General features: G+C 57.0%; 50 protein-coding genes and 2 pseudogenes. 24 read left to right on the top strand and 28 right to left on the bottom strand.

Annotated elements, in window-relative coordinates:
• The 4 genes and pseudogenes from F6Y09_RS17885 to F6Y09_RS17870 all read left to right on the top strand — a co-directional run.
• Nucleotides 1-469, top strand: a pseudogene (locus F6Y09_RS17885) (hypothetical protein); the annotation flags it as partial.
• 535 nt (nt 470-1,004) lie between these two features.
• The gene (locus tag F6Y09_RS17880) at nt 1,005-2,906 is read left to right on the top strand and encodes a sensor domain-containing diguanylate cyclase (RefSeq protein ID WP_152208290.1); all 1,902 of its coding nucleotides are present in this window, start codon (nt 1,005-1,007) and stop codon (nt 2,904-2,906) included.
• A gap of 118 nt (nt 2,907-3,024) precedes the next feature.
• A complete protein-coding gene (locus tag F6Y09_RS17875; protein WP_152208289.1) occupies nt 3,025-3,240 on the top strand; it encodes an integrase core domain-containing protein in 216 nt (71 codons plus the stop codon).
• Nucleotides 3,241-3,433: 193 nt separating this feature from the next.
• Nucleotides 3,434-4,039, top strand: a complete 606-nt coding sequence (locus F6Y09_RS17870) for an SOS response-associated peptidase family protein (protein WP_152208288.1) — start codon at nt 3,434-3,436, stop codon at nt 4,037-4,039.
• 14 nt (nt 4,040-4,053) lie between these two features.
• Here the strand turns inward: F6Y09_RS17870 and umuC are convergent, their stop codons facing one another.
• Nucleotides 4,054-5,325 (bottom strand): translesion error-prone DNA polymerase V subunit UmuC, encoded by a 1,272-nt coding sequence (gene umuC / locus F6Y09_RS17865; protein WP_152208287.1) that lies wholly within the window; start codon nt 5,323-5,325, stop codon nt 4,054-4,056.
• Nucleotides 5,326-5,327: 2 nt separating this feature from the next.
• Complete coding sequence (umuD, locus tag F6Y09_RS17860) at nt 5,328-5,765, bottom strand: translesion error-prone DNA polymerase V autoproteolytic subunit (RefSeq protein WP_152208286.1); 438 nt, start codon at nt 5,763-5,765, stop codon at nt 5,328-5,330.
• 499 nt (nt 5,766-6,264) lie between these two features.
• On the opposite strand from umuD, the gene F6Y09_RS17855 reads away from it, so the two are divergent.
• Complete coding sequence (locus F6Y09_RS17855; protein ID WP_152208285.1) at nt 6,265-6,903, top strand: HNH endonuclease family protein; 639 nt, start codon at nt 6,265-6,267, stop codon at nt 6,901-6,903.
• Between the two features lie 69 nt (nt 6,904-6,972).
• On the opposite strand, the gene F6Y09_RS20210 is transcribed toward F6Y09_RS17855, so the two are convergent.
• Genes F6Y09_RS20210 through F6Y09_RS17840 form a run of 4 tightly spaced genes read right to left on the bottom strand, consistent with a single transcriptional unit; the run spans nt 6,973 to nt 8,305 of the window.
• On the bottom strand, nt 6,973-7,125 hold the full coding sequence (locus tag F6Y09_RS20210; protein ID WP_179959460.1) for a hypothetical protein: 153 nt from the start codon (nt 7,123-7,125) through the stop codon (nt 6,973-6,975).
• A gap of 12 nt (nt 7,126-7,137) precedes the next feature.
• Entirely contained in the window at nt 7,138-7,776 is a 639-nt protein-coding gene (locus F6Y09_RS17850) for a metallophosphatase domain-containing protein (RefSeq protein ID WP_152208284.1), read from the bottom strand.
• Entirely contained in the window at nt 7,773-7,994 is a 222-nt protein-coding gene (locus F6Y09_RS17845) for a hypothetical protein (protein WP_152208283.1), read from the bottom strand. The genes F6Y09_RS17850 and F6Y09_RS17845 overlap by 4 nt, the downstream gene beginning before the upstream one ends.
• A gap of 23 nt (nt 7,995-8,017) precedes the next feature.
• Nucleotides 8,018-8,305, bottom strand: a complete 288-nt coding sequence (locus F6Y09_RS17840) for a hypothetical protein (RefSeq protein ID WP_152208282.1) — start codon at nt 8,303-8,305, stop codon at nt 8,018-8,020.
• Nucleotides 8,306-8,747: 442 nt separating this feature from the next.
• Here F6Y09_RS17840 and F6Y09_RS17835 point away from each other — a divergent pair, with 442 nt between their 5' ends.
• Nucleotides 8,748-9,209, top strand: coding sequence for an NIF family HAD-type phosphatase (locus F6Y09_RS17835; RefSeq protein WP_152208281.1), 462 nt, complete (start codon nt 8,748-8,750; stop codon nt 9,207-9,209).
• A 442-nt stretch (nt 9,210-9,651) separates the two neighbouring features.
• Nucleotides 9,652-10,011, top strand: a pseudogene (gene yfbR, locus F6Y09_RS17830) (5'-deoxynucleotidase); the annotation flags it as partial.
• Between the two features lie 50 nt (nt 10,012-10,061).
• Here yfbR and F6Y09_RS17825 read toward each other — a convergent pair.
• Both F6Y09_RS17825 and F6Y09_RS17820 read right to left on the bottom strand, forming a co-directional pair.
• Nucleotides 10,062-11,099, bottom strand: coding sequence for an SPFH domain-containing protein (locus F6Y09_RS17825; protein WP_152208279.1), 1,038 nt, complete (start codon nt 11,097-11,099; stop codon nt 10,062-10,064).
• Nucleotides 11,100-11,101: 2 nt separating this feature from the next.
• A complete protein-coding gene (locus F6Y09_RS17820; RefSeq protein WP_152208278.1) occupies nt 11,102-11,563 on the bottom strand; it encodes an NfeD family protein in 462 nt (153 codons plus the stop codon).
• A 247-nt stretch (nt 11,564-11,810) separates the two neighbouring features.
• Here F6Y09_RS17820 and F6Y09_RS17815 point away from each other — a divergent pair, with 247 nt between their 5' ends.
• The 5 genes from F6Y09_RS17815 (at nt 11,811) to F6Y09_RS17795 (ending at nt 16,378) form a co-directional block, all read left to right on the top strand.
• On the top strand, nt 11,811-12,626 hold the full coding sequence (locus F6Y09_RS17815; protein WP_152208277.1) for an SDR family NAD(P)-dependent oxidoreductase: 816 nt from the start codon (nt 11,811-11,813) through the stop codon (nt 12,624-12,626).
• 148 nt (nt 12,627-12,774) lie between these two features.
• Nucleotides 12,775-13,884 carry a GGDEF domain-containing protein gene (locus tag F6Y09_RS17810; protein ID WP_152208276.1) on the top strand — a complete coding sequence of 370 codons (1,110 nt, stop codon included), beginning with the start codon at nt 12,775-12,777 and terminating at the stop codon, nt 13,882-13,884.
• 70 nt (nt 13,885-13,954) lie between these two features.
• Nucleotides 13,955-14,812 carry a PA4780 family RIO1-like protein kinase gene (locus F6Y09_RS17805; protein WP_152208275.1) on the top strand — a complete coding sequence of 286 codons (858 nt, stop codon included), beginning with the start codon at nt 13,955-13,957 and terminating at the stop codon, nt 14,810-14,812.
• A gap of 109 nt (nt 14,813-14,921) precedes the next feature.
• Nucleotides 14,922-15,119 carry a hypothetical protein gene (locus tag F6Y09_RS17800; protein ID WP_152208274.1) on the top strand — a complete coding sequence of 66 codons (198 nt, stop codon included), beginning with the start codon at nt 14,922-14,924 and terminating at the stop codon, nt 15,117-15,119.
• Between the two features lie 5 nt (nt 15,120-15,124).
• Nucleotides 15,125-16,378, top strand: coding sequence for a TIGR03862 family flavoprotein (locus F6Y09_RS17795; RefSeq protein WP_152208273.1), 1,254 nt, complete (start codon nt 15,125-15,127; stop codon nt 16,376-16,378).
• A 102-nt stretch (nt 16,379-16,480) separates the two neighbouring features.
• Here the strand turns inward: F6Y09_RS17795 and katG are convergent, their stop codons facing one another.
• Nucleotides 16,481-18,712 carry a catalase/peroxidase HPI gene (gene katG / locus F6Y09_RS17790; RefSeq protein ID WP_281348226.1) on the bottom strand — a complete coding sequence of 744 codons (2,232 nt, stop codon included), beginning with the start codon at nt 18,710-18,712 and terminating at the stop codon, nt 16,481-16,483.
• A gap of 223 nt (nt 18,713-18,935) precedes the next feature.
• On the opposite strand from katG, the gene F6Y09_RS17785 reads away from it, so the two are divergent.
• Nucleotides 18,936-20,078, top strand: coding sequence for an alcohol dehydrogenase catalytic domain-containing protein (locus F6Y09_RS17785; RefSeq protein ID WP_152208272.1), 1,143 nt, complete (start codon nt 18,936-18,938; stop codon nt 20,076-20,078).
• A 205-nt stretch (nt 20,079-20,283) separates the two neighbouring features.
• Nucleotides 20,284-20,718, top strand: coding sequence for an NINE protein (locus tag F6Y09_RS17780; protein WP_152208271.1), 435 nt, complete (start codon nt 20,284-20,286; stop codon nt 20,716-20,718).
• A 23-nt stretch (nt 20,719-20,741) separates the two neighbouring features.
• On the opposite strand, the gene nirD is transcribed toward F6Y09_RS17780, so the two are convergent.
• The 6 genes from nirD to F6Y09_RS17750 all read right to left on the bottom strand — a co-directional run bounded on the left by nirD (nt 20,742) and on the right by F6Y09_RS17750 (nt 28,513).
• Entirely contained in the window at nt 20,742-21,110 is a 369-nt protein-coding gene (gene nirD, locus F6Y09_RS17775) for a nitrite reductase small subunit NirD (protein ID WP_152208270.1), read from the bottom strand.
• 11 nt (nt 21,111-21,121) lie between these two features.
• Nucleotides 21,122-23,626: a nitrite reductase large subunit NirB gene (gene nirB, locus F6Y09_RS17770; RefSeq protein ID WP_152208269.1), complete on the bottom strand. Its 2,505-nt coding sequence runs from the start codon at nt 23,624-23,626 to the stop codon at nt 21,122-21,124.
• Nucleotides 23,627-23,669: 43 nt separating this feature from the next.
• Nucleotides 23,670-24,905, bottom strand: a complete 1,236-nt coding sequence (locus tag F6Y09_RS17765; RefSeq protein ID WP_152208268.1) for an NAD(P)/FAD-dependent oxidoreductase — start codon at nt 24,903-24,905, stop codon at nt 23,670-23,672.
• 275 nt (nt 24,906-25,180) lie between these two features.
• A complete protein-coding gene (locus F6Y09_RS17760; RefSeq protein ID WP_246180595.1) occupies nt 25,181-26,071 on the bottom strand; it encodes an ABC transporter ATP-binding protein in 891 nt (296 codons plus the stop codon).
• Nucleotides 26,072-26,127: 56 nt separating this feature from the next.
• Complete coding sequence (locus F6Y09_RS17755; protein WP_152208266.1) at nt 26,128-27,129, bottom strand: ABC transporter permease; 1,002 nt, start codon at nt 27,127-27,129, stop codon at nt 26,128-26,130.
• Between the two features lie 25 nt (nt 27,130-27,154).
• Nucleotides 27,155-28,513 (bottom strand): CmpA/NrtA family ABC transporter substrate-binding protein, encoded by a 1,359-nt coding sequence (locus tag F6Y09_RS17750; RefSeq protein WP_152208265.1) that lies wholly within the window; start codon nt 28,511-28,513, stop codon nt 27,155-27,157.
• Between the two features lie 655 nt (nt 28,514-29,168).
• Here F6Y09_RS17750 and F6Y09_RS17745 point away from each other — a divergent pair.
• From F6Y09_RS17745 to F6Y09_RS17735, 3 genes are all read left to right on the top strand, one after another.
• Nucleotides 29,169-31,823 (top strand): nitrate reductase, encoded by a 2,655-nt coding sequence (locus F6Y09_RS17745; protein ID WP_152208264.1) that lies wholly within the window; start codon nt 29,169-29,171, stop codon nt 31,821-31,823.
• Nucleotides 31,824-32,019: 196 nt separating this feature from the next.
• The gene (locus tag F6Y09_RS17740; protein WP_246180588.1) at nt 32,020-33,108 is read left to right on the top strand and encodes an efflux RND transporter periplasmic adaptor subunit; all 1,089 of its coding nucleotides are present in this window, start codon (nt 32,020-32,022) and stop codon (nt 33,106-33,108) included.
• Nucleotides 33,108-36,254 carry an efflux RND transporter permease subunit gene (locus F6Y09_RS17735; protein ID WP_152208263.1) on the top strand — a complete coding sequence of 1,049 codons (3,147 nt, stop codon included), beginning with the start codon at nt 33,108-33,110 and terminating at the stop codon, nt 36,252-36,254. The genes F6Y09_RS17740 and F6Y09_RS17735 overlap by 1 nt, the downstream gene beginning before the upstream one ends.
• Nucleotides 36,255-36,311: 57 nt before the next feature.
• Here F6Y09_RS17735 and F6Y09_RS17730 read toward each other — a convergent pair whose 3' ends face one another.
• The 5 genes from F6Y09_RS17730 to F6Y09_RS17710 form a co-directional block, all read right to left on the bottom strand.
• Complete coding sequence (locus tag F6Y09_RS17730) at nt 36,312-37,028, bottom strand: hypothetical protein (RefSeq protein ID WP_152208262.1); 717 nt, start codon at nt 37,026-37,028, stop codon at nt 36,312-36,314.
• 83 nt (nt 37,029-37,111) lie between these two features.
• Nucleotides 37,112-37,843, bottom strand: coding sequence for a TonB family protein (locus tag F6Y09_RS17725; protein ID WP_152208261.1), 732 nt, complete (start codon nt 37,841-37,843; stop codon nt 37,112-37,114).
• Nucleotides 37,840-38,250 (bottom strand): ExbD/TolR family protein, encoded by a 411-nt coding sequence (locus tag F6Y09_RS17720; RefSeq protein ID WP_179959459.1) that lies wholly within the window; start codon nt 38,248-38,250, stop codon nt 37,840-37,842. Before F6Y09_RS17720 ends, F6Y09_RS17725 begins: the two co-directional genes overlap by 4 nt.
• 3 nt (nt 38,251-38,253) lie before the next feature.
• Complete coding sequence (locus tag F6Y09_RS17715) at nt 38,254-38,655, bottom strand: ExbD/TolR family protein (RefSeq protein WP_152208260.1); 402 nt, start codon at nt 38,653-38,655, stop codon at nt 38,254-38,256.
• A complete protein-coding gene (locus tag F6Y09_RS17710) occupies nt 38,642-39,424 on the bottom strand; it encodes a MotA/TolQ/ExbB proton channel family protein (protein ID WP_152208259.1) in 783 nt (260 codons plus the stop codon). The genes F6Y09_RS17715 and F6Y09_RS17710 overlap by 14 nt, the downstream gene beginning before the upstream one ends.
• Before the next feature lie 163 nt (nt 39,425-39,587).
• Here F6Y09_RS17710 and F6Y09_RS17705 point away from each other — a divergent pair, with 163 nt between their 5' ends.
• Nucleotides 39,588-41,951, top strand: coding sequence for a diguanylate cyclase domain-containing protein (locus F6Y09_RS17705; protein ID WP_246180587.1), 2,364 nt, complete (start codon nt 39,588-39,590; stop codon nt 41,949-41,951).
• A 12-nt stretch (nt 41,952-41,963) separates the two neighbouring features.
• Here F6Y09_RS17705 and F6Y09_RS17700 read toward each other — a convergent pair whose 3' ends face one another.
• Nucleotides 41,964-42,251, bottom strand: a complete 288-nt coding sequence (locus F6Y09_RS17700) for a ferritin family protein (protein ID WP_152208258.1) — start codon at nt 42,249-42,251, stop codon at nt 41,964-41,966.
• Nucleotides 42,252-42,333: 82 nt separating this feature from the next.
• Between F6Y09_RS17700 and F6Y09_RS17695 the strand changes: the two genes are divergently transcribed.
• Complete coding sequence (locus tag F6Y09_RS17695; protein ID WP_152208257.1) at nt 42,334-43,257, top strand: DMT family transporter; 924 nt, start codon at nt 42,334-42,336, stop codon at nt 43,255-43,257.
• Here F6Y09_RS17695 and F6Y09_RS17690 read toward each other — a convergent pair.
• Together F6Y09_RS17690 and F6Y09_RS17685 are read right to left on the bottom strand one after the other, a co-directional pair.
• Nucleotides 43,237-43,992 (bottom strand): sulfite exporter TauE/SafE family protein, encoded by a 756-nt coding sequence (locus F6Y09_RS17690; protein WP_152208317.1) that lies wholly within the window; start codon nt 43,990-43,992, stop codon nt 43,237-43,239. The two genes, F6Y09_RS17695 and F6Y09_RS17690, sit on opposite strands and share 21 nt — an antisense overlap.
• 48 nt (nt 43,993-44,040) lie before the next feature.
• Complete coding sequence (locus F6Y09_RS17685) at nt 44,041-45,138, bottom strand: lytic transglycosylase domain-containing protein (protein WP_246180585.1); 1,098 nt, start codon at nt 45,136-45,138, stop codon at nt 44,041-44,043.
• Nucleotides 45,139-45,206: 68 nt separating this feature from the next.
• Between F6Y09_RS17685 and F6Y09_RS17680 the strand changes: the two genes are divergently transcribed.
• The 3 genes from F6Y09_RS17680 (at nt 45,207) to F6Y09_RS17670 (ending at nt 48,045) form a co-directional block, all read left to right on the top strand.
• On the top strand, nt 45,207-45,758 hold the full coding sequence (locus F6Y09_RS17680) for a glutathione peroxidase (RefSeq protein ID WP_152208256.1): 552 nt from the start codon (nt 45,207-45,209) through the stop codon (nt 45,756-45,758).
• Nucleotides 45,759-45,851: 93 nt separating this feature from the next.
• The gene (locus F6Y09_RS17675) at nt 45,852-47,351 is read left to right on the top strand and encodes an amidase (RefSeq protein ID WP_179959458.1); all 1,500 of its coding nucleotides are present in this window, start codon (nt 45,852-45,854) and stop codon (nt 47,349-47,351) included.
• Between the two features lie 118 nt (nt 47,352-47,469).
• The gene (locus tag F6Y09_RS17670) at nt 47,470-48,045 is read left to right on the top strand and encodes a hypothetical protein (RefSeq protein ID WP_152208254.1); all 576 of its coding nucleotides are present in this window, start codon (nt 47,470-47,472) and stop codon (nt 48,043-48,045) included.
• Nucleotides 48,046-48,247: 202 nt separating this feature from the next.
• Here the strand turns inward: F6Y09_RS17670 and F6Y09_RS17665 are convergent, their stop codons facing one another.
• Genes F6Y09_RS17665 through F6Y09_RS17650 form a run of 4 tightly spaced genes read right to left on the bottom strand, consistent with a single transcriptional unit; the run spans nt 48,248 to nt 52,307 of the window.
• Nucleotides 48,248-49,381 carry a HupE/UreJ family protein gene (locus tag F6Y09_RS17665; RefSeq protein ID WP_152208253.1) on the bottom strand — a complete coding sequence of 378 codons (1,134 nt, stop codon included), beginning with the start codon at nt 49,379-49,381 and terminating at the stop codon, nt 48,248-48,250.
• Entirely contained in the window at nt 49,378-50,616 is a 1,239-nt protein-coding gene (locus F6Y09_RS17660) for a tetratricopeptide repeat protein (RefSeq protein WP_246180584.1), read from the bottom strand. The genes F6Y09_RS17665 and F6Y09_RS17660 overlap by 4 nt, the downstream gene beginning before the upstream one ends.
• Nucleotides 50,576-50,824: a hypothetical protein gene (locus tag F6Y09_RS17655; RefSeq protein ID WP_152208252.1), complete on the bottom strand. Its 249-nt coding sequence runs from the start codon at nt 50,822-50,824 to the stop codon at nt 50,576-50,578. The genes F6Y09_RS17660 and F6Y09_RS17655 overlap by 41 nt, the downstream gene beginning before the upstream one ends.
• A gap of 10 nt (nt 50,825-50,834) precedes the next feature.
• Nucleotides 50,835-52,307: a DUF4331 domain-containing protein gene (locus F6Y09_RS17650; RefSeq protein ID WP_152208251.1), complete on the bottom strand. Its 1,473-nt coding sequence runs from the start codon at nt 52,305-52,307 to the stop codon at nt 50,835-50,837.
• 213 nt (nt 52,308-52,520) lie between these two features.
• Between F6Y09_RS17650 and F6Y09_RS17645 the strand changes: the two genes are divergently transcribed.
• Nucleotides 52,521-53,075: a sigma-70 family RNA polymerase sigma factor gene (locus F6Y09_RS17645; RefSeq protein ID WP_152208250.1), complete on the top strand. Its 555-nt coding sequence runs from the start codon at nt 52,521-52,523 to the stop codon at nt 53,073-53,075.
• Nucleotides 53,072-53,767: an anti-sigma factor gene (locus F6Y09_RS17640; protein ID WP_152208249.1), complete on the top strand. Its 696-nt coding sequence runs from the start codon at nt 53,072-53,074 to the stop codon at nt 53,765-53,767. Before F6Y09_RS17645 ends, F6Y09_RS17640 begins: the two co-directional genes overlap by 4 nt.
• Before the next feature lie 60 nt (nt 53,768-53,827).
• Here the strand turns inward: F6Y09_RS17640 and F6Y09_RS17635 are convergent, their stop codons facing one another.
• The gene (locus F6Y09_RS17635) at nt 53,828-55,216 is read right to left on the bottom strand and encodes an HDOD domain-containing protein (protein ID WP_152208248.1); all 1,389 of its coding nucleotides are present in this window, start codon (nt 55,214-55,216) and stop codon (nt 53,828-53,830) included.
• Nucleotides 55,217-55,408 lie beyond the last annotated feature (192 nt).

Genomic DNA, 55,408 nt, shown 5'->3' with positions numbered 1-55,408 from the left:
GTCCTCTCGGCTTTGCATGAGTCTTTTCCTTTCAGGTTTCGCCACCTTCAAGAAAAGGCCATGCGGGTCGGGAGGACAATCTATCCTGACAATTTACGGACTTTTAGCACTGTTACTGACAAGATTTCTAGTTGAGCCTTTTGCCAGTGATCAGAAGATAGTGCAACTCATCACTCAAGCAGGAGAGGTACTACTGTTTCAGATCCGAGTGCCGACTAATGACAACCGGCGCGATCATACTATTGAGGCGCTGGAAATTTTGGATGCCATCCTAACAGAGCGATTTGAGCGTCTGACGCGTTTGGCGAAACGCACCTTTGATATGCTGATCGTTCTGGGAAGTTTTGTCGGTAACGAAGGCGAGTGTTTTAACGCGTGCCACGACCTGGATATTTCGGAAGTTCCCCAAGATGTTTGTTTCTCTCGCAGTTCTACCATTCACAATGAGGTGGTCCATCTCACTGGGTGACATCTTGCAGGCCGATCAATCCTATATTATGCGTAGGTTTCACCGGTATTTTTTCTAAGAGCCTGCATAGACCTCGCAAAAATCGCAACCCCGAATGGTAGAGCTATCCTGTGGCCACCATCGCGGTACTTTTAACCGCATTATTGTAGAGATCCTGGAACGATAAGTTCGGGTCAGAAATGTAAAATCGAACATGACAAATAGGCCACAAACGGTAACCGGCATAAGACATATATTTTTTTTTTCGTGATAGCCTCTCAATAAATCATAGTGTTACTGAACCGGCTACCGACTCAGAGGAACAATGCTATCGACGAGCTTTTGACGCGCAAATTGAAACTGGCTGTTACTGGCAAGGTCTGATGCAGGACAAGGCTTTCTATACGCCAAGCCGTTTTCGACCGAGGAGTGCGGAGAATGCCTTCGACATGCAGTCTGGGAGTAGCTGTCCTTTAAAGTGGCGATTGGCTCAAAAGGGAACAGCGGATGGTTACGATCCCTTCCCGAAATTTATTAGTGCATTCGAGAACGCTGTATGACCTTTTACGTGTCGATCAGTTCGTCCTTACGCGCCGGTTTCACCGGCATCTTTGTCTTTCTTGGGGCCTGGATAGGTCTTGAACAAACCGTTACGCCGGATGGTATTGCCATCCTCTGGCCTGCCAACGCGGTACTTCTAACCGCATTATTGATGACATCATGGGAAGAGTGGCCGCTGATAACGTTTGCTGCCCTGATTGCTTTCAGTGCTGCAAGTTTGTCTGCCTCTTTTCCTCTATGGAGCGCGGCCCTGTTTGGCCTGGTTAACCTATTCGAAGTCTTATTCGCCGCTATTCTGATCCGCCGGTTCGCCGGTAAAGAATTTGAATTTCAATCGCTCAGGGGCAACATAGTATTCTTTCTGGCAGCGCCTCTGGTTGCGTGCTCCGTAGCCGCGATATTGGGCGCGGCTATTTATGAAGCCCTTGACCGAACGGAAAACCCCCTCGTGGTGCTCTGGCGGCTCTGGTGGTTTGGCGATGCCGTGGGGCTGGTTCTTCTCACCCCATTGCTGGTGTCCGCCTGGAATGCGGAAATATTCAGAAATCATTTTTTTAGTAAAAAGCGGCTAATGAATTTGGCCGAACTCGCCGTCATATGGGCCGGCGTTGCCATAACTGGCATTTTTGCCTTCCATACTGCTCGCGACGGAGACCTTTCATTTTTTCTTGCGCCCGTGCTGCTGCTGGGGTTTGCCACCTGGACTGCGGCCCGCCTCGATCTACTCGCAACCACATTGACCGTCTCATTAATTGCCGCCCTGTTCGTCGTTTTTCTTGTGCAGTCGACGCCTTTTTATACAGCGACCACGTCTCTCCAGGATGCAGTCTGGCTGACCCAGGAATACCTAGTGGTTATAAGCGTTATCGCCGTCGCGCTTTCAGGGCTGATGCAGAAAATCAGACAACAACGCGCCTCTCTTCAGCTTCAGGATCGCGCCATGGAGGCAAGCAATGACGCCATTTCCATTGTTGATGTGCATCAGGCTGGCATGCCGGTCATCTGGGTTAACCCAAGATTCGAAGAACTGTTTGGCTACAGCGCTGAGGAGATAGTTGGCCGGAACTGGGGGCTTCTTCAAGAAGGCATTCGCCAACAGTACGGCCTTGAAACCGTGGGCGAAGCGTTGGCCGACAAAAAACCCTGTCGGGCAGAACTCCAGAACTACACGAAAGATGGCGAGCCGCTCTGGATAGATTTCAGTCTGGCACCCGTCAGTGATCGCGCCGGGCGGGTCACGCACTATGTGGCCATCCATCATGATTGTACACAAGCCAAGAAAACTGAGGAGCGCCTGAAAGACGCCACTGATAGGCTCCAACGGCATAATGAATTACTGGAAGAAAAAGTGCAGGAGCGCACTGCCTTGCTACAGAAGGCTAACCAGGAGCTTGAGCAAGTCGCCTCAGTGGATTTCCTGACGGGCATCTCAAACCGCCGTCATTTCTACGAACTCGGTCAAAGAGAATTGACCCGACTGGGGTTGGATGGACGGACAGCAGTTCTGATCGCTTTTGATCTGGATAATTTCAAACCCATTAACGACACGTTCGGCCACGAGGCGGGTGATCAGGTTCTTCGACAGATTGTAACGCCGGTCGAGAACAATATTCGTTCAACCGATTCTTTTGGTCGGGTGGGAGGTGATGAATTTCTTATACTTTTCGCGGACACCTCGGCAAGCAAAGCCGCCGAGATAGCGGAACGTATCCGCACAGAGATCATGGAAATATCTCCTCATGGCTCTACCTCCTTCGGGGTCTCGGCGAGCTTCGGTGTTGCCGAGTGGGATCAGAGCTGTGATCTCAACCAATTGATACGCTGGGCGGATCTGGCTCTTTACCACGGTAAGAAGAAAGGGGGTAACCGTGTGCATACGTGGCAATCCGAAACTTGATCTACGCGTGCATATTCCCGAGCTTTTGCTTGCTCCATTCAACTAAACGAGTCTGACTCTTGCGGTCGTCGAACCTCCCCAAAATTCAGGAATTAAAAATCCGTCTGTCGGGTTTTCCATGAGCTTGGCAAGCGTCAGGCAGTCCGGAAATCTACAGCAGAATGTGTATATCGCTTACTACAACCGCATCATGCGCTACGACTTGCTGGCACAGTATCTGTTCGGCAGCACCGAGGAGGTCCAGGACTACGCCACTCATTGGCTCTGGCATTACAAATTTGAACGACCCAACATGGAACTCGGAGGAATTACTCCTAATCAGGCCGGAGATTGATGGTGATGTCGTGACCGGTTGAACGCGCCCCCGTTAAAAATGGGGAATTACCGATCAGCGAAGCAAAACCCGAGTGAAAGATACATAAATCAAGGTGCATCTGGGTCAATACCAGCTCAGTATTGAAACTTGCAAGGTGTGATAGCCGGGCGTTTACCTCTTTGAGCCTTTAGTAAGCCATGCGCCGGCAGGAATGGAGCAATTCTATCCGGCTTTTGGGGGTAACTCGGCTCGCCAGATTCGGAGGCTGATCATTCAGGAAGAGGGTAAGCCACGCCGGGTCGACGCAACATGGTGGTTCGATTGCACGGCAAATGGAGAACGGCTCGAAGTCGGAAAGCGCACCACCTTCAACGCCAGAAATCTTGATTCACCCTACTGGAAGGGAGCCTTACGCCATCACCGCGCAATAGTGGTTGCGACGGGGATAGGGGAGTCGAAAAAAATCGATGGTCGGAAGCATCAATATCTCATGGAAGGCACTCAGCCGTTTTTGCTTGCAGCCCTGTATCGACCGTTTCCGAATGGGCAGTACAGCTGCGCAGTGATCACCCGGGACGCCCACTTAGAGTTCGAACCCTACCACGATAAAGCCTTCCCCTTATTTCTGCCTCCGACGCGAGAATTTACGCACACGTGGCTTGCAGAAGACATTCTCCAAGCCAATGAGATCGATGACCTTTTGGAGCATCCGAGACTTTATGCCACGCTTCAGGTAGAAGAAGTGAAGACGTTCAAGAACGGAGCTATCTCGCCCAACGCAACTTTACTGGAGGCAGACAGGGAGGGGGAACTATAGATCAGCCAGAGTTTCTACCTTGCCCGGGGCAAATCACTCCAGCGCGTAGTGAAAGCCGGTGAGAGGTGTTCTCTTCGCATGGCCCAAGGCTGAACCCGCTGAGTCTGCCGGGCGAACTTTACGGTACCGGAGCCGCCAATCCGGTTGATATTATCCAGAGTGGTCATCAAAGCCTGGTCCTGCTCTGAGTCTCCTGTCCTGTCGAACATGTCGCCCTGACTCTTCATAGGTTCCCTGAAATCCATGAGCATGACGCCGGCTTTGTTGAACCGGAACCCATCACGCCAGAGCTGGGTAATCAGTTTGGTTGCAGCCAAGACAAGAACCCGAGTATCGCTACTGGGATAGGGCAAGGTCTGACTGGCGGAATTGCTGTAGCGCGGACCCTCTGCAAAACGGTTAGTAGAAAGGAATGCTGAAATTTGTCCAGCAACCCGTTCTTCACCCCGGATCTTCTCCGCTGCACGGGTTGCGAAACTTGTTACGGCTGCCAGCATATTATCCAGATCTGTCACCGGCTGTCCGAAGGATCGGCTGCATACGATCTGCTGCTTTGTCGGAGGTACTTCATCAATTTCCTGACAGGCTACGCCGCGCAACTCCCAGGCAGTACGCTCAACAACGACAGAGAAGTGACTCCGTATCCATGCAGGGTCCGCTCGGGACAGATCCAGGCCCGTGGCTATCCCGAGAGGTTTCAGCCGCTTGGCCAGACGTGAGCCGATTCCCCATATCTCTTCAACCGGCGTAATGGCCAACAGTTTTTGTTGTCGCTCAAGGCTCGTCAGGTCCACTACACCCCCGGTCTTGGGATACTGTTTTGCACCGTGGTTGGCGAGCTTGGCCAGAGTGAGGGTAGTCGATACACCAACGCAGATAGGCAGCCCCGTCCATTGCGCGACTCGGTCTTTTACCTGGTGGCCAAAGTCCAGCAGCGACATAGCAGATCTGACTCCGGTAAGGTCGAGAAAAGCCTCATCTATACTGTACGGCATGACTTTCGGCGACAACTCTTCAAGCGTCTGCATGAACCGGTCAGACATATCCCCGTAGAGTGCGTAGTTGGAGGAACACACGACAACGTTGTGCCGACGCACGAGGTCCCGAATCATAAAAAGTGGGGCACCCATCTTGATGCCAATCCGTTTGGCTTCCTTACTCCGAGCCACGGTACAGCCGTCGTTATTGGATAGCACAATGAGCGGCCGGCCGCGGTAAGCCGGCTGAAAGATCTGCTCCACGCTGGCGTAAAACGAATTGGCATCACATAACGCGTAAACGGTCACAGTCAGGACCTCGCCAGGGAATGTATGACATACGTCACTACTCCGAAGATTTCCAGTTCCGATTCACCAGATAGAATGATTGGGTTGTAGGCAGGGTTCTCAGCGATCAACTGCGGCGTGTCGCCGGTCAGGTGGAGTCTTTTACAGAGAAAATCACCGTTCAGGGACGCAATCACAATATGGTTGTGGAGTGCTTTGACGCTCCGATCGACAATCAAAATGTCACTATCGAAGATACCGGCGTTGACCATCGAATCCCCCTCGGCTCGCACAAGATAAGTGGCCGCGGGCCGGCGGATACACAATTCGTTCAGGTCGAGCGCTTTGTCCAGGTAGTCGATGGCTGGGCTTGGGAAGCCCGCCTGGACAGAATCTAGAAAAAACGGCAACGGTAGACCGGGTGTTTCACAATCGGCTCGGGAAAGGTATTTAATGAGCACAAGGGCTCCTCTCTAATACTGTATAGATATACAGTATAAAGGAAAGCGAGGGCTATGCCGAGTTGCACTGAAATTGATTTGAGAGAAGTTTTTTTCTAGCTCTGGTAACAGAGGAGCAGGGTCAATCTGACTAAGCAATGCACTCTTCAAAATCCCGATGGAAATTTCAAAACAGTGAAAGTGTCGCAGCAGCGTCGGTCCGGAATGGATTCAGTTTGTGGTCACTGACGACGATGAGTAAACTTCAACGCCTTCAAACGTCTGCAAATTTCAGGACGTCGGCCAGTGCGTAAGTCATCACAGCCACGTCCTTGGATTAAAGCTTCGATTGTGCAGAAGCATTGAAGTACGAAGCTACTCGAAAATAGGTCTGTATGTTATGCCGGGTTTACACTGCGGAGGATATTTACACATTATTGGCGCTTCCAGAATCCTTCCCCTCTTGTTATTCCTTGTAGGTTTCTCGTTCAGTATTACCGCTGATGCAGCCGTCGTTAAAATGTCGAACAGTGGTTTGTGCCATCCACCACAGAGCAGTTGGTACGAGCGAACCAAGAACTATCAGGCCTTTGATACGCTTGAAGCCTGCCTGGGTTCGGGCGGGGAGCTTCCAGCGGGACTTACCCGGCCATCGCTCGAAGGCTCTCAGGAACAGCTTAGTGAACAGCTAGACTACAAGCGATCAGCATTCGGTCACGGCTGGGATGACGTCGATGGTGACTGCCAGGATAGTCGTGCCGAAGCCCTCATCGCCACCTCAACCACGCACGTTCGATTTGCCGATGGCAATCGCTGCCGGGTGGTTAGCGGCCGCTGGATCAGTCCCTTCACAAATCGTGTGATTCAGAACGCTGGCGATATCGATATTGACCATGTGGTTCCATTGGCGTGGTCATGGGAGCGCGGAGCTTCGGAGTGGTCACAAGAAAAACGCGAGCGGTTCGCCAACGATCCGGTCAACCTGTTCCCTGTCGAATTGAGCTTGAATCGCAGTAAAGGTGCCCGGGGCCCGGATCAGTGGTTGCCACCGGGTAGTCAGTGCGGCTACGTCGTTCGAGTTGTGAGACAGTATGGCCTCAGGCCGAAATCCTCGGAAGCGGCATGGACGAGATCATTCCTGGATGATTGCCGGAATTGACCTGGAGCCGGGCTAGCAAAAACTCCAGTAAAATAGCGTAGATCGGGGCGACACTTGAGAGCAATCGGGTTAGTCCGCCTGATCATTGTCCTCCGTCCCTCCTTTTTCTCGATGTTTTTGCTTCACAGCATCAGCAATATCATTCACACAAAGGTCGCTTTCTCCGCTGCGTTCACCAGCTTCAACGGCCCTTTTCAATACTGCTCTTTCTTCCGCGCTCATGGTTTGAATCTCTCAGACATCAATAATGATAGGAGGATTGCTTGCTCGATAACGCTCTGTGCAAGTGGACGCGTTAGCGAACTTGACTCCGTCAGACTCTCTGATCGCAAAACCATAACTTTCGTGTATGTGTCCGCAGACGTGGACTTTCAGAGCTGGCAGTTCATCGATACGCTTTGCAAGGGGGTAGCAGCCGACGTGTTCACGAACGTCTGGCACGAAGTCGAAGATCTGGAATGCGGGGCCATGAGTGATAAGTACTTGGGTATCGCTGGGGATCAGAGCACGGTGCTCAAACATTTCTTCTTCTCTGGCGTTGAAAGCCATTTGGCGGAATACGGGAGACCAGGGTGACCCGAAGAATGTCAGTCCGTCGATCGTGACCGCTTCGTCTTGCAGGTAGGTGATACCCTGGTCACGACTCATCCCCCTGGCCCATTCCGGGTACCTCTCAAAGCAGAAATCGTGATTACCGGCAATGAGGATCTTATGCTTGTGCGGAAGAGCTCCGAGCCACCTCACGAAATCATCGAGCTGAGGCAGCGAGCCGGAGCCGGTGCAATCACCCGCATGCACCAAGACATCACCATCCGGTATCAGCGACATCTTATGGTGCAAGCTGTGAGTGTCAGAAATGCAGACCAGTCTCACTTTTTACTCTTCCGCTTCTCTTCTTCCATGCGCTTCCGGTTCCGCTCCATGGCCTCCGCGCTAAAGCCATCACCCAGCAGCGACTTCCACATCTTTCGGCTTCTCTCATACTCTTCTTTAAAATCATAGCCTTCCTCGATCTTTTTACTGATCGCCATTGACTCAGCCGCGCGGGCTTCAATCAGCTCTTTAATCGACGGTTTGCGCTTTGAAGACATAACAAAACCTCGATATCTAGTTCCTAATCCCAGGGATTTTCTGGACTCCCCAGCTCCCTCCCAACTGGCCCACCGACCGCACCTTGGAGCTCCAGCTTTTTGATCCAGTCTATTGCTATTTGATCCATGACTTCTGCTGGTATCTCCATAGTTAGAGTGTCCGTCGTCTTACCCCGAAAAGTCTCTTTCTCGACTTTGAATTCGGTAGGATTCTCAAGCTCAAGGAAGACTGTAGTCGGCTCTTCGCTCAAAAGCTCCTGCGTATAAAGATGGTGCTTCTCGCTGTAAGAGATTGAAGCTTTCGTGCTCATAATCTTCTCCGCCGACTTTATTGTGCTTGCGAACACCAATAGTATAAGACTACCAGAAGAGTTAATTTTTGTTACTTTGATATTGGAAAAGAGGGCCACGCCTGAAACACATGAGTATCAGGTGGGCGTAGAGCCGCCGGGTTACCTACTCATCTCCAAATTTTCCGACGCCCAGTTACTGTTTAACTGCTTCATCGATATGTTGAGAAGCGCGAAAGCCCTAGAGATAAAGCCGAGTTGCTGGTAATTCTGCGCTCGTCGATTTTAAGCACTGGTAATGATCTCTGCTTCGAACTTTACCGCGGTTGATTTTTGGAGGTGTAAGAAAAATAACCATCCGCCTCATAATGGGTAAGCTGACATAGAGGGGCTCAAACTGCATGCTTCATCCTGAAGACTAATGGAGTTCGGCTCAACTGATAACGCTATGGGGACGAAGTGAGTGAAGAAAATAATTCTGATTTGTCTTGATATTGAGGGAACTCTGATAAGCAATGCAGTGAGTCAGATTCCAAGACCGCACCTATACCACTTTTTGACCGAAGTTAATAAATTAGCGGATCTCGTGCTCTATACAAGTGTCAGCCCTACACGAACCAGGAAGATTCAAAATCTTTTCGTCGATGAAGGCGTTGTGCCGGACTGGTTTGGGAAGCTGGATGCGTTGCACCCAATTGGCACCACAAAGCCTAAAGCAGTGGCGGCATCTTATGCACCTACTGCTTCTCGAATCTTCTTAGTAGATGATCAGGAAGCGTGTATTGAAGAAATTGAACAGGATTGGTGGGTGGCTGTTCATGAATATCTTCCGCCTTATAATACAGATGATAAGGAGCTTCTGAGAGTTTTAGGGGAGCTTCAAATGAGGTGTATGACCTGCTCCCAACTTTCTAATCCATCCTGATCTTAGTAATGTTCATGTCTATGTCATCGTTGTAAACATAGTGGGGCTGTCGCTCTCACTTGATCATTGGGAGGGCGGAGCTCCTGCCTGTAGCACCTGGGTAAATTCAGTTGTTCATGTAAGGTGTCCACTAAAAATGAGTGGACACTATCCTGAAGGCGGCAAAGCCAGGCTCGGGATGCGATCACCCGACCGTTGTGAATCTTTGACAACGAGCATGCGCAGTCATGAATGTCCTATCATAGATTATGCGTGACACTTGTTACATCAGCTTGGTACACCGACTGGTGACACATGTAACATCTACAGTTTAATCCCTAAAGGTGACACAATGTTCCGTACCATCTGAATTTTTTCATCGCTTGTCGCTGTAGACGCTGCAATCAGTGAGCCGGAAGGTCACTCACTCACTCACCCATCCAAGAATCTTAGTTTTAATCAGGACATGCCGACACCCGTGAAATACCATTCCAAAGTCATGCGGGAAGTATTCGGCGACATCGAACACAAAGCCCAGCTGGAATTGCTGGCGCTGCTGCCGGAAGACCTGCGTGGGGATTTTGCCCCCTACATTCAGGAGTCTGGCTGGGATGCCGAGGTCAAACAGGTGGTCAAAGCGGCAGACCGGCTATCAGCCTGGCTCAAGTGCCAGGCTGAAATACGGGCAGGTAACAAGGAGTTTGAGCCAGCCGCCAGCCAGATCTACAAGCGACTGCAAGCCGAGGCACTGCCGGAAGTGCTTTATTTCCTGGAGGTGTTTGCGCCCAGCTACCAGCGGCCGCTGGACCATCTGCTGGAATAGTGAGTGCGGACCAAGGGTTGACCCGCACCGTTAACCGGTGTTGGCCGGGCTCAGCCAGCGGCACCGCTTGAGGCAACCATGCCGCCCCGCAGGCCATCCCGCTTGAGGGCCTGGCGGGCCACATCTTCCGGCGTACCGGCCATTTCCCGGAACATACCCATGGAGCCAAGCAGAGCTGACGACTCGTAGGGTACGAATACCCGCTCGCCGTCTTTTGCCATGTTGGGCAGCACCTTGATGTAGCTCTGGCCGAGCAGGTAACCCACTACGGTACGCTTGTTCTCCTCGCTCTCACCAATGGCACTGAGTACCAGCCTGATGGACTCCTGCTCGCCCTGGGCCCGCAGGATGGCTGACTGTTTGTCACCTTCAGCGTTGAGAATGGAAGACTCACGCTGGCCTTGAGCCATAGCAATGGCGGCGGATTTTTCACCCTCCGCTTCGGTTACCGTGGCCCGGCGCTTACGCTCAGCCGCCATCTGCAGACGCATGGCTTCTTCCACTTCTTCCGGCATGTTGATGTCCTGAACCTCCACCCGGGTCAGTTTGACCCCCCACTTGGAAGCCGCTTCTTCCATTTCCGCCTGGATCGCGCTGTTAACTTCGGCGCGGGATTCAAACAGCTTGTCCAACTCCATCTTGCCCACCACCGAACGCAGGGTGGTTTTGGCCAGCACTTCCACCGCCTGACTCATGTTGGCAACTTCGTATACGGCACGGCGCGGGTCGATAATCTGGTAGTAGAGTGCGCCGTTAATCTTCACTGTCACGTTATCGGTTGTCACGACCGGCTGGCCGGGAAAATCCATCACGGTTTCCCGGCGATCAATGCGGCTCTCTTCGCTGCTGGTGGCATGATACTCGTCGCCCAGTTTCACGTAGCGGATCATGGTGATGGCGCGGGGCCGCTCGATGAACGGAATAATGATGTTCACGCCGCTTTCCAGCACCCGGTTAAACGAGCCCAGACGCTCAATTACCATGACCTCCGATTGCCGGACAATCACCAGGCCTTTGGCAATGATCAGTATGCCAATAACGACAATAATCAGGCTCAGAATCAGGCCCGGTGTGAGGATGGTTTCCATAGTCAGTGCTCCTTGCTGATATCAACGCAACGCACGACGGCGGTAGTGCCGTCGAACTGCTCAAAAATAACTTCAGTGCCTTCCGGGAAGTCGGTTCGCCCGTGGTCCGCGGTTCTCAGGCGATAAAAATCACCGTTGATCTTGAGGCCAGTGGCGCCGTCGAAATCACGCTTTTGGGTGCGGTAGACGTTGCCTTGCTCCACGCCCGTGCCGGTGGTGCCATAATCCACGCCCCGGGGTGAAAAACGAGGTCGGATCACACGAATGGCAACCGGCACCAGCAACCCGGAAAGCACGCCCATCCCGATCAGTTGCCAGTAAAAAGGCACACCGAGAAAGGCCAGTAAGGCGGTCAAGGCGGCAGCAATGCCCAGGGCCAGCAAAACCAGCACGCCTGAGGTCAGTTCAGCCAGGCTGAGTACCAGGGCAAGAACCAGCCATAGGTGGGTAAGACTCCATTCCATCGTGAGTTCCAGTCAGTTGTTCAGATATCGGAGGGTGAGGTTGCAACCGGTGGCCTGAAGGACCAGCGCAAGAGGGTATCAGCATACCATGCGGGTATCGACTGCCACATCGTTCTGATGGGTTTGCTGGCCGTGGCGCCGGGTTCCGGCCGGATTTGTGCCATACCACACAGTAATTGACGTGAAAAAATACCCGATGATTAAAGTATCTGCTTTAATGAGCGCTCAAAAACAAGAGGCAGTCGATATGAAAGACCTGAACAAAAAGGTGGCGGTGGTTACCGGTGCAGGGTCCGGTATCGGGCGCGCCCTGGCAAAGGCGCTCGCTGCACGTGGATGCCGGCTGGCGTTATCGGATTTAAATGAAGCTGGTCTGAAACAGACCGCTGAGCTGTGCAACGCCATTGATGTAAAAACCTATCTGCTGGATGTGTCCGACCGGGACGCCATCTATGCCCACGCGGAAACGATCGTAAAAGATTTTGGCAACGTCAACCTGGTGATCAACAACGCCGGTGTGGCGCTGTCTGCCAGCGTTCGCGAAATGACCGATGACGATTTCAAATGGGTGATGGATATTGATTTCTGGGGCGTCGCCCACGGCACTCGTGCCTTCCTGCCCCATCTGATTGCCTCAGGCGATGGCCACGTGGTCAACATCTCCAGCGTGTTTGGCCTGATTGGTGTGCCCAAACAGAGTGCCTACAACGCCGCCAAATTCGCCGTTCGCGGGTTTACTGAAGCCTTGCGACAGGAAATGAAACTGGAAAATCAGCCGGTGGCGGTCAGTTGTGTACACCCCGGCGGTATTCGGACCAACATTGCCAACGCCGCCCGTATGGGCAAGTCCGAGAATACCGAAGCCCAGCGCAAGAGCTTTGACAAACTGGCCGTCACGACACCGGAGAAAGCGGCTAAAGTCATTGTAAAAGGCATTCTGAAAAATCAATCCCGCATCCTCGTTGGCCCCGACGCCTGGGGTATCGAAGTCATCAATCGGGTGCTTGGCTCTGCCTATCAGCCCTTGGTGGAACGCTTCTCCCGTAAGAATCTCTACACTTGAGAATGATGGGAGACGCCGCGAAACCGGGCGTGTTTATGGCACCCTGTTCCCTCAGGACCTATACTCGGTCTAGGGAATGTAGATTGCCGTGAGGCCTGGCCCGGGGGTTGTCATGGCGGGCTAGCCGACAAGGGGTCTATAGTATTTCATGAAAGACATTATCCACGGTGATTCAGATCCGTCGCTCAAAGACAGCCGCATGGGCCTGAGAGATCGGCACCGACGCTCGATTATGCGCCTAGTTTTTGGTGCCACCGGCCTGACGCTGGTGATTTTCGCCTTTCTGCAGATGCTTAATAACAACGTCGCGCTTGCCCTGTTTGAATTGGTCGCCGGCATTATTGCCATTTTTGGCGCTTTGCGGATTGAGAACTCACCCTACCTGCTGCGCTGGATACACGGCTACCTGATCGCCACATTCAGCTTACTTATCTTCATCATTGCGATGCCGAGTGTGTCCGAATCAGCGTTTGTCTGGGTTTTCATAATGCCAATCCTGTCGTATCTGCTGCTCGGACGTTGGGCGGGCTTTCTGCTGGCGGTGCCCTTCATGCTGGTTGGCGGGTACTTCTACTACCTGCAGCTTGGGGCATTGAATAACGCCCAAGCGATGATTGACCTGCTGAATCCCGTCCTTTGCGCCATCTTTATGGTCATGTTCATGCACATCTATGAAACCCATCGGGCCGAGGCTCAGGACAAGCTCGTCGTAATGGCTGAGACGGATGCCCTGACAGGTCTGGCAAACCGCAGCAATTTCAAGTCCACTCTTGATCGCACCATCAACGAAGCCTTACGCAGCAACACCACGTTTGCCCTCGTACTGATGGACCTCGACCACTTTAAGGTCATCAACGATACGCTTGGCCATAACGCCGGCGACGAGGTGCTCCAACACATCAGCACGCTGCTCGCCGAACGGCTGCGCGGGACCGACTTTGTCGGCCGTCTGGGTGGCGAAGAGTTCGGACTGATACTACGTGACGTCAGCAGCCCGGAGGCCTTCGAGGTAGTGGATAACCTGCGTCAGCGTATTGAAAACAGCTCTGTGACCTACGACACCCAAGAAGTGAAACTGACCGCCTCTTTCGGCATTTCTTATTGGCCCAGAGATGCCAGAAAACTCAGTGACCTTTACCTGATGGCAGATCGAAGACTTTACAGCAGTAAACGCGCAGGCCGGAATAGGGTGGTGGAATATGACGAAATTTCGCCTGGTAGTTCGTCTGCCGAGCAAGATGCCTCCATTATCGGGTAAGATGTCGGTTATAACGTCCATTTAAACCAGAAACCTGCCAGGCATTGCCTCCCACTTTTCAAAAGGCCCTATGAAAATACCAAAACGATTACAGCCCCTTGTTGATGACGGCATGGTAGACGAGGTTCTGTTCCAACTGATGAGCGGTAAGGAAGCCCAGGTATACGTAGTGCGCTGCGGTGACCAGATCCGCTGTGCAAAAGTCTTCAAGGAAGCCCAGAAACGTAGCTTCAAACAGGCAGTGCAGTACCAGGAAGGCCGCAAGGTAAGAAACACCCGCCGCGCCCGGGCCATGAGTAAGAAAACCAAATACGGCCAGAAAGAGCAGGAAGACGCCTGGCTGAACGCCGAAGTTGATGCTCTCTACCGACTCGCCGCCGCGGGCGTGCGCGTGCCAGAGCCGCATGGATTTGTTGACGGCGTGCTGTTGATGGAGCTGGTCAAGGACGTAGAGGGCAAAGCCGCTCCCCGCCTCGACGATGTCACCCTGGCCCCGGAACAGGCCAGGGACTACCACGCCCAGGTTATTGCAGAAGTGGTGCGCATGCTCAGCGCTGGTCTGATTCATGGTGACCTTTCCGAATTCAACGTACTGGTCGACACCCGGGGCCCGGTGATCATCGACCTGCCCCAGGCGGTCAACGCCTCCGGTAACAACAACGCCGAAAGCATGCTGGAGCGGGACGTTGACAATATGCGCCGCTACTTCGGACGTTTCGCCCCCGAACTGCTCGGCACCGACTACGGCAAGGAAATCTGGGCACTCTACGAAACCGGCGACCTGCACCCAGACAGCAAACTTACCGGCTGCTTCCAGCACGACACCACCAGTGCTGATGTCGGCGAGCTAATGGCCGTCATCGACGCCGCCAAAGAAGAAGAACTGGAACGCCAGGCACGGATGCAGGATGAAGACGACGAGGACTAGTGTCCTGCCTGGCCAATTTCTTGACCCGCTGGCGCTTCGGCAACAGTGAAAGCAAGGCGGGGCAGTTCCGCTGTCAGCACGGCGTTTTGCTGTAGTAGGTTGATCCCACATGGTTGATCTGGCCCGGATGTGCGGTGTATTGCATGCAGCGATGGCCGACAAGGCCTGTGCGGTGGCGAAGAACTGCAGCAACTATGCATTTGATACCGACGCAATCGAAGCGTCAGATTTGGGCTTGCTGAGAGCCAACATAGAGGGCCGGACGCATCCATTGGCAGCCCTGTTCGGTTTCGCTCGGGTAAAATAGTCATCATGAGTACGTCTACACCCATTATCGCTGTCATCGGAGCCGGCCCTGCCGGCTTGATGGCAGCCGAAGTCATCGCGCGCGCCGGCTTTTCCGTGGCCGTGTTCGATGCCAAACCAAGCGCCGGGCGCAAGCTGTTGCGGGCGGGCAGTGGTGGCCTGAACCTTACCCATGGTGAGCCTCTTTCGGCCTTCGTTGACCGTTACGCCGAACGCACGGGGCAGGTTGCTCCGATGTTGGATCGGTTTGGTCCGTCACAATTACTGGACTGGGTTCACGGACTCGGTATCGAAACCTTTGTTGGCTCCTCCCAGCGGATTTTCCCCGTCGACAAGAAAGCCGCACCGCTGCTGCGTGCCTGGCTGACACGTCTGCGCGGCCTGGGAGTGCACTTCCACATGCGCTGGCGCTGGGTGGGTTGGCAGGATGGCGCCTTGCAATTCGATACCCCTGATGGCACACAGGTTGTTCACGCCCACGCCACGGTAATGGCGATGGGTGGCGCCAGCTGGCCTGAGCTTGGCTCCGACGGTAGGTGGGTATCACCGCTGGAGCAACAGGGCATCCTGGTCGCGCCCCTGAAGCCGAGCAACTGTGGTTTTCAGGTGGCCTGGAGCGACCACTTCCGGGAGCGGTTTGCGCGGCAGCCGATCAAGTCGGTGCGAGGGCGTCTGGGCAGTGCCAACTCGAATAAAGACGCCTGGCATAGCGGTGAGCTGATGGTCACGGAAGAAGGCCTGGAAGGAGGGCTGATCTATGCGTTGTCTGCGCCTGCGCGGGAGGCGGTGGCGCAGAACGGCCACACCACGTTATTACTCGATCTGAATCCGGGCCGGTCCGAAGCCCAGCTGGCCGAGCGCTTATCCCAACCCCAGGGCCGACGTTCACTGGCCAGGCATTTGAAGAGCAAAGCCGGGATCGAGGGCGTGAAAGCGGGTTTGCTGAGGGAGTTCTGCGACCACAATGTGATGAATGACCCGCATCAGCTTGCCCGTCATATCAAGCAACTTCCCGTTCCTCTGGGAAAACCCTTTGCTATTGCCAGGGCCATTAGCAGTGCTGGTGGCGTGCGTTTCGAGGATCTGACGCAGGAGTTGATGCTGAAAGCGTTGCCGGGAGTCTTCTGTGCGGGGGAAATGCTTGATTGGGAAGCGCCCACGGGCGGATATCTGCTGACAGGCTGTTTCACCAGCGGTTGGATAGCGGGGACTGGCGTGGCCACTTTTTTGCGGGTTGTTGAACAATCCGGGACACGCTGACAAAAAAAGGCCCGGCTATTAACCGGGCCTTTGCATATTGCCGGACAAACCTTACCGGATACAGCTTACATTCGGCTGCGTCCGGTAGAAGTCTGGTGCTACTTACGCCAGTTCAAAACGATCGGCGTCCATGACCTGGGTCCAGGCAGCGACAAAGTCCTTAACGAACTTCTCTTTCGCGTCAGCCTGGGCATATACCTCAGCGATGGCGCGTAGCTGCGAGTTGGAACCGAAGACCAGGTCCGCACGGGTACCGGTCCACTTCACTTCGCCGGTCTTGCGATCCTTGCCTTCAAACAGGTCGCCGTCCTTGGACGTCGGCTGCCACTGGGTGTTCATGTCGGTCAGGTTCACGAAAAAGTCGTTCGTGAGCTTGCCCGGTGTTTTGGTGAACACACCATGCTGGGACTGCTGGTAGTTGGCATCCAGCACCCGCAGGCCACCAACCAATACGGTCATTTGCGGTGCACTCAGGCCCAGCAACTGCGCCTTGTCGATCATCATCTCTTCAGCAGAGACGGTGAACGCAGTCCGGCTGTAGTTACGGAAACCATCCGCTTCCGGCTTCAGCGGATCGAAAGACTCCGCGTCGGTCAGTTCCTGGGTGGTGTCTGAACGGCCCGGAGTGAAAGGTACGTCCACATTCTGGCCCGCGTCTTTCGCCGCCTGCTCAACTGCAGCGGTGCCGCCGAGTACGATCAGGTCTGCCAGCGACACTTTCTTCGAGCCGGATTGGGCGTCCTTGAAAGCCTTCTGAATGCCTTCCAGCGTCTGCAGCACTTTTGCAAGCTGCTCTGGCTGGTTTACTTCCCAGTCCTTCTGTGGCGCCAGGCGGATGCGGGCACCGTTGGCACCGCCGCGCATGTCGGAACCACGGAAGGTAGAAGCCGAGGACCAGGCGGTGTAGACCAGCTCAGAGCTGCTCAGGCCTGAGGCCAGGATTTTGCTCTTCAGTTCTGCGATATCCTGGCTGTTGATCACTTCGTGATCGACCGCCGGAACCGGGTCTTGCCAGAGCAGGTCTTCAGCCGGTACTTCCGGGCCGAGATACCGTGATTTCGGGCCCATGTCACGGTGAGTCAGTTTGAACCAGGCACGAGCAAAGGCGTCGGCGAACTCCTCCGGATTCTTGTGGAAGTGCTCGGAAATCTTGCGGTATTCAGGATCTTCCCGCATCGCCATGTCAGCGGTAGACATCATGAGATGGACGCGCCTGGATGGATCCTCCGCATCCGGAGCGTGGTCCTTGTCTGCCAGACCCTTGGCTTGCCACTGCTGGGCACCGGCGGGGCTCTTGGTGAGTTCCCACTCGTAGCCGAACAGGATATCAAAGTAGCTCATGTCCCATTTGGTCGGGGTTGGCGTCCAGGCACCTTCAAGACCACTGGTAATGGTGTCACGGCCTTTGCCGCTACCGTGGGTGTTTTGCCAGCCAAAGCCCATGGCCTCCATCGGAGCGGCTTCTGGCTCAGGCCCTACGTTGGCAGGATCACCGGCACCGTGGGTTTTACCGAAGGTGTGACCTCCTGCGGTCAGGGCGACGGTCTCGTAATCGTTCATCGCCATGCGGGCAAAGGTTTCGCGGATGTCGCGGGCCGAAGCCAGCGGGTCTGCGTTACCGTCCGGGCCTTCCGGGTTAACGTAAATCAGACCCATCTGGACAGCGGCCAGCGGGTTTTCGAGCTCACGGTCACCGGAGTAACGGCTATTGGGCTTGTCGCTTGTGGCCAGCCACTCTTCCTCGGCACCCCAGTAGATATCTTCTTCCGGCTGGAAAATATCGGCACGACCACCGGCGAAACCAAAGGTTTTGAAGCCCATGGATTCCAGCGCGACGTTGCCGGACAGCACGAACAGATCCGCCCAGGAGAGCTTGTTGCCATACTTCTGCTTGATCGGCCACAGCAGACGACGGGCCTTGTCGAGGTTGCCGTTATCGGGCCAGCTGTTGAGAGGCGCAAAACGCTGGTTGCCAGATCCGGCGCCGCCACGACCATCACCGGTACGGTAGGTACCTGCTGCGTGCCATGCCATACGAATGAAGAACGGACCATAGTGGCCGTAATCCGCTGGCCACCATTCCTGAGGGTCGGTCATCAGGTTGGTGAGGTCTTGCTTGACCGCTGCCAGGTCAAGTTTTTTGAATTCTTCAGCATAATCAAAGTTTTCACCCAGAGGATTGGACTTCGGCGAATGCTGATGCAAAATTGAAAGGTTAAGCTGATTTGGCCACCAGAAGCTGTTACCAATGGCTTTGCCGCCCATCCGGGTTCGTGACCCGTGCATGACCGGGCACTTGCCCCCTGATTCTGTATTGATGTCCAACGCGTCCATATTTTGTTCTCCAACTCTTGGGAAGTTTGTTTGCGGAATTGAACCGTAGCTAAACTATAGAACAACTGTTGTCTATTGGTTAAAGTTGTTTTGTATACTGTTATAATAGTTTTTTCCTATGTATAAATCCGGTTTCAGTTCAATTGCTTGCAATCTCAGAGTTTCAAGAATGAAATGAGGTTTGAGCATCGTTCAAATACAGCGACAGAGAGGGTTTTCGCCCATGATCCCCAGCACCATGAAAGCCATGGTTCTTACCGGCCATGGCGGTGTCGACGCACTGAAATATCAGGATATGCCCGTGCCAGAACCGGCGCCGGGTCAGGTTTTAGTGCAGGTAACAGCAACCGCCAAGAACAACACCGACCGGAAGGCCCGGGAAGGGCTCTACCCCACCAGAAAAGGGGAAATGCAGTCCTTTCAGATGGGCGGCAAGCCGACTCTGATTTTCCCCCGGATTCAGGGTGCGGATATCGCCGGCCGTGTCGTGGCGGTGGGTGAAGGGGTGCATGAAAGTCGCATTGGTGAGCGCGGTCTGCTGGATTTCAACATCTACACCGATGACCGCCGGGATATTAACCTGACGCCAGATTATTACGGCCACGGAGCAGACGGAGGCTACGCGGAATACGTGGTCCTGCCGTCGGATCAGTTTTATCACATTCCCAATCCGGAGTTGTCCGATGCCGAGCTGGCATCAATGGGGATGTGCTCCTACCAGACCGCCATGCATATGCTGACTTCGGCCAATATCCAGGCTGGGGAGCGGGTGCTGGTGACCGGTGCCAGTGGTGGCGTGGGAACCGCCCTGATTCAGCTTTGCCGCATTATTGGTGCTGTGCCCTATGCCCTCAGTCAGCAGGACAAAGCCGTACCGCTCTTGGCGTTGGGGGCGGAGGCGGTGCTGGACCGCACCGATATGGACAGCTTTGTTGACCGGGTAAAAGAGGCCACCGGCGGCCAACCGATGACTGCGGTGATGGATCTGGTGGGGGGCGAGATGACCGACCGGTTCATCGATATCATGATCTTCGACATGAACGCCCGCAGCACCTACCCGCGCCTCAGCATTGCCGGGGCGAGTGGTGGCAACATCAGCGAGATTCTCTGGACCCGGATTTATCTCTACCAGGTACAGATCTTTGGCGTCTCACACGGTACCCGGGAAGAAGCGGAGCAATTGATGGCGTGGATTCGTGGCGGCCAGTTGAAGCCCGTGCTCCACGGCGCTTTCCGGCTATCGGATCTGCATCACGCGGAGGAATACTTCGTAAACCGGGGCAGCAACTACCTCGGTAAGATTGTCATTGTGCCGGACTCGCAATGGCAGGAGCATGGCAAACCCTACGCCCTTATCGACGAATAAAAGCGTCTTATCGCGCAATGTTGCGGAAAGTCAGGACCGCACGAATAAAGTCCTAGATAAAGAACCGTGCTATCCAACTCCTGCGTCAGACTGACCGGCGGTCAGCGAAATTGCGTATGAGCCTGGCTACGCGGACCTGTCAGACTTCAGCCATGCGTTTTGCAACCTAACCCGACATTCTTCAAACCTTTGCTTAAGGGTAGCTATGAACAACAGACCGGACACACACAGCAAAATCATCGGTTACCTGCTCTGGATCTTCGGGTTTCTGGGTGCCCACCGTTTTTATTACGGCAAGCCCATCACCGGAACGATCTGGTTCTTTACCTTGGGGTTACTGTTTATCGGCTGGATTATCGACCTGTTCCTGATCCCGGCCATGGACCGGGAAGCAGACAGCCGTTTCAACGAAGGCGATACCAGCTACAACATCAGCTGGATTCTGCTGACTTTTCTCGGCGTATTCGGCGTCCATCGCATGTACATGGGTAAATGGATTACTGGCATCATCTACCTGCTCACCGGCGGCCTGTTTCTCATCGGTGTGCTGTATGATTTCTGGACTCTGAACAGCCAGATCTCAGACAAGAACGCGGGCCTGCTTCAGGGCGGGCAGGCAAACAGATTGTTCAACCAATAGTTTAACGGCCCACCGAACCACAGTCAGGCAGCCTGCTCGCTGCGGCCGGCCACCGGGATTTCCAGCCGCACCTGATCACCGTCCACCAGAGCACGGAAGACGGGGACCCGGACATCCTCATGTTCCAGGCATTGCCCGGTCAGCAGGCTGAAGTGCTGTTTGTAGATCGGCGAGGCCACCACCGGCTCTCCTTTGATGTCGCCGGTGATGCCCCGGGCCAGCACATCGGCGCCGCTGCAGGGGTCGAAGTGACCGATGGCGAACAGGGCCGGCAAGCGCTCCGGCAGGTAGAACAGGGCGACCGGGCCGTTGCTGGTCCAGACGGCGATGCCGGAATCCGGCACCAGGTCGCTGACATCACAGACGATATCCCATTGGGTACGTGGTTTCATAAGTCTTCTCCTTAAGCGGGTTCGGTGACAGGGCGACGCTGACCGCGCTCTTCTGTCCATTGCTGTACCGGGTCCTTGCGCTCGTCGTTGACGAACTCACGGAAGCGTTTGCGTTTCTCGGGGTCTTCCACTGCAGTTTTCCACTCGCATTGATAAGTGCCGACCAGACTTTCCATGTGTGCTTCCAGCTCCTGACCCATACCCAGGCTGTCTTCGAGTACCACCTGCTTCAGGTAGCCGAGGCCACCCTCGAGGTTCTCCATCCATACGCTGGTGCGATGCAGGCGGTCGGCGGTGCGCACATAGAACATCAGTACCCGGTCAATGGTGCTGATCAGCTCCTGATCGCTCAGATCAATGGCGAAAAGGTCCCCATGACGGGGTCGCATGCCGCCGTTGCCGCAGACATACAGGTTCCATCCGTTCTCCGTCGCAATCACGCCGATATCCTTGCTCTGGGCTTCAGCGCATTCACGGGTACAGCCGGATACCGCCATCTTGATTTTGTGGGGAGCGCGCAGGCCTTTGTAGCGATCCTCCAGAAAAATCGCCATGGCGACGCTGTCCTGCACGCCGTAGCGGCACCAGGTGTTGCCAACGCAGGACTTCACCGTACGCAGGGATTTGCCGTAAGCGTGGCCGGTCTCAAATCCGGCCGCGATGAGCTTTTCCCAGATTTCCGGCAGTTCACTCAGAGTGGCGCCAAACAGGTCCACCCGCTGGCCGCCGGTGATCTTGGTATAGAGGTTGTACTCCTTGGCGACCTGGCCCAGCACGATCAGCTTGTCCGGGGTGATTTCACCACCCGGGATGCGTGGCACGATGGAATAGGTGCCGTTCTTCTGCATGTTGGCCATGAAAGTGTCGTTGGTGTCCTGTAAGGGCACGTGGTCGGTTGCGAGGATGTGCTCGTTCCAGCAGGTGGCTAAAATGGAGGCTACGGTGGGTTTGCAGATTTCGCAGCCCCGGCCTTTGCCGTGTGACCTGATCAGGGTATTGAACGTGCGGATGCCGTTGACCTTAACCAGATGAAACAGCTCCTGGCGGCTGTACGGGAAGTGTTCGCAAAGGTCCTTGCTGACTTCGACGCCGCGTTTTTCGAGCTCGTTCTCGACCACCGATTTGAGCAATGCGGCACAGCCACCGCAGCCGGTGCTGGCCTTGGTCTGGGCCTTCACACTGGCAAGATCACTGCAGCCCGCCTCAATCACGTCACAAATGTTGCCCTTGCTGACGTTGTGACAGGAGCAAATGGCCGCTGTGTCGGGCAAGGCGTCCGGGCCGAGGGCCGGGGTACCGCCTTCGCTCTCTGGCAGGATCAGCGTTTCCGGATGCTCCGGCAGCTCGATGTCGTTGAGGGCATATTGCAGCAGAGTGTCGTAGGGGCCGTTGTCGCCCACCAGGATGGCACCGAGCAGTTTCTTGCCGTCGGCGCTGATAACCATACGGCTGTAGTGACCAGCGGCCTCATCGTTAAAGCGGATGTTGCGGGCGCCTTCGGTCTGACCATGGGCGTCGCCAATGGAGCCGACATCGACGCCCAGCAACTTGAGCTTGGTGCTCATATCGGCGCCAGTGAAGGCCGCATCGGGATCATTATTAAGGCAGGCCGCAAGGGTACGGGCCATGGTATAACCCGGTGCTACCAGGCCGTAAATACGTTGCTCCCACAGGGCGCATTCGCCAATGGCGTGAATGTGGGGATCCGAGGTTGCGCAGCGGCTGTCCACCACAATGCCACCGCGTTCGCCAATTTCCAGCTCTGCGGCACGGGCCAGGGTGTCCTGGGGCCGTATGCCGGCGGAGAACACGATAAGGTCGGTTTCCAGATGCGTGTCGTCGCTGAAATTCATGCGCAGCCGGGCTCTTTCACCGGGCACGATGTCGGTGGTGGCTTTTTCCGTGTGCACCTGTACACCGAGCTCGGTGATCTTGCGTTTCAGCACTGCTCCGCCGTCTGTGTCCAACTGTACCGGCATCAGCCGGGGTGCGAATTCCACCACCTGGGCTTGCAGCCCAAGCTGCTTCAAGGCGTTGGCGGCTTCCAGCCCCAGCAGGCCGCCGCCAACCACCACCCCGTTTTTGACGCCATCGGCGCTGGCCTTGATGGCGTCCAGGTCCGCCAGGGTGCGATAGACCAGGCAGTGGGGGTGGTCGTTGCCCTCAATAGGGGGCACAAACGGATAGGAGCCGGTCGCCAGCACCAGTTCGTCATAAGGGTAATTGCCCTGCAGCGTGGTGACTTGACGCTGGTGCCGGTCAATTCTGGTGACTTCTTCGTCCAGGTGCAGATCAATGGCTTTTTCGCTGTACCAGTCCAGCGTACCCAGGGCGAGATCGCTGTGGGTTGAGCCGCCGAAGTATTCCGACAGATGCACCCGGTCATAGGCCAGCAGCGGTTCCTCGCCAAATACGATGATCTGATAGTGAGCCGCCGCAGGCGTGTCTGCAAACTGCTCGAGAAAATGATGGCCGACCATGCCGTTGCCGATGACGATTAATGTTTTCTTGCTCATAATATGCACTCTTTCAGTATCCGATCAGTCGTGATCGGTGAATTCAGGCCAATGCTTCGCAGTAGGCCGGGCCGAAAACAAGATTGCTGCGAAAGTCGCTGATGTCCGTGGCTTGCTGTATCTGTTCGGTGTACCAGGGGCCGTCCCGTGTTTCGCCGAAAAGTACCGCACCGGCCAGGGTCTGGTTGCGAATCAGTAAACGGCAGTAGCGGTTAGTGCTGTGGTCCTGCCACACCACGGATTCGGTGTTGTGGTCTGGTCGGGTCTGGCCGCAGGAGAAAATCGGTATGCCACTGATTTTCAGTTTTGTCGGGGTAATGTCCGGGGTATACACAGCGGAGCTGTCTGTTTCGCCCACTACCTCAGAAAGCACCTCAGCGAGTACCCGTGCCTGTTGATAGCCCGGGTCCACCAGGCCAAAGGTAAGATTGTCAAACTGACAGCATTCACCCAGCGCGAAGATGGACGGATCGCTTGTTTGCAGGCGTCCATCGACGAGGATGGCCCGGTCACAGTCCAGTCCGGCTTCGTTGCCGAGTTCCGAGTTGGGGGTTATGCCGGCGGCAATCACCACCAGATCGGCGCTGATCAGGGTGTTGTTGTTGAGCTGAACAGCCCTGACCCGATGGTTGCCGAGTAATGCCACCGGCGAGGTACGGGTCTGAATTGAGATCCCCCGTTCGGTCAGGGAACGCGCCAGCAATGCGCCGCCGACGTCATCCAGTTGGCGGTTCAGCAAGTGGCTGCCACGGTGCAGCAGGGTGACGGACATGCCGCGTTGCCGTAGGCCTTCAGCAGCTTCCAGCCCCAGAAACCCCCCTCCGATGACAACTGCCCGGCGATTGCGTTGGCTGATCTCGATCAACTTGCGGGTATCGCGCAGGTCCCGGAAACCAACCACACCTTCGAGGCCTTCACCCTTCAGCCCGAGACTGGCCGAACGTGAGCCCGTAGCCAGCACCAGCTTGTCATAGGATTCAATGTGGCCCTGGCCGGTGTGCACCTGTTTCTGGTCAGGGTCTATTCGGCTAACCGGGTTGCCCTGCCGCAGTGAAATGCCGTGCTCGGCGAACCATTCATCCGGTTTCAGGGTCAGACTTTCCGGCTCGGCATCACCGGCAAGCCAGGATGACAATAAAATCCGGTTGTAGGCGCTGGTGGGTTCGCCACTGAGAACCACAATCTCGCTGTAGGGCAATGCAGGGCGCTCGCAAAGGTGCTCCAGCAGGCGCTGGGCTACCATTCCGTGTCCTATGATTACCAGTTTTTGCTGTGTCATGCTTTTGCTCCAACGAAAAAAGCCAGAGCACCTCATCCCCCTGAAGGGATTTATGGTCTGGCGCCAGCGCCAACAACAATAGTTTGGTGGCCCGGTCGTCCATGACCGGGACGTTCATCCCTGTCTGATACACTGCTATATCCGTGCCATGTCGGAAGGGTGTTCTAAAACAGCAGGTTGAGCCTCTGCGGTGGTGGTTGAATCAAAAATCTGTGCCCTGCCACAACTCATTTCCCGCCCGTGCTGCACCGTCGTGGCGCAAACCGCTTTGAGTATCAGGCAATAGCCCGTTGCTTCTCGGGACCAGGCTTTTCGGTTTCCGGGCTGTGATCTGTGGCGGTTGCGTTCGACCCGGTTCCGCCTGCTCCGGTTTCAGTTGTCGTTGTTGAGGGGGCCGGTTCAGCCTTGTTTTTGCCGGGAAAGGTCTGCTTTTCATAAAGGAAGGACAACACCGCCTGACGACAGTGAACGTAATCAGGGTTGTCCGCCAAGGTGACTCGATTACGGGGTCGGGGCAGGTCAATGGTCAGCTCCTCGCCGATGTTGGCGGCCGGTCCGTTGGTCATCATGATGATGCGGTCGGACAGCAGCACGGCTTCGTCCACGTCGTGGGTGATCATGATCACCGTGCTGTTAAGATCCTGCTGGATCTCCATCAGAGCATCTTGCAGGTGGGCGCGAGTCAGGGCATCAAGCGCCCCAAAGGGCTCATCCATCAGCAACACGCTGGGCTTCATCGCCAGGGCCCGGGCAATACCCACACGCTGGGCCATACCGCCGGAAATTTCCCCCGGGCGTTTGTTGGCGGCGTGTTCCATGTTTACCAGCGCCAGGTTGTGCATGATCCACTCCCGTCGTTCGCGCCGGCTCATGGCTTTACGGAATACCTGCTGCACCGCGAGTTGGACGTTTTCGTAGACCGTCAGCCAGGGCATCAGGGCGTGATTCTGGAACACCACCGCTCGCTCTGGCCCCGGTGTGTTCACTTCATGGCCGTCCAGCACGCAGCCGCCGCGGGTGGCTTGCAGCAGGCCTGCGACAATGTTCAGCACCGTCGATTTACCGCAACCGGAATGACCGATCAGGGACACAAACTCGCCCTTCCTGATCTTGAGATTAATATCGTCGAGGGCGATAAAGGGCCCCTCCGGTGTATCGAAGGCCATCTGTACGCCGGTCAGTTCGAGATGAGATTTACTCATGTTGCTCTCCTGTTCGCTCTCTATTCATTCCAGGCTACTTTTTTCTGGATCAGTAGCATGATTCGGTCAAGCACAAAGCCGATGAAACCGATAGCCAGTACAGCGACCATAATGCGGCTCAGGGACTCGCTGCTGCCGTTCTGGAACTCGTCCCAGACGAATTTGCCCAGGCCCGGGTTCTGGGCCAGCATTTCGGCTGCGATCAGTACCATCCAGGCGATGCCCAGTGAGACCCGCAAACCAGTGAAAATCATCGGTACCGCCGAAGGCAGAACCACTCTGCGGGTGTGGGTCCAGAACGACAGTCGCAGTACTTTCGAGACATTCAGCAAGTCCGGGTCGACAGCAGCCACCCCGACACTGGTGTTGATCAGTGTCGGCCACAGGCTGCACAGGGTGACGGTGATCATCGAGGTGATGAAGGCCTTCTCGAACATCGGGTCATCGCTGACGTAGGTTGCCGACACCACCATGGTCACCAGCGGCAGCCAGGCCAGAGGCGACACCGGTTTGAAAATCTGGATCAACGGGTTTACCGCCGCCGCAAAGTACCGGTTCAGGCCAATCATGATGCCCATAGGAATTGCAATGATGCTGGCCAGCGCAAAGCCTGACAGCACCGTCAGCAGGCTGGTGCCGATCTGGGTAAAAAAGGTCGGCGCGCCGGGGTAGTCCCGTATACGGACTTCCGCATCCGGGTTATCGGCCAGGATGCGGGCGTTACGTTCCTCCTGCATGGTGACGAACTTGTCTGCCCGGGCCTGTTCGGATTGGTGTTCCTGCCAGAGTTGTCCGGCCTGCTCCCAGACATCGGTCGGACCCGGGAACTCGCCCAGAGAAGTATCCACCTGAGGGGCCATGAGCTGCCAGAAGATCAGGAACACGGTCATCCCGATAAGCGGCAGCAGCAGGTTCCTGGCAGCCTCCCCGAGGGCTTTGGGCGAGAGTTTTTCAGCCAGGACACGGGCTGCGGAACCTATGGCCGGCAGCTTGTCGGGGCCTGATTTGGTCAGTGTGGTCATGATCGTTCTCCTGACAAATAACTATTCACAGGGTGTCCGTTCCCTTGAGCCCGATTTCAAAGCTGTCGATGTAGGCGTTCGGCGTCCGCGGCGTGAACGGCACACCGTCGATCAGTTCACCTTGTTCGGGCCGCACGAAGTTTTCCGCACCGATCTCCGGGAAATCACCTGCATCAAGCAGGCCATCGTCGATCAGCGACTGGGCTGCCTGCTCATAAAGGTCAGCCCGATAAACCTGGGCGGCGGTTTTCATGTACCAGTCATCGGGTTTGGCCTCCGGGATCTGCCCCCACCGGCGCATCTGCGAGAGGTACCAGATGGCGTCGGAAGGATATGGGTAGGTGGCGTAATAGCGGAAGAAGACGTTGAAATCCGGTACCGAGCGCACGTCGCCTTGCTCGTACTCGAAGGTGCCAGTCATGGAGTTGGCGATGACCTTCTCGTCAGCGCCCACGTAATTTGAGCGAGCGAGGATCTTGACCGCTTCTTCCCGGTTGGCGTTGTCGTTCTCATCCAGCCAGTGGGCAGCGCGGATCATTGCCCGTAGCAGTCTCAGGTGGGTGTTGGGGTTTTCTTCAGCCCAGGCTTCGGAGACACCAAACACCTTTTCCGGATTGTTGGGCCAGATTTCGTAATCGGTAATCACCGGAACCCCGATACCCTGAAACACCGCCTGCTGGTTCCAGGGCTCACCCACGCAATAGCCCTGGATGGTGCCGGCTTCCAGCGTTGCCGGCATTTGCGGGGGCGGAGTCACCGAGAGGTGGACATCCGCCTGTAAAGTGCCACTGGTGTCGCCGCTCTGGGGTGCATAGAAGCCGGGGTTGAGGCCACCTGCTGCCAGCCAGTAACGCAGCTCGTAATTGTGGGTGGACACCGGAAACACCATGCCCATGCGAAAGCGCTCGCCCTTATCCTTATAGGCTTCCACTACGGGTTTCAGGGCGGCGGCGCTGACCGGATGCTCAGGTTTGCCATCGTCTTGCATGGTCAGGTGCGGCTTCATATCGTCCCAGACATCGTTGGAGACGGTGATACCGTTGCCGTTCAGGTCCATGCTGAAGGCCGTGATGATGTTGGCCCGGGTGCCATAGCCGATGGTCGCGCCCAGCGGCTGGCCGGCGAGCATATGGGCGCCGTCTAGCTCGCCGGTGATGACCCGGTCGAGCAGGACTTTCCAGTTGGCTTGTGCTTCGAGCTCTACAAACAGACCTTCATCGATGAAGAAACCCTGTTCCCAGGCGATGGCGAGCGGAGCCATGTCGGTGAGCTTGATAAAGCCCAGCCGCAAGTCAGGTTTCTCGGCCGGGCCGATGTCGGCCGAAGCCAGCGTACTGAAGCTGGCTAAAAGCAGTATTGCGGCTGCAAGTTGTCTAGGTTTCATGCTGAATCTCCCTGGGGTATACCCACCAAAAAAACGCCTACTCCCCCGGGTGGAGGAGTAGGCACCAAAGCTTTCAGAGGGTTAAGGTCTGCTTTGTTTGTTTGTTTGAGCAAGGGAAATCTGTAGAACCCTGCTCGGAAAAATAGTATCCGGACCTTACGGTTTGCAGGTTCTGTGCCACAATAAAAACCATATTAAAAACATATAGATATAAATATTGCCTTTAAGAAACCAAAGTTGGTTGAGCCGGAATGATCCATTTTTTGTTGAGTTGCACCGACACGGCGCACGCCATAGAGGTTGCATGAAAGGGCAGCTGTAATCGTCACGCTCACTTTTTGTTGGTACGGAAGGTATTTGTGCTGTCGAGGGGCGAAGAAAGCGAAAATGCCTTGTTTTGGTGCGTTAAGCTTGGGTGTCTTTGAGGAGTATCGCTCCCGGGACCAGCCAATTACCGGCTTTGGGAAGTTGGCCTTTTTATTGCTATGTCCTGATCAGATTGGGTAGACAATCGTGCTGGCAATGGTGCCCGGTTGAATTGTTCGAGAGTTTTGGTTTCGCCTGAAGCCGCTCCCGGAGGTTCACCGGGCTTTTTTTGGCCTATCGGTCAGGTAGCCCTGATAACCATTGCCGGGCACCAGAGGATGGAGGTTTTGTGACCGAAGCAGCAGTATCCCCGATTCGAACCACCTGCCCCTATTGTGGCGTAGGCTGCGGAGTGGTAGCCGCGAACGGCGGTGCAGGGCCGGTCAGCGGAGACAACGATCATCCGGCGAATCGCGGACGCCTGTGTGTAAAAGGCGCCAGTCTCGGTGAAACGCTTGGCAGCCACGGCAGGCTGCTGAAGGCCCGGGTTGATGGTTGCGAAAGTGAGCTGCCTGCTGCACTGGATGCTGTCGCGGCTGCAATTCAGGACTCGGTAGCGAAATACGGGCCGTCATCCGTGGCCTTTTATCTGTCTGGCCAGTTGCTGACGGAGGACTATTATGTCGCCAACAAGCTTGCGAAAGGCTTTATCAAAACCCCCCACGTGGATACCAACTCCCGGCTTTGCATGTCCTCAGCCGTAGCAGCCCACAAACGGGCGTTCGGAGCCGACGCGGTACCAGCCTGCTATGAGGATCTGGAACTGGCAGATTTGCTGGTGCTGAGCGGCAGCAATGCGGCCTGGAACCATCCGATTCTGTATCAACGGATGAAGACTGCGGCCCGTGAAGGTCGACGAGTGGTGGTGATTGATCCCCGGGCTACCGCTACCACCGAACTGGCGGATCTGCACCTGAAACTGAAGCCGGGTACCGATACTGTACTGTTCAACGGTTTGCTGGTCTGGCTGGCGGACCATCAGGGTCTGGACTCTGAGTATATCCGTGATCATTGTGCCGGCTTTGGAGACACTCTGGCCGAGGCCCGGATAGCCGCCCCGGACACCGCTTCGGTGGCAATCCAGTGTGACCTCCCCCGGGCTGATGTGGACACCTTTTATCAATGGTTCGCAGCCACTCCAAGAACCGTCACTGGCTTCTCCCAGGGCGTCAACCAGTCGGTGGCGGGTACCGATAAAGGCAATGCCATTATCAACTGCCATCTGGCCACCGGTCGCGTCGGCCAGCCCGGTGCCAGCCCATTTTCCCTCACCGGCCAGCCCAACGCGATGGGCGGTCGAGAGGTCGGCGGGCTGGCGAACACCCTGGCCGCCCACATGGATTACGACACCCCCGGCGCACAAGCGCGTGTGGCGAAGTTCTGGCAGACTGACGGCGTTGCTGACGGCCCCGGCCTGAAAGCAGTGGATCTGTTTGAGGCGATTTACCGGGGCGATATCCGGGTGGTGTGGATCATGGCTACCAACCCGGCGGTCAGTCTGCCGGACACCGATCGGGTGCGGGAAGCACTGGCCCGTTGTCCGACGGTTATCGTCTCCGATTGCGTAGCAAACACCGACACCACGGCCTTCGCCGATATTTTATTGCCCGCCGCTGGCTGGGGCGAAAAAGACGGCACCGTAACCAATTCCGAACGCTGTATATCCCGCCAACGAGCATTTCTGCCCCTTGCTGGCGATGCCCGGCCGGACTGGTGGCTGATGAGCGAAGTGGCCTGGCGGCTGGGTTTTGGCGAAGCCTTTGGATTTAACACCCCGGCTGCTGTGTTCCGTGAGCACGCAGCGCTGTCTGGCTGTGACAATAATGGCACCCGTGTCTTCGATATCAGCGCTTTGGCGGAGCTGTCCGACCAGGGTTTTGATGCGTTGTCGCCGATCCAGTGGCCCGCTTCTGAGGAAGCTCCCCACGGCCAGGCCCGACTGTTTACCGCTGGTCAGTTCTGCACCCCGGACGGTCGCGCCAGGTTTATTCCCATTCAGACCCGATTGCCGAGAGAGTCCCCCGCCACCGCGCTGCCGATGATAGTGAACACCGGTCGCATCCGGGACCAGTGGCATACCATGACCCGCACGGCACGCACCCCGCGCCTGCTGCAGCACCGGAGCGAGCCGTTTATTGAGGTGCATCCGGAAGATGTGGAACGGTTGGGGCTGAGCAACGGGGCACTGGCGACCCTGACCCGAAATCAAGGCCGCTTTACCGGTCGGGTCCGGTCGACCGATGCTCAGCGTCCGGGGGAGGTTTTTGTCCCGATTCATTGGAATCAACAATTCGCTTCAGAGGGGTTGGCAACCCAGCTGACGGCACGAATCACCGATCCGGTTTCCGGCCAGCCGGAGTCCAAATTCGGTCTGGCGGACCTCACTCCTTTCCCGGCACGGTGGCATGGGCGCCTGTTGTGCCGTGAACCCCAGCCACGGCGCTGGCAGGCCGGGTACTGGAGCTACGCCCCTTTGGCGGAATGTGGTAGCTGGTGGCTGGCGGGGAGTGAGCGCGTTGACTGGCCAAGGAATGCGAGCCAGTGGCTGGGTGGCCCCCTCCAGCAAGTGATGTCGGACCCGACGAATGGCTGTTTCCGCGCTGCTCGCATCGTCGACGGCCGGTTGATCTCAATACTGCTGGTAGATGCCCGACCGGAACGATTGCCTGCGGTGGACTGGCTTGCGAGCTGTTTTGCTTTAAAGAGCTTAAGCGATGAACAGTCGCGAACACTGTTGGCGGGCCGGGACATTGCCCGGGAAGCAACCGGGGCGATTATTTGCAGTTGCTTTCAGGTCGGCGAGCGTCAGATCGAGAAATCTGTCGCTAATGGTGCCGATAGTGTCGAGGCTCTGGCAGCGGCACTTAAATGCGGAACCAACTGTGGCTCCTGCCTTCCCGAGCTTAAATCAATGCTTAGCCACAGCCTGGGTAAGGCTGTGTAGCAGCTGCGGCGGCCTGTTTGCTAAGATCCGCCTGTGGTTTATGAACCCGATGAGGTCTGCCGGAACAATTGAAACGTACCGAATGAGGCGTGAATCCCGGAATGTCAGTTGGCCTGATTTGCGCTTATGTATCGTGAGTAGCGGTCGTATCAAGCCACTGTCTCAAGCCTGCCGAACCAGGTTTCAGGGAGAAGACGTGAACTTTCCAGAGATGTGTCGGAATTGGATATGGGCTGCCGGGCTGATCACATTCACGGTGTCCGGCGCGGCGCAAGAAGGCCCCGGGGTGCAGCTGGCTGTCGTAGAGCAGTCGGATATAGTCGAGGAAGTGACGCTCAATGGTACCGCCAGCGCCTTGCGGAGTTCCCGGCTGTCTGCCTCAGTGGAAGGATTGGTCGATCTGGTTAATGCTCAACCGGGTGACCGGGTTGCCAAAGGGGATCTGTTGATCGAACTGGACGACGAGCTTGCCGGGCTTGCTCTCGCTTCGGCCCGGGCGGAGAGCCAGGAGGCTGAGGCTCGCCTTGCTGAGGCTCGACGCCGGTTAGATGAAGCCCGGTCGGTCGGTGCGGGCCGAAACATTGCCGCCACTGAAGTCAGTGCACGGGAGAGCGAGGTGGCAACCACTGAGGCCACTCTGCTGCGCCTACAAGCCACTCAGCAGCGGCAAGCTGCGCTGGTAAAGCGCCACAGTATCGCAGCGCCTTATGAAGGTGTTATCCAGGCACGGCATACCGATCTGGGTGAGTGGGTAACCCCGGGCGATCCCTTGGTCGAGCTGGTGGATATCAGTAATCTCCGGCTTGATTTCCAGGTGCCCCAGAACATGTACAACCTGATTGACGGCTCCACCGAGCTTCAGGTCAGCGTTGAGGGTACCAATAACAGCGAGCGTTTAACTGTAGACATTGATGTGCTGGTGCCGGTGAGCGATTCCGGGGCCCGCACCTTCCTGTTGCGGGCATCTGCGCCGGAAGAGCTCAGGGTGTTACCCGGGATGGCGCTGACCGGGCTTCTAAGAACGGATGCTGGCCGTGATGGACTCTCAGTGCCCCGGGATGCCATCAATCGCTACCCTGACGGCAGGGTAACTGTCTGGATTGCCGAGCCTGCCGGCAACGGGCAATACCGGGTTGAGGAAAAACGCATCGAGCTGGGGACCTCCTACCGGGATCGTATGGTGGTAACTGACGGTCTTGAAGCCGGACTCAGGGTGGTGTCCCGGGGCAACGAAGCCCTGCGTCAGGGTATGACGGTGCGGGTTGTTGGCGAAGGGGCACGCTGATGTTTGCGGGCATCATCCGTCACGGCACCCTGGTTGCCGTGGTCACATTGATCATTGCAATTCTCGGGTCTGCGGCGGCACTGCGGATTCCGGTGCAGATGATTCCTGACCTGGAAGTGCGCACTATCACCGTGGAAACCCGGTGGCCCGGAGCGACGCCCCAGGATATCGAGAAAGAAATCCTGATTGAGCAGGAACGCTACCTGCGCAATGTCCCGAACCTGAGCAGGATGTCCGCTAGCGCCACCAGCGGCGCGGCAGAAATCGAACTGGAATTTCCTTTTGGCGTCGACATTACCGAAAGCCTGATTCAGGTAAACAACGCCCTCAGTCAGGTCTCGGACTACCCGCGCAACGTTGATGAACCTCGCATCGTAGCGTCCTCGTTCTCCTCCAACGCCTTTATGTATTTCCGTGTTTCCACGCTGGAAGGCAATCCCCGTGAGCTCGACATTGACCTGATGAAGGATTTTGTCGAAGACCGGGTCCGGCCTCGGATGGAAAGTGTGCCCGGGGTCTCCGAAGTGTCGGTGGGCGGCGGTGCTGACCGCCAGATGCAGATTATTGTGGACGAGCGCCAGTTGGCCCAGCGCGGCATGAGCCTGATTGACCTGCGAGACGCCATCATGCAGCGCAACCAGGACATTTCCGGCGGTGAAGTTGACTCCGGTAAGCGCCGCTATCTGTTGCGGACCGTGGGGCGCTTTGAGGACATCGCCGAACTGGAGCAACTGGTGGTGGCCCGGCGTGGTGACAGCATCACCCGGCTTGGGGAAGTGGCGCGAATCGAGCAGGACCATGCCCGTATTCGCGAACTGTCTATCGTCAATGGCCTGCGGGTGCTGGGCTTGCAGGTTCGCCGTGAGAGCGGCTCCAACGTTATCGATATCAAGCGGGCAATGATGAAAGAAGTGGAGTTGATCAACGAGGATCTGATGGCCCCCGCCGGGCTGGTGCTGGCACTGAATTCGGATGATGCACGCTACGTCGAAGCCTCGGTCGCCAACGTCTGGACCAATCTCGGGATTGGTGCCGTGTTTGCCACGCTGGTGATGTATCTGTTCCTGCGGTCCTCCCGCGCCACGTTTGTGGGGGTTGTGGGTATTCCCCTGTGTGCCATTGCGGCGTTTCTCGGGCTGTTGATCACCGGCCGCACCATCAACGTTATTTCGCTGGCTGGCATCGCCTTTGCCATTGGCATGACAGTGGATAACAGCATTGTGGTGCTGGAGAACATAGAGCGACAGCGAAGGCGAGGTCTGGACCGCGTTGAATCGGCGCTCAAGGGCGTGCAGGAGGTCTGGCCTGCGGTACTCGCATCCACCATGACCACGGTTCTGGTGTTTCTGCCGATTCTGTTTATCGAAGAAGAGGCCGGTCAGCTTTATTCTGACGTGGCTATCGCCATTTCCGCCGCGATTGTTGCCTCCATGCTGGTGGCGGTAACCCTGATTCCTACCCTCTGTGCCCGCCTCAATTTCGGCACCGAGGAGAGTGGCGGCGATGGCAGCCAACAAGAGGAGTCCCGGGGCTGGGTCAAAATCCTGGCAAGCAAGGTTCATTGGCTGATTGCACGGCCTCTGCGTCGCATTGCCACCATGGCGGTTACCCTGGTGCTCAGTGTGATGATTATCCTGGTGCTGACACCCCCCGCGGAGTATCTGCCGGAAGGGGAAGAGCCTAAAACCTTTGCCAGCATGAACGCACCGCCGGGGTATAACCTGGACGAAATGGAACGGATATCGCGCCAGGTGGAAGACCACTTTCTGCCCCAGGTACAAGCGGATGGCGCAGCCTACGCAGCTGGGGAAACCGCGATCCCGCCCATGGCCTACTTCAACATGCAGGTAAGGCCCAGTGGTATCCGGGTAATCTCCGAAACCCTCGATCCGACCCATATCGAAGCCCTGATGGATGAACTTACCGCCTACTATGAGCGCTTCCCCGGCATGCGGGCGTTTGCTGCCAAGGGCTCGATAATTTCCAGTAACGATGGCGGTACCCGGAGTATCAATCTGGATATCGCCGGTTCGGACCTGGTCACCATCTATCGCGCTGCAGACGCTGCCTACCGCAAAGCCGGGGAGATTTTTGACAACCCCCGCATCCAGACCCAGCCCAGCTCCCTCACCCTGGCTCAGCCGCTGATCCAGGTACGGCCGGACTGGGACCGGGTCGCGGAACTTGGTCTGAGCACCGAAGCCGTGGGCTTTACCGTGTCATCGCTGACCGAGGGCGCCTATGTCGATGACTTTTTCCTCGGGGATGACAAGATCGATATCTATCTCTACGGCGATGCCGGCGGGGAGCCTGACTTGTCGCAGTTGTCGAAGTTGATGGTGCACACGCCCCAGGGCGCTACCTTGCCGCTCTCGAGTCTTGCCGAGATCGAGGAAACCGTGGATACCAGCACCGTTCGGCGGGTTGATGGCAGCCGGACCGTGACCCTGAATATAATTCCGCCAGAGGAGGTCGCGCTTGAGGCCGGTGTCGAGCGGGTCCGGACCGAGCTGGTAGCCGCACTCAGAGCGAGTGGCGAACTACCGTCGGACGTCAACGTCACCATCTCCGGCGCCAGCGACCAGCTCAACGCCACCCGGGATGCATTGACCGGTAACTTCCTCATTGCGCTCTCGATTGTCTACCTGTTGCTGGTCGCCATTTTTGCCCACTGGGGTTACCCCTTGCTGATTATGACTGCGATTCCTCTGGGCATTGCCGGCGGTATCGTCGGGCTGGCGGTAATGAATCTGGTCGGGGGATTGCTGCCGATGATCGGGCTTCAGCCGCTACGGCAGCCGTTCGATATGATCACCATGCTGGGATTCCTGATTCTGCTCGGAACGGTGGTCAACAATCCGATTCTGGTGGTCGACCAGGCTCGCCGGAATCTCCGCGAAAAAGGCGTAACCGCCATCGAAGCGGTCAGTCGCGCGGTGGAAACCCGTCTGCGCCCGATTGCCATGACCACCCTGACCACATTGTGCGGGCTGTCGCCGCTGGTCTTCCTGCCCGGTGAAGGTACCGAGTTGTATCGCGGCGTGGGTGCCATCGTGCTGTTTGGCCTGGTGGGCGCTGCGATTGTCACGCTGACCTTCTTGCCGGCCCTGACGGTGTTTGTGCTATCGAGGGGCGAAGATAAATGAAAGGCCCCGATTCGAACTACCGGCTCCCACTGTGGCTGCCGCCTTCCCGAGCTCCCATCAATGCTCAGTCAGGGGCCGGGGAAGGCTTTTGAGCAGCTGCGGCGGTACCCGGTAGCGCAAACCCTGCCAGCGGCCAGAACCGTCGACGGTACAGGTTTTATGGTTGATACGACGGATGACGCCCTCGATGCGACGCGCCCCGCCACCAAACATGACAGCCTCACCCACTTGCCAGCGGGCTAACATCTCTTGGGGGCTGGTTACTTCAAACGCTGCGACGGGAAGCTCCATACCTTGGTCGGTTGCCTTTTCCAACAAGCGCTTGCGAACGGCTTCGGCGGCTCCGCTGGTATGGAGCTCGTCCAGAATCTCATAGAAATGCCGGTTGTGTACGGAGCCCCGGTGGCGTTTCCCGGCGACATGTTGCAGCAGATGGGCAAATTCGTGGCAGCAGGTGTGGGCCAGCAGGTTTGCGGTGGAGAGCTCGCCGTCAAAGTAGCCACGACGTTGAATTTCACGACTCGAGAGCCAGCCCGCAGCCGTGTCTGGTTGATGCTTGGCGACAATCATGCGGGCACCATAGGTAATGTTGTGCTGGCGCACCTGCGGATTAAAACGGTGATAGGTGGCCTGTCCTGCGCCGACACGACATGCCAGCTGCGACCCCGGATGACGCTGGCGAATCCAGCCCCGGGCTGGCTGCCAGAGCACGTCAGTGGTGACGTGACATAGCAGCTGACCCAGATATTTGGCTTGTGCAGTGCTTGGGGGCATGGGGTGGCGACAACATCGTTCTGGTTGACTGGTGCCGGCAGCATACCGTGTCTGCTGGCATCGGGGAACAGAGCGCGTGGGCTTTAGCGCAGGTTGAACCGCACCGGCAGCTGAAAGCTGAAGGTCTCACCGTGCATGTCGTCCGGTACTGATGGCAAGGGTGCTGCAGCCGCCAGCATCTCCAGGGCAGCCTCGTCGAGCAGGTTATGGGAGGACCCTTCACTCAAGCTGTAGTCCAACAACGCGCCCTGCCGGTTGAACCGGAACAGCACTACGGGGGTGCCCTCCATACCGAGTCTCTGGGCACGAAGGGGGTATTCCCGGTGCCGACTCAAGTGGCGAGCCAGCCGGGTCAGGTATTGATCAATATTGGAGGACGACCCGGCGCGGAGCTCCACCTGCGCAGGGCTCGCTTCGGCCTGCCCGTCTGACGGCTCGGCATCCGCAACCGATTGCTCGAGGCTTGCATCGTCTGACCGCGGCGCAACACTTTCTGGCTCTGGCTCTGGCTCTGGCTCTGGCTCTGGCTCTGGCTCTGGCTCTGGCTCTGGCTCTGGCTCTGGCTCTGGCTCTGGCTCTGGCTCTGGCTTGCGTGTCTCTTCGGGTGGTTCCGGGGGTGTTTCTAACGGTTCGGGCACGGCTGTGGCCTGCTTTGGGCTGCTTGCCAAGGCTATTCGAATGGATTGCGGGGAATTGATGGTGCTTTGCCCTTCCGATCTGTTGAGTTCCGGAGTGGCAGGAGCGGCCAACAGCAGGGTGATTGCCGTGAGCAACAGCGCCACCAGCAGAACAACCAGGCGGGCAGATGGGCTCATTGACCGGGCTCCGTCAACAGGGTGACGTTTTCATAGCCACCATCTTCCAGCAGCCGGAACAGCCGCTCCAGGTCGGCCATGGTAACGCTCCGGTCCGCAGCAATTCGCAACGCCCTGGTATCGGTCGTTTCCGGCAGGGCGCCCAGCACGGTGTCCGCATTGACGTTCTGACCGTTTACGGACCAGTCGGTACCACTTTTAACCATCAGCTCCGCTTCCGGCGATTGCGGGCTGCGCGGCTCCGACACGCCGGGCAATTCCGGTAACGGTGATTCCGCCATTTGCCCTGCCACCATAAAAAACATCAGCAGCAGGAATACCAGGTTGATCAGCGGCAGCAGGCTGTCTTCCACCCGTTCCATCAAAGTTTTGCCGCTTCCTGGTGGCGGAGGTGCCAATGGTGTCACGGTTTACTCGCTCCCGGTTTTCGCTGGCGTTCGCTGCCAACGTACCTGGAGGCCAGCTTGGCTCAGTTCACTCAGGCTGGAGGTAAAATCGGCCAACCAGGCAGCGCCGTCCGCTTTCAGGTGCAGCTCACCGATACCGGCAGCGCGCAGGGCAGAAATCAGCTCCGCGACCTGCCAGCGTTGCTGGTTCCAGCTCAGTTCTCCGGTGTTTTCCAATACCACCAGTGGGCGTGGCTCGCCCTGGGTGGTACCCCGGGAAGCCGTGCTGTTCTCGAGCTCCAGATGTTCGGTGGGCAACAGCCGGGTGGTCAGCATAAAGAACACCAGCAGGATAAACACCACATCAATCAGCGGCGTGATGCGAATCGGCATCGCCCGCGAGGGTCGGGGGTCAACCAGCTGCATGGGCAACACGGTGCGTGTACGCTGGGGGTTCACCGCTTATTTGGAGGGGTGCAGACATCGGATGCGTTGCGGCTTCATGAGCTGCAATCTCGGGTGCGGGCAAGGGGGTTGAGATAACGCGCACCAGGACATCGTTGAGCATGGTGTTCAGCCGACCCAGGCGGAATTCGATCCAGGCGGCCAGGGCAGCGAACGGAATCGCGATCACCAGGCCGGCAGCGGTGGTAGTGAGAGCTTCGTAAATACCTCCGCTCAGCTCGCTGGCACCGGCTTGTCCGGTTGCGGTCGCCATCGCGCTGAAGGCTGCCATCATGCCCATTACAGTGCCCAGCAGGCCCAGCAACGGTGCCAGGGCTGCGATCACTTCGATAATTTTCAATGGCGCCTCAAAAGGCTGCAGCGCCTTTCGGCACCGACGAGCCAACTCTTCACGGAGTGCTGCCGGGTCGAGACGGTCAAGGCGAGCGGTCATGGCGTAGGCCATTAACGGCGACAGAGGGTTGGCCCGGGCCAGCCAGCCAGAGGCCTCCGCAATCTGCTCCGGTGTCTGCCGGTCCGGCTGTTGTTGCCATTGTGCAAGTGCGGAGCGTAGTCGGCGAGTCAGGCGGGGGGCGAAAACGGTTCCGGACAGCACCAGGTAGAAAAACGCAATCAGGCCCGCAATGGCAAGTCCGATCAGCACCAGCATCACCGGGCCACCCATTTCTATCAATTGCTGTAAGGGTGTCAGTGCGGCGCCCGATGTTCCTGTGAGGGTGGAGTCAGACATTCGTGAGCCTCGTAACTGATAAGTACTGAACAAATGATAACCATTATCGTTATTGTTTTCCAGTTGTAACCGGAAGTTTGATGCGTCTCTGGTAGACTTGCGCACCTAATAGCGTCTGCGCCTCCCCAGGCTCCAGGCTCAGCATTGAAAATCCGGAGATATTTTGCGAAAGACCATTACCCGGTGGTTCGACAGCCTAGCCAACAGGGCGGTGCTGCTCGTGGTTGTCTTGACGATTCTGACCGCCGTTATCATGACGATGGTCAGTGTCCAGGTCAGCAGGCAAGAGCTGGAAGCTCAGGCACAGGCACAGGTCAAGACTATCGCGAGTATGGTCGCCCTTGAGGTTGACCAGAAAATATCAGAACGATTTCTGGTCCTCTCCAATGTTGCAAAATCGCTCACCCTGGAGCAGATTACCTTCGAGCAGCGCGCGCAGTTGCTGGTAGAACGTCAGGTCGCACTTCATCACCTGTTCAACGATATCTATCTGTTCGACCATCAGGGGCTGGTGTTGAGCCATTTTCCTTTTGATGCCATGCAGATCGGCTATGATGCCGGTGATCGCAGTTTTTTCAGACAAACCAGTCTGCAATTGACCCCTTTGATATCGGAACCTTTTATGTCCTTCCCCGGCGCCGAGCCTACGGTGATGATGACAGCGCCGGTGTTTGATCATAAAGGGCGCTTTATCGGTGTAATAGGCGGATCTATTGCTCTGGGTAGCGATAAGTTTATGGGTCGAATTATTGATAATCCCCTGGAGGGTTCCGGTTACATCGATATTGCAACCCGCTCCGGGATTACCCTGGCTCACCCCCGCTCGACGGAGGTAATGCAACCGGTGTCGGAGTTCAATGAGGCGTTGCAGCAGGCAGTAACCGGTTTTGAGGGTACGCGGTTTACGGTAACCAGTCAGGGGGTGCAGGCGCTGGTCTCGGTGCAACAAATGAGCCAGGCGCCCTGGTTTGTAATGGCGGTGTGGCCGCTGCAGGAAGCGTTTGCCTCGGTTAACCGGCTTACCCGTCTCCTGCTCTGGGTCACTCTTGCGGTTATCGTCCTGTTGGCGCCATTGGCGTTCTGGTGTTTCCGGAAGTTGCTTCGACCATTAAGGGATCTGGATACGCAAATCAATGAACGTCATCTGGGCTCCCGCACCCTGCCTGTCGAGGTCACCGGGGGTAGCGAGATTCGCGAGGTGGCTGAAGCTTTCAATCTGGTTATGGAAGAACGGGAGCGAGCCATGGCGTCCCTGGTTGAGCGTGAGGCTTTTTTCCGGGCACTTTCCCAGAGTGCGCCTGTGGGAATCGTACAGACTGATGTACTCGGCCGGATTGAGTTTGTTAACCCGGCCTTCGAGGCTATCATCGGCCAGAGTATGCCACAGCTGCAGCGCCAGCATCTGATGGTGGGTGTGTATGAGGATGACCGGGCCAGCGTTTCTGTGGCCTGGCGGGACGCCCTTCACCAGGGGCGTATCTACCGGGGTCAGTTCCGGATATCTGACGATCTGTCGGGCCGGTTGATCTGGGTGGACACCATGACCTCTTCTATACAGACACCGGATAAGACCCTCGGTACTATTTCCATTGTTCACGACATTACCCACGAACGAGCGATCGAGGAACAACTTCAGGCGGAGCAGAGCCGTGCTGAGAGCATTCTCGGGGCTTTACAGGAGGGCGTGCTGCTGACGGATAACCGGGGCCAGATTTGCTACGCCAACTGGGTTGCCTGTAGCTTTCTGGGGGTGGTGGGTGATTGCATTGGGCAGTCACTGTTTGATCTGTTCACCGTTGAGGTGCAAGGCAAGAGCTGGGCTATTGACCAGTTTTTAGCCGAAGAGGAAATCGAAAGTCTTGATGCCGTCATGCGCAATACCCGTAATCAGCTGCTTGATGTAGAGCTGACCATGTTGCGGCTCGGGCGTGACACGCGCAACGAGCGCCTGGTTTTTGTACTAAGGGATGACCGGGAGCGCCGGATGCAGGAAGAGAAGCTGTCCTGGGAAGCGACCCATGACACCCTGACGGGTCTGCTCAACCGTCGTGGATTTAACGACATCCTGGCCAAGTGGCTGATGGAAGCAAAAAATCTGGCGCGGCCAAGTGTGCTGGTGCTGATCGACCTGGACCATTTCAAACCAGTCAACGATCAGGGTGGTCATCTGCTTGGGGACGAGCTTTTGCGTCGGCTGGCGGGATGTCTTACCGACGCTGTCCGGCAGTCGGATTTCGCGGCCCGGCTCGGAGGAGACGAATTCGGGATTATTCTGCCCGCCTGCGGTCTCGCCCGGGCGCAAGAGCTGGCCGAACGTATCCGAGTGTCAGTGGAGAGCCTGCGGATCGATAATGAGAAAGGTGAGTCTTATGGGGTCACCGCAAGTATAGGTTTGACCGAGTTGTCAGCCGGTGACACCGGCCCGCGCGAAGCATTGGCGCGGGCGGATGAAGGCTGTTATGCCGCCAAGGCACAGGGCCGGAACTCGGTGGTTACGGTGCCAGCACTTTTGGCTGAAGTCCCTTAGTCAGACCGGGCACTAGTGGTCGGCAATCTCGTCTTCGGTGAACAGGAATTCCCGCAGGTGGCCGTCAAACTCCTTGCTGTTGCGGCGCATCCATTCCAGACACATTGCCGCGTGTTCCATTTCTTCACGCATATTGTGCAGCAGAATCTTCTTCAGTGCCTCATCATCGCAGTCATCGGCCCGCTGACGGTACCAGTCCACCGCTTCGAGTTCTTCCATTATGGATACGATACAGTGGTGCAGGTTCAGGGTTTCGGTTGACAGTCGTTCGCGTGGTGCGTGCAGGTTGTCGCTGGCCATGGGATGGGTTCTCCTGAAAATAACAAGGGCATTGGATGACAAGCAAGCAGGATAGCAGGGATTCCAGTTTGGATAATCCAACATGAACAAGGTTTCAGACGACGGCGAACGTCGCCGGCGTTCGTTGCGTCTAAAGGGCTTTCTGATTGCTGGCCTGGGCGTGTTGCTGTTGTCTCCGGATTCGCTGTTGGTCAAGGTGACGGAAGTGTCGCCGCTGGTGTTCCTGTTCTGGCGGGGCCTGTTGCTGGCCTTCGGTTTTACCGTGATCAACACTCTGCGCTATGGTCGTGACCTGCCGGGGCTGATGGTGAAAGGGGGCTGGGCCGGACTGTACTGTGCATTTGCCTTCTTTTTGAGCACCGTCGGGTTTGTTACCGGTATCAAATACACCGCAGCCGGCAATGTGCTGGTTATCCTCAACACCGCGCCCGTGATCGCGGCACTTCTGGCCTGGGCGTTCTGGCGGGAACGTTTGCCACTTCGCACCTGGTTGCTGATTGGTGTTTGTGTGGGTGGCGCTACCCTGATGGCGCTGGGTGAAATGGGTAAAGGCGAACCCCTGGGCCTGGTGATGGCCGGTTTGGCGGCGTTTGGATTAGCTTCCAACCTCGCGGTGGCGAGGTCCCGGTCTACCGTGGATATGAGTGTGATGCTGGTGCTCGGCGCCTTGCTGACCACGCTGGTCGCAGCCGCCCTGGGTGGTGCGCAGTGGCCGGGGTGGCCTGACATGGGCTTTATCACGCTGTTGTGTCTCGGCTTCTTGCCGTCAGCGACCATCCTGATCCAGACCGGCCCTCGCTACCTGCCGGCTGCGGAGGTGAGCCTGCTGCTGTTGCTGGAGACCGTTATCGGTACCTTTCTGGTCTGGGCGTTTCTGGCGGAAGTGCCGCCCCCCCTGAGTTTTGTGGGTGGCGGCATTATCCTCGCGGCTCTGGCAATGAACGGGGCGTTCGAAGCCCTTCGGCAGCGACGCCGTAACAGTCTGTTAGCTGGCCCACAACCCTGAGGCCAAGGCAGCCTGCCAGAGCAGTCGCGCGGCGAGCAAGGTCAGAAGTACGGTGAATGCCTGGTGGAAATGCCGGTTGCTGAGGGTTGTCAGTAGTCTCAGGCCGATCCAGGTGCCGAGAAAGCCGCAGGCGATCATGGCGGTGACAAATCCGATCCACTCTTTGAACACAAAGCCCGCAACGCCGAAAATTAACGCCTTGGGCGCGTGCTGAAGCGTCATTGCGGTGGCAAACGTGGCGACCGTGGTATGGCGGTCGGTGTGTATCTGCTTGATGAAGGCGGCGACCAGGGGGCCGCTTGCGCCCACAAACAGGCTGACAAAACTGGTCAGAGCGGAGGCGCAGAAAATGCCCGCCGGGCCAAACGCCAGTTTGGGCAAGGCCGGGCCCCAGCACAGGTAGAGTACAAAGATCCCGATGGTCAGTTGCCAGAGGTAGGTTGGCAGATCGACCAGCAACCAGGCCCCCAACGTCGCGCCAACCAGCACGCCGGGCGCAAATGCTGCAATCACGTGCCAATCGATGTGGCGCCAGGTCATGGCGACGCGCCCGCTGTTGGACCCCAGTTGTATCAAGCCGTGTACCGGGATGATCGCCGCTGCCGGCACCCAGAATGCCATCAGCACCAGCAGCAGGACGCCCCCACCGGCACCCAGGCTTGCGGTTATCATCGAGGTCATAACTGAGCACGCCAATAACAGCAGCACCACGCCAGCGGGCAACGTGTCGGGCATCAGAACGGCAAGATCCACAGCGAAGCTATCCTCAGAGTGAAATCGGCGTTACTGGCAGAAATCGGTTTCCCGCAAGCGGGCGGAGTTGCACAGAGCTTCCGTGGCAAGCTGAACATCGGCGACGTAATACAGCGAAGCCAGGCCCAGCCGGTTACGTCCGAGATTGTGGAAAATCAGGCCGAAGGCGATATCCCCGGACGTGAAAGTGGCCTGGTTCTCGGCAAAATACGCCGCCGGGCGCGCGAGCTCCTCGTCGGTCAGCAGCGCGTTCACGCGTCCGACACCGCCATGGTAAGCCTGGATAAGCAACAGCGTGAATAACCGGTTGCGCTTGCTCTCAGGCAGATGGCCAAAGCGCTCGTCAAAGGCCGGTCGCAGGTTCCGGGCATTCTGGCTCATCAGTTTCAGGGCGCAGTCAATCTGGGCCAGACGGTGCCAGTGGGCCCGGGGAGCGATGCCGCAATCACTCAGGGCCGAAGGCGACAATTGCAGGATCCCTTTGGCCCCGGCGGCGGAGTGAGCACGTTGCTGGCCGCCGCTTTCTACCAGCAACTGGCCCGCGAGATAACGGTGCAGTTCGGGTGGCAGGTTGAGGCGCTGCTGCTCAAGCCGTTTGGTGTATACCAGGGCGAGGCTTTCATGGAGTGATACGGGCGTTACTGCGGTGCCAATCACCAGGTCGTCCCAGGTGCCCCAGATCAGTTCCGACGGTATGGTACCGAGATAGCGCGCAACCGATTCGGTGAGATTAACATGGGGCTGACGACAGGCGAGGGCAAACGGATAGCCGGTCTCGCCTTTGTCGCCTTTTGCCCAGGCGTCCACCTGTCCACGCCCGGCCAGGGTTTGACGGGTACGGTTGAGCTCCGCCTGGGTGGCCTCACGAGTATCGCCGTCATCCATGTAACCGATAAAACGGCCCCGGATATCGTAGAGGATATGTCGGTCCTGATCAGAGCAATAACCGGACTCTGTCAGCACCCAGCGCCGGATGGTCGTAATATTGTCGTAGACGCCCTGGCTCACCCAGTAGGGTGAATCCCGCACGATGGTTTTCCAGTCCTCGCGGGGGTGCTCTGTGGTGTGCCCGGGCGTGGCGGCACAAAGTAGCAGCACCAACAGGCCTCCGATGACCAGTGTCTTCATATAAGGCTGTTCCTGAGGGTAAATCCGGTCTAGTCTTGAGAGCGTATAGATTAGTAGGAGGGGCGTCTATGAGTGCTGGTCGGCTTTTTCTTTGTGGTGTGCTTTTGATTGCCAGCCTGGTTGCCTCAGGTATCGCGCAAGCAGCTTGCCCGGACTGGCTCAATCATGAGTTCCATGAGCTGCGGTCCAGCGATACCTTCAACATCTGTGAGTCCTACGGTGATAAACCGATTCTGGTAGTCAACACCGCCAGTTTCTGTGGCTTCTCAGGCCAGTTCCGTGGCCTGGAATTGCTTCACAAGACTTATTCAGGCCAGGGCCTGGCCGTGGTCGGAGTGCCCTCCAATGATTTCCGTCAGGAAGCCAGTACCGAAGAAAAAACCGCCGAAGTTTGTTTCGTTGATTATGGCGTGACCTTCAAAATGACGTCGCCCCAGAGTGTCCGCGGCGACACTGCCCACCCCTTGTTCCGCAAGCTGGCGGAACTCAGCGGTAGTGAGCCCCAGTGGAACTTCAACAAGTACCTGATCGACACGGCCAGCGGACGGGTATGGCATTTCCCCAGCCATGTCAGACCCGGCGATGCAGCGATGACGGAGAAGATTGAATCGGTATTGTAGCGGGCGGTTGATCGGCGCATAAAGGTTCACCGGTCGTTGCGTTGCGGTATGCTGACAGCCGCCGTTGACATGCCGCCATAGCTGGAAACTACCATGAAGGAATCGGAATACCTGCGTTTTGATGCCGTAGCCCTGGCAGATCTGATCCGTCGCAAGGAAATCACGGCTCAAGAGGTGTGTGAAGCCGCCACTGAGCGTGCCGCTGTGGCCAATCCGGGCTTGAACGCGATCTGTCAGCCCCAGTTTTCAGAAGCGTTCAACCAGCGTGTTCCGGTGGGCGCGCCGCTTGGCGGAGTGCCCTTCCTGTTGAAAGACCTGTACCAGGAACAGGCCGGTTTCGCTTGCACCTATGGCAGCCGGGCGCTGTGGAACAACGTACCGGGGCAGGATTCGGAATATGTCCGGCGTAGCCGTAACGGCGGCCTGGTGTTCCTCGGCCGTACGGCAACGCCGGAATTCGGCCTGAAGGCGGTCACGGAATCGGCGCTATGGGGGCCGACCCGCAACCCCTGGAACACCGATCTGACGCCTGGTGGCTCAAGTGGCGGCTCCGGTGCTGCTGTGGCTGCGGGCATTGTGCCGATGGCCGGGGCTAACGATGGCGGTGGCTCCATTCGAATACCGGCAGCTTATTGTGGCCTGTTCGGCTTGAAGCCTTCGCGAGGACGGATATCTGCCGGGCCTCAGGAAGCTGAACATTGGCTTGGGGCGTCGTCAGACCATGTGGTGACCCGCACAGTACGCGACAGCGCCGCGATGCTTGACGTTCTGGCTGGCCCGACCTCGGGTGACCCGTTCAATATCCCGCAACCGTCCGGGCGTTATACTGATCTGGTGCAGGAAATACCCCGCCGGCTGCGGATCGGCCTGTTCACGGCCTCGCCCTTTGGCACAAAGGTTGACCCGGCGTGCATCGAAGGCGTCGAATCGACCGCTTTTATGCTGGAAAACCTGGGCCACGATGTCGAAATCGCCAAGCCGGAATTTGATGGCATGGCGTTGGCGAAATGTTATCTCGGCCTTTATTTTGGCGAGGTGTCTGCACTTATGGCGAAGGCTCGCGTCGACTTCGGAGCCAAGGACGCCGATTTCGAGCTCGAAACCCGCCTGCTTGGCATGCTGGGCAAGACCCTGCCGCTGCCAGAGTATGTGCGTCTGCATCAGCGCTGGAACGAGTTCAGCCGTGCGCTGGGCCTTTTTTTCGAATCCTATGACCTGTACCTTTGCCCCACCACTGGCCAGCTGCCAGCTCGTATCGGGGAGCTGGAAACCCCTGCCTACCTGCGTTTGGCGTCCAAACTGATGTTGTTGCTCAAGGCCGGGCGGCTGGTGCATAAAAGTGGGCAAGTGGATGAGATGGCGATGGAAAACCTGGCCCGTACGCCGTTTACCCAACTGGCTAACCTGACCGGCACGCCTGCCATGTCGGTGCCGCTATACTGGACCGCCGAAGGCTTACCGGTTGGTGTACAGTTCGGTGCGCCCCACGGCGATGAGACCACGCTGTTGCAGTTGGCGGCGCAACTGGAGGAGGCCAAGCCCTGGTTCGCCCATTACGAGCGCACCGAACGGCATTACCGATACGCATTGTGATCCGATAACACACACTGCACGTTTATCTTTACAACGAGAACAGGCTATGCTGTTACTGTAGGTAGTGGTCATCACTTTCTGACCGTCCATGATGTGGCATCGAGGAGGAGTTTGAATTATGAACCAACCGATGGCAATCGACGAACTGATCTCTGTAGCACAGGCTGAGGCCATGGGTGAGCTTGATGCCCCGATGATGGCAATCGTTCTCTCCAATGATCAAAGCTATGACCTCCCTATCAACTCTCTGGAAACCGATGCTGACAAGGCCCGCTGGGCGTTGATTCTGCGTGCCGCCCGTGAGCATGTGGAGGCCGACGCCGTTGCGGTACTTTATCCCGCCTGGACCACTGTCCGGGAGAAAAAGGAAGACGGTACGTCGGACAAACCTTCTGACCCCATAGATACCCTGTTTGTCCAGCTCCACACCCGTGATCGCATTTACTGGCGTGGCTTTGAGCAAATCCGGGACCCAAGACACCAGCGTATTATTGGCTTCAAGCGAATACGGGCCCTGTCCACGGAGTATGACCGGGCGGAAACCCCTTCAATAGCGGCCTGGCTGAACACCTTGTTCGACCCGCTGCCGGATGAAGGCGAGGAAACCGAAATCGATCGCGAGCTGGCGGATATGCTGGAAGAGCCCGAAGTAAGCGCGGCGCTCTACCCCAGGCAGCTGCGAGCACTGCACTGAACTGAATGGGGGGTGACGAGTCACCCCCCCTTTTTTTTTGCCTCCCTGAATCCCACTGGCGATTGGCCTTTTCGCGGTTGAAACCGCTCCTACCAAGCGGGCACAACACCTCCGGGTTTGTTGGCTGTGGCATTTCCCCGTAGGAGCGACTTCAGTCGCGAAATGTCTGCGACCTTTGTCTCGGTTGAAACCGCTCCTGGTTTTATAGTGTGCCGGCGCGTTCGACCACCCAGAACAGGCTGATGCAGGACACTGCCATTATCGTCGCGGGCACGGCGGCGCGAGCGTATAACCGGTAGCGGCCAAGCCAGTACAACAGCGGGAAGAAAATTACCAGCAATCCCAACTGACCCACCTCTACACCGATATTAAACCCAGCAAGAGCGGTGACGGTCTGTGATACGCCGCTGGTCAGGTCGCCCAGAACATTGGCAAAACCAAACCCGTGAATCAGCCCGAACCCGAAAGCCAGCTTCCAGGTTTTGTTACCCAGTATCGGCCAGATCACGTTCAGTGCCGCAACCACAATGGACAGCGCAATTACCATCTCAACCCATGCGATTGGTAATCTGACGACATCAAGAGCTGCCAGAGCGAGAGTGATGGTGTGCGCCACTGTAAACGCCGTAACGATACCAGCCAGCTCCAGCAGCCGTGCTGCAAACGGAACAGTGCGCGCGGATGGGGAATGCTTGCGCTGTTGTTGGCGAATGAAAGTGGCTGGCAATATCAGCACCAGCAAGAACAGGATGTGATCAAGGCCGATCAGCAGATGGACTATGCCTTCGTAAAGGAACGTCCCGAAGGTGGTGAGCGCGGAGGGTTGCCCGGCATCGAGGTCAAGGCGGTTGCTGTCCGGCCCGAGCACGGCCAGTGATTCACCCTCCGCTGTTGTCCACTGGACCAGACTCCGGTGTAGTGGGTCAACGTCGAACAACAGGTCGTAATCCAACCCGGTCGGCCTGGCACCATTTGGGCATTGGACCCCGTAACTGGCCGCAGCGTAGGCACCGTCGCTGTGACGTGAAAGGCCCCACTGCTGACCGATGAGGGCACATAGGCCCTGACTGCTGGAGAGAGTCACCCCGCCGGCCACAAGACCGGTGATTTCAGGCCGGGCGGCCCGGACTTCGGCGCCGGTAATCTGCAGGTCGTTATTGCTATCCAGAGGCAGTACCAGCGCGACATCCCGCAGCGCCAGATCCATACGCAGAGTGGTGGCTTCCGGGTTACTCTGGTCCAGGTAGATAAAACTGTCGCTGGCTTTGTGAGCCGCCACTGTGGCACTGCCAAAAGCCAAAATGATAAGTAGGGACCACTGCAGGGTGTGTTTCATGGCCTGACCTCCGGATAGCGGGCATCGCGCTGGTTGATAGTGGCTAGCCATTCGTTGGTGGAGTTTGCAACATCTGCGTCGCCACTGGCGTTGGCGGTTCGTAGCAGTAGCCGTGTATCCATCGGCTCGCGTTGGTCTTGCCAGTTTCCCCGGGCGTACTTCAGGGCCTCGTCCGGTTGTTGCTTGAGATCAAGCAGGAAACGGGCGTAATCGCGCTGGTGTAGCAGGTTGCCTCGCCAACGGGCTTCGCTGAAGCGCTCGTGCAGGGTTTCAACCAGGTCTTTTGCCTGTTCAGATCCGGTCACCTGCAGTGCGATGGCTCTGAGCACGGCGAGTGAATCGACGTCGTTGTAACCTTCGGTCAGAGCTATTGCCTGGTTATAGCGTTCGGCCTGAATCAGCCAGTCCGCCAGTTGGGTCCGGCTGTATAGATCATTGGGGTCCAGTGCGAGCACCTTGCGCCAGTGTCGTTCCGCTTCTGGCTGACCGAGCTGGGCGGCAATGTCGGCCAGCGTGCCTTCGACCCATAACATTGCCGTTATATTGTTCCGGTACTGGTCTTGTTGTGCGAGTGACTTCAGATCTTTATAGGCGGCGCCAGCCTGTCCGGTGCGAGCCAGTACCTGGGCCTGACAGCTCGCAGCGATAAGGCCGGGATAGAGCTTTTCCAGTAGGCTGCAGGCTGCCAGGGCGCTTTCGTACCGGCCCTGGACAATCTCCAGATTGGCCAGGGTCAGCAGTGCCTGAATCTGATTCCGTGAATCACCATCGCTCGCCAACACCAGATTCAGGTCGGCCCGGGCATCATCAAAGCGATGCAGGCTTTGCCAAAGCGTCGCCCGCAATACCCGCAGGCGGTCCGTCATGCGTTCTGCAGGCCAGTCTTGTAGGAGCCGTTGGGCATAACCAAGAAAACGGGGGTCGCCGTCACTACGGGCCTGCTGCAGGTGAGTTTTGACCTGAGCCGCAAGCTGCTCTGCGGTGCGGATGTCTGACGGTTGAGTGGCTGACAAGTCCGGTAGCGTCAGCAGAACCTGATCATCGGAGAATTCACTGTTTATCGGTGCTGGTGCACTGAGCGCCGGGGTGGCCACGGTAAAAGCCAGTACCCCCGAAAAAACCCCGCCCCGAAGGGCAGGGTGAATAACCGTCAGCCGGAGAACGGACATAACCTGACGGGCACGCTCACACGCATCAGAACAGATCGTCAAAGGCCTGTTCATTGTTCTGATCATTGAAGCTGAACTCCAGATCATTGATGTTGACCGCCTCGCGGGTATCAGCGGTGTTGTTGATCTCGTCCTTCACGAACTGCGTGAAGTTCTGCGTCTGAACCAGATCGGGTGCGCCGTCCCGGCTGCTGCTACCACTACTACCGTTGAAACATCCCGCCAGGGCCAGCCCGGTAAGGGCCACTCCGGTTAACTTCACAATGAGTTTCATAAGTCACTCCTTACGAGTTGGGTGAGCCGGCGATGGGGGTTGGCAGGTATGGGAAAACCTCCTTCAGCTCGGTTGGGTCAAGCTGAACACCATCGGTAAACGGGGTGTCCCTGTTCGGGGCATTGGTAGTCAGTGCACCCATCACGACCCGCAATGCTGAATCCACAACGTCATCGATCGGACGACGGCCGTTCGGGAAGCCGGCGTTGTCGCCACCCAGTACGCCCAGGTCATTCTGGCTTGCGGCGGCGGTTGCAGGAATCGCGGGATTAAGACGCAGCATTTCCGATGCGGTCACGCCTACCGGGCTGTTAACGTTCGGTACGCCGGTCAGGAAGGCGGTCACGAGGTCGGTCCGTGGGAAATTGTCTGGGGCTACAGCACCGGCGGCACCAAACAGGATTTCCAGCAATTCCGGCAGCGTCGGGTGGGTGACATAGTCGATGAACCGCCCATCTCCAGAGGGCTCACTGGCGTTGAAGGCATCTTTATCCTTCAGGCCAATAACCACTTCGTTGACCAGCGGCATGCCAAGACGGGAAACCTGCGCATAGGCACCGCCTTCTATGGTTGCGCCCTTGCCGTTAGCCATCGGGGCGGGGTTAATCACCCGTGCCTGGCGTACGCTGGCGGTGGTCCAGGCGCCGATTACCGGGTCACCGGAGGCTGTTTGTGCTGAGCCGGTCAAGCAGGCCGCAGGTACTTCAAGCGCAAAGGAGGTGACATTCTTGTCGGCCAGATCGCCCGGGCCCTCACCATCGCGGGCGCCCAACGGGTTGGTGTTGACCAGATCGAAGATTTCCCCCAGGTTGACGGCAAAAGCTTCTTTGCGCTGACCAACAAACACACGTCCTTTCGTGCCGCAGCCGGGAATGGCAATATCGTAGATGAAGCCATCAGCATAGCTGCCGTAATCGGCGAAGGACTTGCCGCCAATGTTGTCGAGTGGCTTGCTGAAGTTCTCCATGCCAGTAGTGGCGTTGGTAGCGACCTGGCGGGTACCACTGCGGCGGTCTCCACTGATAACCGCTACGGTATATTCCTGGCTGAACTGGACATTGGCGGCATCGGAGGCATCGCCGATGTTCTTGAGCGGAACCGAGATCATTTTCTGATCACCCTCCGGCCCAACCGCTAGCTGAATGTCGTTCAGCATGTCACTGAAGTTGAACTGGAAAGTCAGGTCTTCGGTGGCATCGCCGTTATTGTCGATGTGGATTTCGTAAATGGCATCCGCATCCAGATCAAAATAATTGGGTCCGCCATAGGCATCCTGCAAAGGCAGGTAGTTGGCGATCAGGGTGACAAAGTCTTCGCGGCCAGGTTCGTAGCTGCGAAACATGTAGAAATCGGTGCCGTCCACTTTGGGAATTTCCGTGATAAACGGCGCTTCCCGGTGGCTTGAAGCCTGGCTGACAGCGCTAGAGAGACACATGCCGGCAATCGCGATGGCGAGGCCGGAGCGTTTTACGAGAGTGTTCATTCCTTATTCCTCATCTAGTGTTAGGGTGATTCGGGAGAATTAATGATTGCTCCAACCTGTGAGCGAGCGAGAGCTCACAAAAGATGCACTCGGCAACAAAAAAATATTGAATTTTTTTCCGCATCTCCCGGTCGGAGCGGGACGTACCTATAGCGACGTACCCATAGCAAATCACCGAAAAACCAATAACCAGCACGAGTAGGGATAGACTTCATGGTTGAGGACTCAACGCAGGATGAGCTAATGGCTCTGCTGGGTGGCGTAGCGCGTCAGGACCGGAAGGCGTTCCAGCGCCTTTACGAACAGGTGTCGGGCCGGATGTTTGGCCTCTGCCAGCGGCTTGCGGGCCAGCACGAACTGGCGGAAGAAGCGTTGCAGGACGCCTTTATCCGAATCTGGCACCACGCCAGTGAGTACCACAGCGACCGGGGTTCGCCCATGAGCTGGATGATGACCATTGCTCGTTATCGAACACTGGATCTGATCCGGGCCCGCAAGGTACGACAGACCGCCGGAGATGATGCGCTGAGTACGCTGGCGGACGAACGGGGTGGTCCTTTGGAGGCGTCTTTGCAAAGGGACGGCTCAGCGGCCCTGACCGGCTGCCTGGATGAACTGAGTCCGGTACAGCGGGACAGTATCTTGCTGTCCTACTATCGCGGATTTACCCATGACGAGCTGTCGACTGCGCTGAGTACGCCGGTGGGTACCGTAAAAAGTTGGATCCGGCGTGGCTTACAGGTGTTGAAAAGGTGTCTTGAACGATGAAAAAAACACCTGAACGCATTGAAAGCCTGGCCGCCGAATACGTACTGGGTTCCCTGAAAGGGCTTGCCCGGAAGCGTTTTGAACGCTGGATGATGGAATCATACCGGGTGCGTCAGGAGGTCTGGTTCTGGGAGCAGAAACTCGGTGAACTGGGCGAGCTAGTGCCTCCAAAAGAGCCCCCAAAACGGGTCTGGAATGCTATCGAGAGGCGCCTTTGGCCTGAGCAGACATCCGCCACATCAACGTCCGGGTTGGGCTGGCTGTGGCCGAGCTTGGGTTTGTTGGCAACGGCTGCAGCAATGTTCATGGCGGTACTGTTGGTAAATCAGCCGGAGCCGGAGCGCTATCCACTGTTGTTTGGTGCTATCGTCCAGGAGGACGTTAAAGACCCGCTCTGGTTGGTAAGTGAGGTGGGCGATGCCAACCGGTTGCGCCTCAGGCCGGTGGCTGCCGAGGCGGCGCAACCGGACCGGGATTACGAGCTTTGGGTAGTTCCGGCGGAGGGCCAGCCGATGTCCCTGGGCGTGATTCCGGTCGGGGATGACGTGTTGCAGATTGAACTCAATGAGTCCGTTCGCGCAGCGCTGGAGAAGAGCCGAACCCTGGCGATCAGTCTGGAGCCGAAAGGTGGTTCAACGACGGGTGCGCCCACGGGGCCGATTCTCCATGTCACCAGGCTGTACGACCTTTAAGCCCTGGGAAAGGGGTTGGGGCCCCCCGAAAGACGCCAGGTTACAGGCCCCGGCGTTCTTTTAATGACTGGATAGCAGCGTAATGCACAACTGTGCATGCTGGACAAAATGACTGAACGAGGTCAGTTGACCGGCATCGGGCACGGCGTGGATATCGGCGTTGTCAGCGTAAAACATGCCCACCAGCCGCCCGTTAGCCAGCAACGGGCCGATCAGGGCAGGCACCTGGCATAGCCAGGGGTCGAACCCGGGCGTCACTGTCTGGCGGGCGGGGTGATAGATGCCGCATACCTTTTGCGGTAGTAGCACTCCCAGTTCGCCGGTGCCGTCCCGGGACACCACATAGGCTTCCCTCCAGGGATCAGTGTCCGGGCCGGCGACCTTGCGGGGGATCAATTTGTTGCCACTGCGGTCTACCATCAGCAAAGCAATGCGCTTCATGCCTACGGCCTTTTGAATACCATCGATGACGAGCTGACAGACTTCATTGATGTCCGGTTTGTTGGTCAGACTGTGGCTGAGTTCCCGCAGTATCTGAAGTTCCAGAACTGGATCCGTAGGTGGGACGCCTGGTGTTTGCGACCTGGTTGATTTACTGCCGTCGGGTAGCAGTGCGCCGACCTGGGGGATACCCAGGGAGTTGGCAATTTTGGAAGCTTCCAGGGCGTTTATCCGCACCTGATCCCGCACAGTAGCCGTGGATTCACCGACTTCTTCGGCCAAGGCATCCAATACCCGGTCCATTTCCGCGCCACGCCAGCCTTTTTCCGACAACCGGGCCAGTTCAACACTGTGTCGTACCAGGCTGGCGGCTTTGGAGTTGGGCTGACCAGCCGCCACTACATCCTTGATGAACGGCCCCAGAGACCAGGCTTCGACAAGCTCCCGGGTGATCTCCGCGAACGTGGTGCGTAGCACTTTTTTCTGTGACTCGACGTACGGGTCATTGCGCTGTAGCCGTGCTTCCAGTTCATCAGCCTGCTGGGTATCACAGGACCAGAAAGCCAGCTCACCGATGTTCATCAATAAGGCGCCAATAAAGACTTCCTCCAGTGCCTGTTCGTTTCTTTTGGGCAACAGACAGCGGGCCTGAACAGCGGCATGAAGCGCCCTTGCCAGACATTGCAGCAACTGGGAACGGTCGCTGCGTGCCAGTAACGCGTCCACAATCAGCGACGAGATAGCCATGGATTTAACCGCATCAAAGCCGATCAGCGTAATGGCCCGGCTCACGGTGCCAACCTGGGTACGGGTCTGGTTATAGAACACGGTATTGGAGAGCCGCAACACCTGGGAGGTAAGCTGGGCATCATTGAGAATAACAGCAGCAAGCTGGTTAACAGTGCTGCTGGTGCTGTCAGTCAGCTCATTGATGCGGCGCAGGGTGTTGGCAAGTACCGGCAGTTCGACCTTGCTCAGATAGTTGACCCAGGCCTGAGTCGAACTCATCCGTGGGGGCTGCGGTGTTGTGGAGGTGACCAATGAACTCTGAAGCCTCTTATTATTAGAATTACCAGGTTGTAATAATCGTAGCGTATCCGCTGAGACACCGTTAGCAGTTCCGGTGAGTGGTTACAAAACCGCACACTCGGGTTCACCCGCTGAATGGGCTATACTAGCGCGCTCTTCTTGGTTGCTACC

Origin of the sequence: Marinobacter changyiensis (assembly GCF_009193265.1) — a bacterium.
Taxonomy (GTDB): Bacteria; Pseudomonadota; Gammaproteobacteria; order Pseudomonadales; family Oleiphilaceae; genus Marinobacter; species Marinobacter changyiensis.
Note: the sequence above shows the minus strand (reverse complement) of the source record. Positions and strands in the feature narration are given on the sequence as shown.

Bases quoted from the DNA above. Each gene is read 5' to 3' on its own strand.
- F6Y09_RS17805 (WP_152208275.1), top strand. From the start codon at position 13,955: ATGAAAATACCAAAACGATTACAGCCCCTTGTTGATGACGGCATGGTA.
- F6Y09_RS17695 (WP_152208257.1), top strand. From the start codon at position 42,334: ATGAACAAGGTTTCAGACGACGGCGAACGTCGCCGGCGTTCGTTGCGT.
- F6Y09_RS17665 (WP_152208253.1), bottom strand. From the start codon at position 49,381: ATGAAACACACCCTGCAGTGGTCCCTACTTATCATTTTGGCTTTTGGC.
- F6Y09_RS17820 (WP_152208278.1), bottom strand. From the start codon at position 11,563: ATGGAATGGAGTCTTACCCACCTATGGCTGGTTCTTGCCCTGGTACTC.
- F6Y09_RS17670 (WP_152208254.1), top strand. From the start codon at position 47,470: ATGAACCAACCGATGGCAATCGACGAACTGATCTCTGTAGCACAGGCT.
- F6Y09_RS17700 (WP_152208258.1), bottom strand. From the start codon at position 42,251: ATGGCCAGCGACAACCTGCACGCACCACGCGAACGACTGTCAACCGAA.
- F6Y09_RS17760 (WP_246180595.1), bottom strand. From the start codon at position 26,071: ATGGCCTTCGATACACCGGAGGGGCCCTTTATCGCCCTCGACGATATT.
- F6Y09_RS17785 (WP_152208272.1), top strand. From the start codon at position 18,936: ATGATCCCCAGCACCATGAAAGCCATGGTTCTTACCGGCCATGGCGGT.
- F6Y09_RS17685 (WP_246180585.1), bottom strand. From the start codon at position 45,138: ATGAAGACACTGGTCATCGGAGGCCTGTTGGTGCTGCTACTTTGTGCC.
- F6Y09_RS17810 (WP_152208276.1), top strand. From the start codon at position 12,775: ATGAAAGACATTATCCACGGTGATTCAGATCCGTCGCTCAAAGACAGC.
- F6Y09_RS20210 (WP_179959460.1), bottom strand. From the start codon at position 7,125: ATGAGCGCGGAAGAAAGAGCAGTATTGAAAAGGGCCGTTGAAGCTGGT.
- F6Y09_RS17755 (WP_152208266.1), bottom strand. From the start codon at position 27,129: ATGACCACACTGACCAAATCAGGCCCCGACAAGCTGCCGGCCATAGGT.
- F6Y09_RS17870 (WP_152208288.1), top strand. From the start codon at position 3,434: ATGGAGCAATTCTATCCGGCTTTTGGGGGTAACTCGGCTCGCCAGATT.
- F6Y09_RS17815 (WP_152208277.1), top strand. From the start codon at position 11,811: ATGAAAGACCTGAACAAAAAGGTGGCGGTGGTTACCGGTGCAGGGTCC.
- F6Y09_RS17710 (WP_152208259.1), bottom strand. From the start codon at position 39,424: ATGTCTGACTCCACCCTCACAGGAACATCGGGCGCCGCACTGACACCC.
- F6Y09_RS17650 (WP_152208251.1), bottom strand. From the start codon at position 52,307: ATGAACACTCTCGTAAAACGCTCCGGCCTCGCCATCGCGATTGCCGGC.
- F6Y09_RS17800 (WP_152208274.1), top strand. From the start codon at position 14,922: ATGGTTGATCTGGCCCGGATGTGCGGTGTATTGCATGCAGCGATGGCC.
- F6Y09_RS17780 (WP_152208271.1), top strand. From the start codon at position 20,284: ATGAACAACAGACCGGACACACACAGCAAAATCATCGGTTACCTGCTC.
- katG (WP_281348226.1), bottom strand. From the start codon at position 18,712: ATGGACGCGTTGGACATCAATACAGAATCAGGGGGCAAGTGCCCGGTC.
- F6Y09_RS17730 (WP_152208262.1), bottom strand. From the start codon at position 37,028: ATGCCCCCAAGCACTGCACAAGCCAAATATCTGGGTCAGCTGCTATGT.
- F6Y09_RS17635 (WP_152208248.1), bottom strand. From the start codon at position 55,216: ATGAGTTCGACTCAGGCCTGGGTCAACTATCTGAGCAAGGTCGAACTG.
- nirB (WP_152208269.1), bottom strand. From the start codon at position 23,626: ATGAGCAAGAAAACATTAATCGTCATCGGCAACGGCATGGTCGGCCAT.
- F6Y09_RS17795 (WP_152208273.1), top strand. From the start codon at position 15,125: ATGAGTACGTCTACACCCATTATCGCTGTCATCGGAGCCGGCCCTGCC.
- F6Y09_RS17875 (WP_152208289.1), top strand. From the start codon at position 3,025: ATGAGCTTGGCAAGCGTCAGGCAGTCCGGAAATCTACAGCAGAATGTG.
- F6Y09_RS17660 (WP_246180584.1), bottom strand. From the start codon at position 50,616: ATGATCAGAACAATGAACAGGCCTTTGACGATCTGTTCTGATGCGTGT.
- F6Y09_RS17725 (WP_152208261.1), bottom strand. From the start codon at position 37,843: ATGAGCCCATCTGCCCGCCTGGTTGTTCTGCTGGTGGCGCTGTTGCTC.
- F6Y09_RS17690 (WP_152208317.1), bottom strand. From the start codon at position 43,992: ATGCCCGACACGTTGCCCGCTGGCGTGGTGCTGCTGTTATTGGCGTGC.
- F6Y09_RS17715 (WP_152208260.1), bottom strand. From the start codon at position 38,655: ATGCAGCTGGTTGACCCCCGACCCTCGCGGGCGATGCCGATTCGCATC.
- F6Y09_RS17765 (WP_152208268.1), bottom strand. From the start codon at position 24,905: ATGACACAGCAAAAACTGGTAATCATAGGACACGGAATGGTAGCCCAG.
- F6Y09_RS17825 (WP_152208279.1), bottom strand. From the start codon at position 11,099: ATGGAAACCATCCTCACACCGGGCCTGATTCTGAGCCTGATTATTGTC.
- nirD (WP_152208270.1), bottom strand. From the start codon at position 21,110: ATGAAACCACGTACCCAATGGGATATCGTCTGTGATGTCAGCGACCTG.
- F6Y09_RS17840 (WP_152208282.1), bottom strand. From the start codon at position 8,305: ATGAGCACGAAAGCTTCAATCTCTTACAGCGAGAAGCACCATCTTTAT.
- F6Y09_RS17880 (WP_152208290.1), top strand. From the start codon at position 1,005: ATGACCTTTTACGTGTCGATCAGTTCGTCCTTACGCGCCGGTTTCACC.
- F6Y09_RS17645 (WP_152208250.1), top strand. From the start codon at position 52,521: ATGGTTGAGGACTCAACGCAGGATGAGCTAATGGCTCTGCTGGGTGGC.
- F6Y09_RS17655 (WP_152208252.1), bottom strand. From the start codon at position 50,824: ATGAAACTCATTGTGAAGTTAACCGGAGTGGCCCTTACCGGGCTGGCC.
- F6Y09_RS17680 (WP_152208256.1), top strand. From the start codon at position 45,207: ATGAGTGCTGGTCGGCTTTTTCTTTGTGGTGTGCTTTTGATTGCCAGC.
- F6Y09_RS17735 (WP_152208263.1), top strand. From the start codon at position 33,108: ATGTTTGCGGGCATCATCCGTCACGGCACCCTGGTTGCCGTGGTCACA.
- F6Y09_RS17855 (WP_152208285.1), top strand. From the start codon at position 6,265: ATGTCGAACAGTGGTTTGTGCCATCCACCACAGAGCAGTTGGTACGAG.
- F6Y09_RS17750 (WP_152208265.1), bottom strand. From the start codon at position 28,513: ATGAAACCTAGACAACTTGCAGCCGCAATACTGCTTTTAGCCAGCTTC.
- F6Y09_RS17845 (WP_152208283.1), bottom strand. From the start codon at position 7,994: ATGTCTTCAAAGCGCAAACCGTCGATTAAAGAGCTGATTGAAGCCCGC.
- F6Y09_RS17675 (WP_179959458.1), top strand. From the start codon at position 45,852: ATGAAGGAATCGGAATACCTGCGTTTTGATGCCGTAGCCCTGGCAGAT.
- F6Y09_RS17640 (WP_152208249.1), top strand. From the start codon at position 53,072: ATGAAAAAAACACCTGAACGCATTGAAAGCCTGGCCGCCGAATACGTA.